The organism is Micromonospora sp. NPDC047467 (genome assembly GCF_040643095.1).
Classification (GTDB): Bacteria; Actinomycetota; Actinomycetes; order Mycobacteriales; family Micromonosporaceae; genus Micromonospora.
The window spans coordinates 113,847-157,896 of the sequence record NZ_JBEYTO010000013.1 but is presented as its reverse complement, the minus strand read 5'-3'; the positions used below and the strand labels follow the sequence as shown (position 1 = coordinate 157,896).

Annotated in this window: 50 protein-coding genes and 1 riboswitch (1 of these 51 running past the window's edge); of the genes, 47 read left to right on the top strand and 3 right to left on the bottom strand. The window is 69.4% G+C overall.

Going from position 1 to position 44,050, the window contains the following annotated elements; translation table 11 throughout:
- Positions 1–157 precede the first annotated feature (157 nt).
- From ABZ780_RS28905 to truA, 40 genes are all read left to right on the top strand, one after another.
- A complete protein-coding gene (locus tag ABZ780_RS28905; RefSeq protein WP_357006865.1) occupies positions 158–4,051 on the top strand; it encodes a DNA-directed RNA polymerase subunit beta' in 3,894 nt (1,297 codons plus the stop codon).
- Positions 4,052–4,144: 93 nt separating this feature from the next.
- Positions 4,145–4,513: a hypothetical protein gene (locus tag ABZ780_RS28900; RefSeq protein WP_357006868.1), complete on the top strand. Its 369-nt coding sequence runs from the start codon at positions 4,145–4,147 to the stop codon at positions 4,511–4,513.
- A 683-nt stretch (positions 4,514–5,196) separates the two neighbouring features.
- Positions 5,197–5,568 (top strand): hypothetical protein, encoded by a 372-nt coding sequence (locus tag ABZ780_RS28895; protein ID WP_357008164.1) that lies wholly within the window; start codon positions 5,197–5,199, stop codon positions 5,566–5,568.
- Between the two features lie 510 nt (positions 5,569–6,078).
- Entirely contained in the window at positions 6,079–6,453 is a 375-nt protein-coding gene (rpsL, locus tag ABZ780_RS28890; RefSeq protein ID WP_014440718.1) for a 30S ribosomal protein S12, read from the top strand.
- Position 6,454: 1 nt separating this feature from the next.
- Positions 6,455–6,925, top strand: coding sequence for a 30S ribosomal protein S7 (gene rpsG / locus ABZ780_RS28885; protein ID WP_007465317.1), 471 nt, complete (start codon positions 6,455–6,457; stop codon positions 6,923–6,925).
- Positions 6,926–7,001: 76 nt separating this feature from the next.
- The gene (fusA, locus tag ABZ780_RS28880) at positions 7,002–9,098 is read left to right on the top strand and encodes an elongation factor G (RefSeq protein ID WP_357006871.1); all 2,097 of its coding nucleotides are present in this window, start codon (positions 7,002–7,004) and stop codon (positions 9,096–9,098) included.
- A gap of 214 nt (positions 9,099–9,312) precedes the next feature.
- Positions 9,313–10,506 (top strand): elongation factor Tu, encoded by a 1,194-nt coding sequence (gene tuf, locus ABZ780_RS28875; protein WP_357006873.1) that lies wholly within the window; start codon positions 9,313–9,315, stop codon positions 10,504–10,506.
- A 350-nt stretch (positions 10,507–10,856) separates the two neighbouring features.
- A complete protein-coding gene (gene rpsJ, locus ABZ780_RS28870; RefSeq protein ID WP_007073037.1) occupies positions 10,857–11,165 on the top strand; it encodes a 30S ribosomal protein S10 in 309 nt (102 codons plus the stop codon).
- Between the two features lie 11 nt (positions 11,166–11,176).
- Positions 11,177–11,842 carry a 50S ribosomal protein L3 gene (gene rplC, locus ABZ780_RS28865; protein WP_357006876.1) on the top strand — a complete coding sequence of 222 codons (666 nt, stop codon included), beginning with the start codon at positions 11,177–11,179 and terminating at the stop codon, positions 11,840–11,842.
- Positions 11,839–12,489: a 50S ribosomal protein L4 gene (gene rplD, locus ABZ780_RS28860; RefSeq protein WP_053653946.1), complete on the top strand. Its 651-nt coding sequence runs from the start codon at positions 11,839–11,841 to the stop codon at positions 12,487–12,489. Before rplC ends, rplD begins: the two co-directional genes overlap by 4 nt.
- Entirely contained in the window at positions 12,486–12,788 is a 303-nt protein-coding gene (gene rplW, locus ABZ780_RS28855) for a 50S ribosomal protein L23 (RefSeq protein ID WP_007465304.1), read from the top strand. Before rplD ends, rplW begins: the two co-directional genes overlap by 4 nt.
- 12 nt (positions 12,789–12,800) lie before the next feature.
- Positions 12,801–13,640 carry a 50S ribosomal protein L2 gene (rplB, locus tag ABZ780_RS28850; RefSeq protein WP_088950237.1) on the top strand — a complete coding sequence of 280 codons (840 nt, stop codon included), beginning with the start codon at positions 12,801–12,803 and terminating at the stop codon, positions 13,638–13,640.
- Between the two features lie 12 nt (positions 13,641–13,652).
- A complete protein-coding gene (gene rpsS / locus ABZ780_RS28845) occupies positions 13,653–13,934 on the top strand; it encodes a 30S ribosomal protein S19 (RefSeq protein WP_357006879.1) in 282 nt (93 codons plus the stop codon).
- 41 nt (positions 13,935–13,975) lie between these two features.
- Entirely contained in the window at positions 13,976–14,434 is a 459-nt protein-coding gene (rplV, locus tag ABZ780_RS28840) for a 50S ribosomal protein L22 (protein WP_053653942.1), read from the top strand.
- Positions 14,434–15,303, top strand: a complete 870-nt coding sequence (rpsC, locus tag ABZ780_RS28835) for a 30S ribosomal protein S3 (RefSeq protein WP_007465294.1) — start codon at positions 14,434–14,436, stop codon at positions 15,301–15,303. The genes rplV and rpsC overlap by 1 nt, the downstream gene beginning before the upstream one ends.
- A 3-nt stretch (positions 15,304–15,306) precedes the next feature.
- Positions 15,307–15,732, top strand: coding sequence for a 50S ribosomal protein L16 (rplP, locus tag ABZ780_RS28830; protein WP_053653940.1), 426 nt, complete (start codon positions 15,307–15,309; stop codon positions 15,730–15,732).
- Positions 15,732–15,968 (top strand): 50S ribosomal protein L29, encoded by a 237-nt coding sequence (gene rpmC / locus ABZ780_RS28825; protein ID WP_357006882.1) that lies wholly within the window; start codon positions 15,732–15,734, stop codon positions 15,966–15,968. The genes rplP and rpmC overlap by 1 nt, the downstream gene beginning before the upstream one ends.
- Positions 15,965–16,243, top strand: coding sequence for a 30S ribosomal protein S17 (gene rpsQ, locus ABZ780_RS28820; protein ID WP_357006884.1), 279 nt, complete (start codon positions 15,965–15,967; stop codon positions 16,241–16,243). Before rpmC ends, rpsQ begins: the two co-directional genes overlap by 4 nt.
- A 97-nt stretch (positions 16,244–16,340) precedes the next feature.
- Positions 16,341–16,709 (top strand): 50S ribosomal protein L14, encoded by a 369-nt coding sequence (gene rplN / locus ABZ780_RS28815; protein WP_023358185.1) that lies wholly within the window; start codon positions 16,341–16,343, stop codon positions 16,707–16,709.
- On the top strand, positions 16,706–17,026 hold the full coding sequence (gene rplX, locus ABZ780_RS28810; RefSeq protein ID WP_007465276.1) for a 50S ribosomal protein L24: 321 nt from the start codon (positions 16,706–16,708) through the stop codon (positions 17,024–17,026). The genes rplN and rplX overlap by 4 nt, the downstream gene beginning before the upstream one ends.
- Complete coding sequence (gene rplE / locus ABZ780_RS28805; RefSeq protein ID WP_355050758.1) at positions 17,026–17,592, top strand: 50S ribosomal protein L5; 567 nt, start codon at positions 17,026–17,028, stop codon at positions 17,590–17,592. The genes rplX and rplE overlap by 1 nt, the downstream gene beginning before the upstream one ends.
- A gap of 1 nt (position 17,593) precedes the next feature.
- Complete coding sequence (locus ABZ780_RS28800) at positions 17,594–17,779, top strand: type Z 30S ribosomal protein S14 (RefSeq protein ID WP_007465272.1); 186 nt, start codon at positions 17,594–17,596, stop codon at positions 17,777–17,779.
- Positions 17,780–17,895: 116 nt separating this feature from the next.
- On the top strand, positions 17,896–18,303 hold the full coding sequence (gene rpsH, locus ABZ780_RS28795) for a 30S ribosomal protein S8 (protein ID WP_007465270.1): 408 nt from the start codon (positions 17,896–17,898) through the stop codon (positions 18,301–18,303).
- Positions 18,304–18,319: 16 nt separating this feature from the next.
- Positions 18,320–18,862 (top strand): 50S ribosomal protein L6, encoded by a 543-nt coding sequence (rplF, locus tag ABZ780_RS28790; RefSeq protein ID WP_124860508.1) that lies wholly within the window; start codon positions 18,320–18,322, stop codon positions 18,860–18,862.
- Entirely contained in the window at positions 18,859–19,248 is a 390-nt protein-coding gene (rplR, locus tag ABZ780_RS28785) for a 50S ribosomal protein L18 (RefSeq protein ID WP_030329901.1), read from the top strand. Before rplF ends, rplR begins: the two co-directional genes overlap by 4 nt.
- 33 nt (positions 19,249–19,281) lie before the next feature.
- On the top strand, positions 19,282–19,896 hold the full coding sequence (gene rpsE / locus ABZ780_RS28780; protein WP_007465263.1) for a 30S ribosomal protein S5: 615 nt from the start codon (positions 19,282–19,284) through the stop codon (positions 19,894–19,896).
- Positions 19,896–20,078 carry a 50S ribosomal protein L30 gene (gene rpmD, locus ABZ780_RS28775; RefSeq protein WP_357488053.1) on the top strand — a complete coding sequence of 61 codons (183 nt, stop codon included), beginning with the start codon at positions 19,896–19,898 and terminating at the stop codon, positions 20,076–20,078. Before rpsE ends, rpmD begins: the two co-directional genes overlap by 1 nt.
- Positions 20,078–20,521, top strand: coding sequence for a 50S ribosomal protein L15 (rplO, locus tag ABZ780_RS28770; RefSeq protein ID WP_357488052.1), 444 nt, complete (start codon positions 20,078–20,080; stop codon positions 20,519–20,521). The genes rpmD and rplO overlap by 1 nt, the downstream gene beginning before the upstream one ends.
- 235 nt (positions 20,522–20,756) lie before the next feature.
- On the top strand, positions 20,757–22,085 hold the full coding sequence (gene secY / locus ABZ780_RS28765; RefSeq protein WP_357006886.1) for a preprotein translocase subunit SecY: 1,329 nt from the start codon (positions 20,757–20,759) through the stop codon (positions 22,083–22,085).
- The gene (locus ABZ780_RS28760; RefSeq protein WP_357006888.1) at positions 22,086–22,739 is read left to right on the top strand and encodes an adenylate kinase; all 654 of its coding nucleotides are present in this window, start codon (positions 22,086–22,088) and stop codon (positions 22,737–22,739) included. It begins immediately after the preceding gene.
- 87 nt (positions 22,740–22,826) lie between these two features.
- On the top strand, positions 22,827–23,678 hold the full coding sequence (map, locus tag ABZ780_RS28755) for a type I methionyl aminopeptidase (RefSeq protein WP_357006891.1): 852 nt from the start codon (positions 22,827–22,829) through the stop codon (positions 23,676–23,678).
- 475 nt (positions 23,679–24,153) lie between these two features.
- On the top strand, positions 24,154–24,762 hold the full coding sequence (locus ABZ780_RS28750; RefSeq protein ID WP_357008167.1) for a DUF1707 domain-containing protein: 609 nt from the start codon (positions 24,154–24,156) through the stop codon (positions 24,760–24,762).
- Between the two features lie 476 nt (positions 24,763–25,238).
- Positions 25,239–25,460, top strand: a complete 222-nt coding sequence (infA, locus tag ABZ780_RS28745; protein WP_007073013.1) for a translation initiation factor IF-1 — start codon at positions 25,239–25,241, stop codon at positions 25,458–25,460.
- Between the two features lie 91 nt (positions 25,461–25,551).
- Positions 25,552–25,665, top strand: coding sequence for a 50S ribosomal protein L36 (gene rpmJ, locus ABZ780_RS28740; protein ID WP_088952025.1), 114 nt, complete (start codon positions 25,552–25,554; stop codon positions 25,663–25,665).
- A 267-nt stretch (positions 25,666–25,932) separates the two neighbouring features.
- The gene (rpsM, locus tag ABZ780_RS28735) at positions 25,933–26,313 is read left to right on the top strand and encodes a 30S ribosomal protein S13 (protein WP_007465236.1); all 381 of its coding nucleotides are present in this window, start codon (positions 25,933–25,935) and stop codon (positions 26,311–26,313) included.
- A gap of 87 nt (positions 26,314–26,400) precedes the next feature.
- Positions 26,401–26,808, top strand: a complete 408-nt coding sequence (gene rpsK, locus ABZ780_RS28730) for a 30S ribosomal protein S11 (RefSeq protein ID WP_030329919.1) — start codon at positions 26,401–26,403, stop codon at positions 26,806–26,808.
- A gap of 13 nt (positions 26,809–26,821) precedes the next feature.
- Positions 26,822–27,448, top strand: coding sequence for a 30S ribosomal protein S4 (rpsD, locus tag ABZ780_RS28725; RefSeq protein WP_357006894.1), 627 nt, complete (start codon positions 26,822–26,824; stop codon positions 27,446–27,448).
- Positions 27,449–27,544: 96 nt separating this feature from the next.
- A complete protein-coding gene (locus ABZ780_RS28720) occupies positions 27,545–28,567 on the top strand; it encodes a DNA-directed RNA polymerase subunit alpha (RefSeq protein WP_007465227.1) in 1,023 nt (340 codons plus the stop codon).
- 34 nt (positions 28,568–28,601) lie between these two features.
- Positions 28,602–29,159, top strand: coding sequence for a 50S ribosomal protein L17 (rplQ, locus tag ABZ780_RS28715; RefSeq protein WP_357006897.1), 558 nt, complete (start codon positions 28,602–28,604; stop codon positions 29,157–29,159).
- Between the two features lie 68 nt (positions 29,160–29,227).
- Entirely contained in the window at positions 29,228–30,076 is an 849-nt protein-coding gene (truA, locus tag ABZ780_RS28710) for a tRNA pseudouridine(38-40) synthase TruA (RefSeq protein ID WP_357006899.1), read from the top strand.
- A gap of 107 nt (positions 30,077–30,183) precedes the next feature.
- Here truA and ABZ780_RS28705 read toward each other — a convergent pair whose 3' ends face one another.
- On the bottom strand, positions 30,184–31,245 hold the full coding sequence (locus ABZ780_RS28705) for a hypothetical protein (RefSeq protein ID WP_357006902.1): 1,062 nt from the start codon (positions 31,243–31,245) through the stop codon (positions 30,184–30,186).
- A 104-nt stretch (positions 31,246–31,349) separates the two neighbouring features.
- Here ABZ780_RS28705 and ABZ780_RS28700 point away from each other — a divergent pair, with 104 nt between their 5' ends.
- From ABZ780_RS28700 to ABZ780_RS28690, 3 genes are read left to right on the top strand one after another with little or no spacing between them, the layout of a single operon-like run.
- A complete protein-coding gene (locus tag ABZ780_RS28700; RefSeq protein ID WP_357006905.1) occupies positions 31,350–31,955 on the top strand; it encodes a methyltransferase in 606 nt (201 codons plus the stop codon).
- 40 nt (positions 31,956–31,995) lie between these two features.
- Complete coding sequence (locus ABZ780_RS28695) at positions 31,996–33,675, top strand: ATP-binding cassette domain-containing protein (protein ID WP_357006908.1); 1,680 nt, start codon at positions 31,996–31,998, stop codon at positions 33,673–33,675.
- A 37-nt stretch (positions 33,676–33,712) separates the two neighbouring features.
- Positions 33,713–34,675, top strand: a complete 963-nt coding sequence (locus ABZ780_RS28690; protein ID WP_357006910.1) for an aldo/keto reductase — start codon at positions 33,713–33,715, stop codon at positions 34,673–34,675.
- Between the two features lie 78 nt (positions 34,676–34,753).
- Here ABZ780_RS28690 and ABZ780_RS28685 read toward each other — a convergent pair whose 3' ends face one another.
- A complete protein-coding gene (locus ABZ780_RS28685) occupies positions 34,754–35,281 on the bottom strand; it encodes a hypothetical protein (protein WP_357006913.1) in 528 nt (175 codons plus the stop codon).
- A gap of 71 nt (positions 35,282–35,352) precedes the next feature.
- Positions 35,353–41,178 (bottom strand): ThuA domain-containing protein, encoded by a 5,826-nt coding sequence (locus ABZ780_RS28680; protein WP_357488051.1) that lies wholly within the window; start codon positions 41,176–41,178, stop codon positions 35,353–35,355.
- A gap of 291 nt (positions 41,179–41,469) precedes the next feature.
- A riboswitch (TPP riboswitch) is annotated at positions 41,470–41,579 on the top strand.
- Between ABZ780_RS28680 and thiE the strand changes: the two genes are divergently transcribed.
- The 4 genes from thiE to ABZ780_RS28660 form a co-directional block, all read left to right on the top strand.
- A complete protein-coding gene (gene thiE, locus ABZ780_RS28675; RefSeq protein WP_357006919.1) occupies positions 41,574–42,200 on the top strand; it encodes a thiamine phosphate synthase in 627 nt (208 codons plus the stop codon). (Overlaps the previous riboswitch by 6 nt.)
- Positions 42,194–43,309 (top strand): glycine oxidase ThiO, encoded by a 1,116-nt coding sequence (thiO, locus tag ABZ780_RS28670; protein WP_357006922.1) that lies wholly within the window; start codon positions 42,194–42,196, stop codon positions 43,307–43,309. The genes thiE and thiO overlap by 7 nt, the downstream gene beginning before the upstream one ends.
- Positions 43,306–43,506, top strand: coding sequence for a sulfur carrier protein ThiS (thiS, locus tag ABZ780_RS28665; protein WP_357006925.1), 201 nt, complete (start codon positions 43,306–43,308; stop codon positions 43,504–43,506). The genes thiO and thiS overlap by 4 nt, the downstream gene beginning before the upstream one ends.
- Positions 43,503–44,050, top strand: the 5' portion of a protein-coding gene (locus ABZ780_RS28660; protein WP_357488050.1) for a thiazole synthase. 232 nt of this gene lie beyond the right edge of the window; the window shows 548 of its 780 coding nt (coding positions 1–548); its start codon is at positions 43,503–43,505; its stop codon lies off the right edge, out of view. The genes thiS and ABZ780_RS28660 overlap by 4 nt, the downstream gene beginning before the upstream one ends.

Here is a 44,050-nt window from a genome sequence, read left to right as displayed (position 1 = left end):
TGGTGTTTCGGGGTGGGTGTGTGTTTGTGGCCCGCCCCGGGCGGGGGCCTGCGGCTTGTTTTTTTTTTTTTTTGTGGGGGGGGGGGGGGGGGGCGCCCCCCCCCCCCCCCGACCCCGCCCGAGAATTAGCAGTACAGACGACGACATAGGGGACATAGTGCTCGACGTCAACTTCTTCGACGAGCTGCGCATTGGTCTCGCCACCGCCGACGACATCCGTCAGTGGTCGCACGGCGAGGTCAAGAAGCCTGAGACGATCAACTACCGCACCCTGAAGCCGGAGAAGGACGGGCTCTTCTGCGAGAAGATCTTCGGTCCGCAGCGGGACTGGGAGTGCTACTGCGGTAAGTACAAGCGCGTCCGGTTCAAGGGCATCATCTGTGAGCGCTGCGGCGTCGAGGTGACTCGCTCCAAGGTCCGTCGTGAGCGGATGGGGCACATCGAGCTCGCCGCTCCCGTGACCCACATCTGGTACTTCAAGGGCGTGCCGAGCCGGCTGGGTTACCTGCTGGACCTCGCCCCCAAGGACCTCGAAAAGATCATCTACTTCGCCTCGTACGTCGTGACGAGCGTGGACGCGGAGTCGCGTCACCGTGACCTCTCGACGATCGAGAACGAGATCCTGGCCGAGAAGCGGCAGTCCGAGAACAGCCGCGACTCGGAGATCGAGAAGCGGGCCGCCAAGCTCGAGGCCGACCTGGCCGAGCTGGAGGCCGAGGGTGCCAAGGCGGACGTCCGGCGCAAGGTCAAGGAGGGCGGAGAGCGCGAGATGCGCCAGATCCGCGACCGGGCCCAGCGCGAGATCGACCGCCTGGACGAGGTGCTGGACACCTTCCGCAAGCTGGAGCCGAAGCAGCTGGTCACCGACGAGCTGCTCTACCGCGAGCTGCGCGACCGGTTCGGTGAGTACTTCACCGGCTCGATGGGCGCCGAGGCGATCAAGGCGCTGGTCCAGAACATGGACCTCGACGCCGAGGCCGAGAGCCTGCGGGAGACCATCCGGTCCGGCAAGGGTCAGCGGAAGATCCGGGCGCTCAAGCGGCTCAAGGTCGTGGCGGCGTTCCTGAACACCCGCAACTCGCCGCTCGGCATGGTGCTGGACTGCGTCCCCGTCATCCCGCCGGACCTGCGCCCGATGGTGCAGCTCGACGGTGGCCGGTTCGCGACCTCGGACCTGAACGACCTGTACCGCCGCGTGATCAACCGGAACAACCGCCTCAAGCGGCTGATCGATCTCGGTGCCCCCGAGATCATCGTCAACAACGAGAAGCGGATGCTCCAGGAGGCCGTCGACGCGCTGTTCGACAACGGCCGCCGCGGCCGGCCGGTCACCGGTCCGGGTAACCGCCCGCTCAAGTCGCTGTCCGACATGCTCAAGGGCAAGCAGGGCCGGTTCCGCCAGAACCTGCTGGGCAAGCGCGTCGACTACTCCGGCCGTTCGGTCATCGTGGTCGGCCCGAAGCTCAAGCTGCACCAGTGCGGTCTGCCCAAGCAGATGGCACTGGAGCTGTTCAAGCCGTTCGTGATGAAGCGGCTGGTCGACCTCAACCACGCGCAGAACATCAAGTCCGCCAAGCGGATGGTCGAGCGTCAGCGCCCGGTCGTGTGGGACGTGCTGGAAGAGGTCATCGGCGAGCACCCGGTGCTGCTCAACCGGGCGCCGACCCTGCACCGTCTGGGCATCCAGGCCTTCGAGCCGCAGCTGGTCGAGGGCAAGGCCATCCAGATCCACCCGCTGGTCTGCACCGCGTTCAACGCGGACTTCGACGGTGACCAGATGGCGGTGCACGTGCCGCTGTCCGCCGAGGCCCAGGCCGAGGCACGGATCCTGATGCTGTCGTCGAACAACATCCTCAAGCCGGCCGACGGTAAGCCGGTCACCATGCCCACCCAGGACATGGTCATCGGTCTCTACCACCTCACCCACCTCACCGCCGGTGAGAAGAAGGGCGAGGGTCGGGCATTCAGCTCGGACGCCGAGGCGCGGATGGCGTTCGACAACAGCGAGCTGCACCTGCAGGCGCTGGTGAAGATCCGCCTGCGTGGCGTGACCGAGGTCGACAACGGCGCCGGTGCCGAGCAGTGGACCGCTCCGGAGGGCTGGGTCGAGGGTGACCCGCTGACCGTGGAGACCACCCTGGGCCGGGTGCTGTTCAACGAGACGCTGCCGCAGGGCTACCGCTTCGTGAACTACGAGATCCGCAAGGGTCAGCTCTCTGCGATCGTCAACGACCTCGCCGAGCGCTTCCCCAAGGTGGCCCTCGCGGCCACCCTGGACGGGCTCAAGGAGGCCGGCTTCCACTGGGCCACCTGGTCCGGCGTGACGATCGGCATGGAGGACGTCATCGCTCCGCCGCGCAAGGCGGAGATCCTGGCGAAGTACGAGAAGGAAGCCGACCGGATCGACAAGCAGTACCAGCGTGGTCTGATGACCGCCGAGGAGCGTCGCGGCGAGCTCATCGAGATCTGGACCAAGGCGACCAACGAGGTCGCCAAGGAGATGGACACCGCGCTGCCGCAGGAGAACCCACTGTGGAAGATGATCAACTCGGGTGCCCGCGGTAACCTGCTCCAGCTCCGGCAGATCGCGGCGATCCGTGGTCTGGTGGCCAACCCCAAGGGTGAGATCATCCCGCGGCCGATCAAGGCCAGCTACCGGGAGGGTCTGTCCGTGCTGGAGTACTTCATCTCCACGCACGGTGCCCGTAAGGGTCTCGCCGACACCGCGCTGCGGACCGCCGACTCGGGTTACCTGACCCGTCGTCTGGTGGACGTCTCGCAGGACGTGATCATCCGCGAGGAGGACTGCGGCACCGACCGGGCGATCCCGATGCAGATCGGCGAGCGTCTGGAGGGCGGCAAGCTGGTCGTGCACGAGCACGCCGAGACCAGCGTGCACGCCCGTACCCTGGCCGACGACATCAAGGGGCCGGACGGCACCGTCGTCGCCGAGCGGGGTCAGGACATCAACTCCATCGGCGTCGACAAGATCGTCGCCGCTGGCGTGGAGACGGTCCGGGTGCGCAGCGTGCTCACCTGCGAGTCGAAGCTGGGTGTCTGCGGTGCCTGCTACGGGCGTTCGCTGCCGACCGGCAAGACCGTGGACGTCGGCGAGGCGGTCGGCATCATCGCCGCCCAGTCGATCGGTGAGCCCGGTACGCAGCTGACGATGCGTACCTTCCACACCGGTGGTGTCGCGGGTGAGGACATCACCCAGGGTCTGCCGCGTGTGCAGGAAATCTTCGAGGCCCGGGTCCCGAAGGGTAAGGCGCCCATCGCCGACACCCCCGGCCGGATCCGCATCGAGGACGGCGAGCGCTCGCGGAAGATCATCGTGGTGCCGGACGACGGCAGCGAGGAGATCGTCTACGACAAGATCTCCAAGCGGGTGCGGCTGCGTACCCACGACGGCGGTCACGTCGCGGTCGGCGAGAAGCTGACCGAGGGCACCATCGACCCGCACGAGCTTCTGCGGATCATGGGTCCGCGGGCGGTCCAGGTCCACCTGACCAGTGAGGTCCAGGAGGTCTACCGCTCGCAGGGCGTGCTCATCCACGACAAGCACATCGAGATCATCATTCGCCAGATGCTCAAGCGGGTGACGGTCATCGACTCCGGCTCGACTGAGTTCCTGCCGGGTGTGCTGGTCGACCGGGCGCTGTTCGAGTCGGAGAACCGCCGGCTCGTGTCGGAGGGTGGCGAGCCCGCCGCCGGCCGTCCGGTGCTGATGGGTATCACGAAGGCCTCGCTGGCCACCGACTCCTGGCTCTCCGCGGCCTCCTTCCAGGAGACCACCCGGGTGCTGACCGACGCTGCGATCAACTCGCGCAGCGACTCGCTGGTCGGCCTCAAGGAGAACGTGATCATCGGTAAGCTCATCCCGGCCGGTACGGGCATCAGCAAGTACCGCAACGTCCGGGTGGAGCCGACCGAGGAGGCCAAGGCCAAGGTCTACTCGATGACCGGTTACCCGGAGACCGACTACGGGTTCGGGCCGGCCAGCGGGCAGGCTGTGCCGCTGGACGACTTCGACTTCGGGTCGTACCGCTAAAGCACCGACAACGACGAGGCCCCCGGCACCTGCCGGGGGCCTCGTCGCGTCCGGACCGCCCCGGCCGCGGACCGGGTTCGGCATGATGGAGGCATGACGACCGCACCCGGGCAGGTGTCCGTCGCGCAGCAGGGCCTGCGCCACCCGCTGGATCCGGATCCGGCCCGCGCCACGAAGGCGCGGGCGGTCTTCGCGTTGGGGCTGCTCGGCATGCTCACCGGCCTGTTCATCGGCGGGGTGGTGCCGGCGACGGTGGCGCTCCAGTTGGCGCGGCAGGCCCGCCGGGAGGCGTACGCCTCGGGCGGCTTCCTGACCGGCGGCGCCTGGCTACGGCGCGGTGAGCAGTTGGCGTGGACCGGGCTGGTGCTGGTCGCGGTCAGCGTGGTCGTCGCCGTGGTGATCGGCGTGGTCCGGTTGTCCGGCATGCCGTTCGGCCATGACTACCCGGCGAACATGGACTGATCCAGCCACGGTCGCGCCGGGCGTGGGCGGCGTCGCGCCCGGCGGTAGCCTGGCCGGTGTCCGCCGCGCGGCGACGGCGGCCCTGTCGACAGGAGGACCTCGTGACGGAACCGGCGCGGCCCCCGGCGGATGAGCCGGCCGGGCATCCTGGCGCGCCGGCCTCAGGCCCGGCACCCTCCGAGCCGAGCGGCTGGGCGCGACCCGACCCGGCCGGGCAGCCTGGCTCGTCCTCGGCCGTCCCCGATCCGGGTACGTCGCCAGCGTCCCCGCCCGACCAGACCACGCCACCGGCCTCATCGCCCACTTGGGGTGAAGCGGCTCCGTCGCCCACCTGGGGTGAACATCCCCGATCGGTGCCGCCGTCCGATTGGGGTGCGCCTCCAACCGGTTGGGGTACTGCGGCAGCGCCCGGCTCCGGCCACCCCTATCCGGTTTCCGGCGCATCGGCGCCGCAGGGTTGGGGGCAGCCTCAGTCCGGGTCGGGTGGGCCGCAGGGTTGGGGCCAGCCTCAGTCCGGGCCGGGTGGGCCGCAGGGTTGGGGCCAGCCTCAGCCCGGGCCCGGCGGGCCGCAGGGTTGGGGGCAGCCGCCGTCGTCGGGTCAGGCTCCGGGGTGGGGGATGGCGGCGCGGCCCGTGCCGCCGCCCAGCGACGACCAGCGTCGGCCGCCGAAGCGGGTGGAGTCGGTGCCCGGCACGCCGTTCGGCGTGGTGCACCTGGACGTGCCGCCGGTCACCTCCGGGCTGGCCATCGGGTCGCTGGTGGCGGGGATCGCCTCGATCCTGGTCGCACTGCTGGTGATCTGTTTCGGGGTGGCCTTCGCTGGCAACGGCGGGGCCTGGGCGTCCGGCGCGTTCACGGTGCTGGGCGTGCTGGCGGGGGTGGCGGCGACCGTCGCGGGCCTGCTCGGTCAGCGGCAGATCCGCCGGCCGGCCGCACCGCCGGCGGTGCGGTTCACCGGTCGGGGCCTGGCGGTGGCCGGGATCAGCTGCGGGGCGGCGGGGGCGCTGCTCAGCCTCGTGGGGCTCGGCCTGGCGCTACTGCTCACCATCGCGTGAGGCATATCACTGCGCGAGCCGGTCGGTGTACCTCTCGCACCAGGTCTCCGGTGCCCGCTCCGGGGGCGACGGGTGGTCCGGCGGGGATGCCGGTACACTTGTATTCGTAGGTGCCCATCGCGGGCGACGAGGCAGGGCGAGATCCGGCCGGCGAGTGTGAGACGTTCGCCGGGCCATTCCGTTTTGACCTGGGCGGCTGTGGTAGGTACTCTTTCCCCTTGTGCCCGGGCGTGCCCGGGCAACTCGTGCGTGCGCTGGATCCGGAGTCCGGACGGCGGCACGACAAGGCCAGAGATCCGGGGCGGGGCGACCCGCGTGCCGGTGACAGAACCCGGTACGCATGCGAAAGCGTCCGCACCGGGACCGTGAGCTGGGCGACACGCCCGACCGCGGGTGCCGGGGCCTCCGCAAGGTGGCCCTGGTCGGAATGTAGGAGAGCCGGTCATCAGGCCGGCTAACGAGCAGACGGCGCGGCCGCTACAGAGCGGCCGAAGGGAGCGGAGAAACCCGGTGCCCACGATCCAGCAGCTGGTCCGAAAGGGCCGCCAGGCAAAGACGAGTAAGACCAAGACCCCGGCGCTGAAGGGTTCCCCTCAGCGGCGCGGCGTGTGCACCCGCGTGTACACCACCACCCCCAAGAAGCCGAACTCGGCGCTGCGCAAGGTCGCTCGTGTGAAGCTCAGCAGCCAGATCGAGGTGACCGCCTACATCCCGGGCGTCGGTCACAACCTGCAGGAGCACTCGATCGTGCTCGTTCGCGGCGGCCGGGTGAAGGACCTCCCCGGCGTGCGCTACAAGATCGTCCGCGGCTCGCTGGACACCCAGGGTGTCCGCAACCGCAAGCAGGCGCGCAGCCGTTACGGCGCCAAGAAGGAGAAGAGCTGACATGCCGCGTAAGGGACCCGCTCCGCGGCGGCCGCTGGTCGCTGACCCGGTGTACAACTCGCCGCTGGTCACCCAGCTGGTGAACAAGATTCTGCTCCGCGGCAAGCGCCAGCTCGCCGAATCCATCGTGTACGCGGCCCTCGAGGGCTGCCGCGAGAAGTCCGGCACCGACCCGGTCGTCACCCTCAAGCGGGCGATGGACAACGTCAAGCCGACCCTCGAGGTGCGCAGCCGTCGTGTCGGTGGCGCCACCTACCAGGTTCCGGTCGAGGTCCGTCCGACCCGGGCGACCACGCTGGGCCTGCGCTGGCTGGTCACGTACTCCCGCGCCCGGCGCGAGAAGACCATGGTCGAGCGGCTGATGAACGAGCTGCTGGACGCGAGCAACGGCCTCGGTGCCGCCGTCAAGCGGCGCGAGGACACGCACAAGATGGCCGAGTCCAACAAGGCCTTCGCGCACTACCGCTGGTAACACCCTGGTTCCGGCGCCCCACGGGGCGTCGGAACCGCCACCAGTTGAGTCGAGACGACGATAAGTAGGGATTGAAGTGGCCGCCGCAGACGCGCTCGCCAAGGTTCGCAACATCGGCATCATGGCGCACATCGATGCCGGTAAGACCACCACCACCGAGCGGATCCTGTTCTACACCGGCATCACGTACAAGATCGGTGAGGTCCACGAGGGCGCTGCCGTCATGGACTGGATGGAGCAGGAGCAGGAGCGTGGTATCACCATCACCTCCGCTGCTACCAAGTGTGAGTGGAAGGACCACACGATCCAGATCATCGACACGCCCGGTCACGTCGACTTCACGGTCGAGGTCGAGCGGTCGCTGCGGGTCCTGGATGGTGCGGTCGCGGTTTACGACGGCGTCGCCGGCGTGGAGCCGCAGACGGAGAACGTCTGGCGGCAGGCCGACAAGTACAACGTCCCGCGCATGTGCTTCGTCAACAAGCTCGACCGGACCGGCGCCGACTTCTTCCGCTGCGTGCAGATGATGATCGACCGGCTGAACGCCACCCCGCTGGTGCTCCAGATCCCGATCGGGCTCGAGGGTGACCACATCGGTGTCGTCGACCTGATCGGCATGCGTGCGCTCACCTGGCGCGGCGAGACCCAGAAGGGTGACGACTACGCGGTCGAGGAGATCCCGGCCGAGCTGGCCGACTCCGCAGCCGAGTGGCGCGAGAAGCTGATGGAGACCCTCGCCGACGTCGACGACGCGGTGATGGAGAAGTACCTGGAAGGCGAGGAGGTCTCCGTCGAGGAGATCAAGGCCGCCATCCGGCGTGCCACCATCGCTGGCAAGGCCAACCCGGTGCTCTGCGGCTCGGCGTTCAAGAACAAGGGCGTCCAGCCCATGCTCGACGCCGTGGTCGACTTCCTGCCGTCGCCGCTGGACGTTCCGGCGATCGAGGGTACGGCCACCGACGGTGAGACCCCGCTGGTGCGGAAGCCCTCGAAGTCGGAGCCCTTCTCCGGCCTGGCCTTCAAGATCCAGACGGACAAGCACCTCGGCAAGCTCACCTACGTCCGGGTCTACTCCGGCACGCTCGATTCCGGCTCCCAGGTGGTCAACTCCACCAAGGACCGCAAGGAGCGGATCGGCAAGATCTACCAGATGCACGCCAACAAGCGGGAAGAGCGTCCGTCGGCGCAGGCCGGCGACATCATCGCGGTGCAGGGTCTCAAGCAGACCACCACCGGCGACACGCTCTCCGACCCGGCGAACCCGGTGATCCTGGAGTCGATGACGTTCCCGGAGCCGGTCATCTCGGTGGCGATCGAGCCGAAGACCAAGTCCGACCAGGAGAAGCTGGGCACCGCAATCCAGCGGCTGGCCGAGGAGGACCCGACCTTCCGCGTCCGCCTGGACGAGGAGACCGGTCAGACGGTCATCTCCGGCATGGGTGAGCTGCACCTGGACATCCTGGTCGACCGGATGCGCCGCGAGTTCAACGTCGAGGCCAACGTCGGCAAGCCGCAGGTGGCGTACCGCGAGACGATCCGCCGCAAGGTGGAGAAGATCGAGTACACCCACAAGAAGCAGACCGGTGGTTCCGGCCAGTACGCCCGCGTGATCGTGAGCGTCGAGCCGCTGCCGCTGGACAACGAGTCGCCGACCTACGAGTTCGCCAACGCCGTCACCGGTGGTCGCGTCCCGCGGGAGTTCATCCCGTCCGTCGACGCCGGTGCCCAGGACGCCCTGCAGTACGGCATCCTGGCGGGCTTCCCGCTCGTCGGTGTGAAGCTGACGCTGCTGGACGGCCAGTACCACGAGGTCGACTCCTCGGAAATGGCATTCAAGATCGCCGGCTCGATGGTGATGAAGGAGGCGGCCCGCAAGGCCGACCCCGCACTGCTCGAGCCGATGATGGCCGTTGAGGTCACCACTCCTGAGGAGAACATGGGTGACGTCATCGGCGACCTCAACTCCCGTCGCGGCATCATCCAGGCGATGGAGGAGCGCAGCGGCGCCCGCATCGTGAGGGCTCTGGTGCCGTTGTCGGAGATGTTCGGCTACGTCGGCGACCTGCGGTCGAAGACCCAGGGCCGGGCTAGCTACAGCATGCAGTTCGACTCCTACGCCGAGGTTCCGCAGAGCGTCGCGAAGGAGATCATCGCGAAGGCTACGGGCGAGTAACTTCCCCGAGCAGGTGATTCGTGGTCGGTCGCGGGTGTTTTTCACCCGCCCGCGGCCACCACGATCGGATCGCGTGAGACCGGGCCTGTAGGCTTCATCGCCGCAGAACCCACAAAAGCTCTCCGGCCGTCAGGCCGGAAAGGCTGTCGACAGAGTCCTAAGCGCCGACCGGCGCGCCGGGCGTACGAACCAAGAAGTCCACAGGAGGACACCAGTGGCGAAGGCGAAGTTCGAGCGGACTAAGCCGCACGTCAACATCGGCACCATTGGTCACATCGACCACGGTAAGACGACGCTGACGGCGGCCATCACGAAGGTCCTGCACGACCAGTACCCCGACCTGAACCCTTACACGCCGTTCGACGAGATCGACAAGGCGCCGGAGGAGAAGGCCCGCGGTATCACGATCTCGATCGCGCACGTCGAGTACCAGACCGAGGCGCGGCACTACGCGCACGTCGACTGCCCCGGCCACGCGGACTACATCAAGAACATGATCACCGGTGCCGCGCAGATGGACGGCGCGATCCTGGTGGTCGCGGCGACCGACGGTCCGATGCCGCAGACCCGCGAGCACGTGCTGCTGGCCCGTCAGGTTGGCGTGCCGTACATCGTCGTGGCGCTCAACAAGAGCGACATGGTCGATGACGAGGAGCTCCTGGAGCTCGTCGAGCTCGAGGTCCGTGAGCTGCTCTCCTCGCAGGAGTACCCGGGTGACGACCTTCCGGTCGTCCAGGTCTCCGCGCTGAAGGCGCTCGAGGGCGACCCGGTCTGGACCGAGAAGCTGCTCGAGCTGATGAACGCGGTCGACACCGCGATTCCGCAGCCGGAGCGCGAGACCGAGAAGCCGTTCCTCATGCCCGTCGAGGACGTGTTCACGATCACCGGTCGTGGCACCGTCGTCACCGGTCGTGTCGAGCGTGGCGTGCTGCTCCCGAACGAGGACGTCGAGGTTGTCGGCATCCGCGAGAAGGGCTTCAAGACCAAGGTCACCGCGATCGAGATGTTCCGGAAGACCCTGGACGACGCCCGCGCAGGCGAGAACGTCGGCCTGCTGCTGCGTGGCACCAAGCGCGAGGACGTCGAGCGCGGCATGGTCGTCGTGAAGCCGGGCACCACCACCCCGCACACGGAGTTCGAGGCGACGGTCTACATCCTCTCCAAGGAGGAGGGCGGCCGGCACACCCCGTTCTTCCAGAACTACCGCCCGCAGTTCTACTTCCGGACCACGGACGTCACCGGTGTCGTCACCCTCCCCGAGGGCACCGAGATGGTCATGCCGGGCGACAACACCACCATGTCGGTGAAGCTGATCCAGCCCATCGCCATGGAAGACAACCTCAAGTTCGCGATCCGCGAGGGTGGCCGTACCGTCGGCGCCGGGTTCGTCAACAAGATCATCAAGTGAACTAGGTAACCCCGATTAGACCCGCCGCCGGTCGTGCGGCATACTAGTCAGGTTGCGTAACGACAGTTCGTCGCCTGTGTTCGGCTTCCGCTGAACCTCCGGGTGGCGAGACAGTCGAGCGTGGGGTGGTTGGCGGCCCAGTCGCCAACCACCCTCGCACGGCGTTCAGGTCGCGGTAATGCGATCGGCGCCTTGACCCACCGCGCGGTCAGCACCACTCCGGAACCACGGGGCGGAGCCCGGCCCGAGGGCGCGACACGCCCGACCGCGGGGGTCGGCGAAGTGGGCCTGTGCCAGCCGGTACAGGCGCCCGCAACACAGCGGCATCGAGAGAAGGAACAGAAGCCACCATGGCGGGACAGAAGATCCGCATCCGGCTCAAGGCCTATGACCACGAGGTCGTCGACTCCTCGGCTCGGAAGATCGTCGAGACGGTGACGCGCACCGGGGCGCAGGTCGCGGGCCCGGTGCCGCTGCCCACGGAGATCAACCGTTTCTGCGTTATCCGCTCGCCGCACAAGTACAAGGACTCGCGCGAGCACTTCGAGATGCGCACGCACAAGCGGCTGATCGACATCATCGACCCGACCCCGAAGACGGTCGACTCGCTCATGCGCCTCGACCTGCCGGCTGGCGTCGACATCGAGATCAAGCTGTAGGGACCGGACAAATGGACAGGCAAGTCAAGGGGATCCTGGGCGCCAAGCTCGGCATGACCCAGGTCTGGGACAACAACAAGGTTGTTCCCGTGACCGTGGTCGAGGCCGGCCCGTGCGTCATCAGCCAGGTTCGTAGCGCCGAGAAGGACGGTTACTCCGCGGTCCAGCTGGCCTACGGCACCATCGACCCGCGCAAGGTCAAGAAGCCGATCAGCGGGCACTACGCGAAGGCGGACGTGGCGCCGCGCCGGCACATCGTCGAGCTGCGCACCAAGGACGCCAGCGAGTACTCGCTCGGCCAGGAGGTCACGGTCGAGGAGTTCCCGGCCGGCGTCACCATCGACGTCACCGGCAAGACCAAGGGCAAGGGCTACGCCGGCCCGATGAAGCGGCACGGCTTCCACGGTCTGGGCGCTGGCCACGGTGTCGAGCGCAAGCACCGCTCGCCCGGCTCCATCGGCGCCTGCGCCACCCCGGGTCGTGTCTTCAAGGGCACCCGGATGGCCGGCCGCATGGGTGGCGTGCGCTACACCGTGCAGAACCTCACCGTCCAGGCGGTCGACACCGAGAACAACCTCCTGCTCGTCCGTGGTGCCATTCCTGGCCCCAAGGGCGCGCTGGTTCTGGTCCGTACCGCGGCCAAGAGCAAGGTGAAGAAGGGCGGTGCGGCCAAGTGACCACCGTTGACGTACGCACCGTCGAAGGCAGCACCAGCGGCTCCGTCGAGCTGCCGGCTGACATCTTCGACGTGCAGGCCAACGTCGCGCTGATGCACCAGGTCGTGGTGGCCCAGCTCGCGGCGGCCCGACAGGGCACGCACAAGACCAAGACCCGCGGTGAGGTCGCCGGCGGCGGCAAGAAGCCGTACAAGCAGAAGGGCACCGGTCGCGCCCGGCAGGGCTCGATCCGCGCGCCGCAGTTCGCCGGCGGTGGCGTGGTGCACGGTCCCGTGCCGCGCGACTACAGCCAGCGGACCCCGAAGAAGATGAAGGCCGCCGCGCTGCGGGGTGCCCTCTCCGACCGGGCCCGCGCCGGGCAGGTGCACGTTGTCGAGGCGTTCGTCTCGGGCGAGAAGCCGTCGACCAAGGCGGCCCTGGCCACGCTGACCAAGCTCACCGAGGCCCGTCGGGTTCTCGTCGTGCTGAGCAGCACCGACGAGCTGAACTGGGTGTCGCTGCGCAACGAGCCGCGGGTGCACCTGATCGAGTCCGGCCAGCTGAACACGTACGACGTGCTGGTGGCCGACGACGTGGTCTTCACCAAGGACGCCCTGGACGAGTTCCTGGGCGTGCCCGCCGAGACCACCGAGGAGGGTGGCAAGTGAGCACGATCGCCGACCCGCGCGACATCATCGTGGCGCCGGTCGTCTCGGAGAAGAGCTACAGCGAGCTGAACCGGAACTGGTACACCTTCCTGGTGCACCCGGACGCGAACAAGACCGAGATCAAGATCGCTATCCAGCAGATCTTCAACGTCCGCGTCCTGACGGTCAACACGCTCAACCGCCAAGGGAAGCGCAAGCGCACCAAGACCGGCTTCGGTCAGCGCAAGGCGACCAAGCGGGCGATCGTGAAGCTGGCTGACGGTGACCGTATCGAGGCCTTCGGCGGCCCGGTCAGCTGAGGGGTGTAGACAATGGCTATCCGTAAGTACAAGCCGACGACGCCGGGCCGACGCGGCTCCAGCGTTGCCGACTTCGCCGAGATCACCCGGTCCACGCCGGAGAAGTCGCTGCTGGCTCCGCTGCCGAAGAAGGGCGGGCGTAACGCCCACGGCCGGATCACCACGCGGCACCACGGTGGCGGCCACAAGCGCCAGTACCGTCTGATCGACTTCAAGCGGGTCGACAAGGACGGCGTGCCGGCGAAGGTCGCTCACATCGAGTACGACCCGAACCGCACGGCGCGTATCGCGCTGCTGCACTACGCCGACGGCGAGAAGCGGTACATCATCGCGCCGAAGGACATGAAGCAGGGCGACCGCGTCGAGTCCGGTCCGGGCGCCGACATCAAGCCGGGTAACAACCTGCCGCTGCGCAACATCCCGGTCGGTACCACGATCCACAACGTGGAGCTGCGTCCGGGTGGCGGGGCCAAGCTGGCCCGTTCCGCCGGCGTCGGCATCCAGCTGCTCGGCCGTGAGGGCGCGTACGCGACCCTGCGTATGCCGTCCGGCGAGATCCGGCGTGTGGACGTGCGCTGCCGCGCCAGCGTCGGCGAGATCGGCAACGCCGACCAGTCGAACATCAACTGGGGCAAGGCCGGCCGTATGCGGTGGAAGGGCAAGCGCCCGACCGTCCGTGGTGTCGCCATGAACCCGGTCGACCACCCGCACGGTGGTGGTGAGGGTAAGACCTCTGGTGGTCGTCACCCGGTCAACCCGCAGGGTAAGCCCGAGGGCCGCACCCGCCGTAAGGGCCAGCCGAGTGACCGGCTGATCGTCCGCCGCCGCTACGCCACGCGTAAGCGCGGCTGAGGGAGATAAGACATGCCTCGCAGCCTGAAGAAGGGCCCGTTCGTAGACGACCACCTGCTCAAGAAGGTGGAAGTGCAGAACGACAAGGGCACGAAGAACGTGATCAAGACCTGGTCGCGGCGCTCGACGATCATCCCCGAGATGCTGGGGCACACGATCGCCGTGCACGACGGACGCAAGCACGTCCCGGTGTTCGTGACCGAGGCGATGGTCGGGCACAAGCTCGGCGAGTTCGCGCTGACCCGCACGTTCAAGGGTCACGAGAAGGACGACCGGAAGAGCCGTCGGCGCTGACGCCGCGGGCATACGGATAGAGGGAACAAGGGGTTACAGCGATGCCAGGAAAGGGCGACGCTCCGGTGCTTCCGGGCGCGCGGGCGGTTGCGCGGCACGTGCGCATCTCGCCGATGAAGGCGCGCCGGGTGGTCAACCTCGTCCGCGGCCTGCCCGCGAAGGAGGCTCTCACGGTGCTGCAGTTCGCGCCGCAGGCTGCGAGCGAGCAGGTGTACAAGGTGCTCGCTAGCGCGATCGCCAACGCGGAGAACAACGAGCGGCTGGACCCCGGCGCGCTGCTCGTCAGCGAGGCGTTCGTGGACGAGGGCCCGACGATGAAGCGGTTCCAGCCGCGGGCGCAGGGTCGGGCGTACCGGATCCGCAAGCGCACCTGCCACATCACCGTGGTGGTCGAAGCGGTCGCGCCGGCAGCGCCGAGGAAGGCCGCGGCGAAGAAGGCCGCCCCGGCCACGGAGGCCGCACCGGCCGAAGCGCAGAGCAAGACGGAGGACGCCGAGTAATGGGTCAGAAGGTTCACCCCACTGGGTTCCGGCTCGGCATCTCGACCGACTGGAAGTCCCGCTGGTTCGCGGACAAGCTCTACAAGGACTACATCGGCGAGGATGTCAAGATCCGCCGCATGATGTCCAAGGGCCTCGAGCGTGCCGGCATCTCCAAGGTCGACATCGAGCGCACCCGCGACCGGGTCCGGGTCGACATCCACACCGCTCGGCCGGGCATCGTCATCGGCCGTAAGGGTGCGGAGGCCGACCGGATCCGCGGCGAGCTCGAGAAGCTCACCGGCAAGCAGGTGCAGCTGAACATCATCGAGGTGAAGAACCCCGAGTCGGACGCACAGCTCGTCGCGCAGGGCGTGGCCGAGCAGCTGTCCAGCCGGGTCAGCTTCCGTCGGGCGATGCGCAAGGCCATGCAGTCGGCCATGAAGAACCCGGTCTGCAAGGGCATCCGCGTGCAGGTCTCGGGTCGCCTCGGCGGCGCCGAGATGAGCCGGACCGAGTTCTACCGCGAGGGTCGGGTCCCGCTGCACACGCTGCGGGCCAACATCGAGTACGGCTTCTTCGAGGCCCGTACCACCTTCGGTCGGATCGGCGTGAAGGTCTGGATCTACAAGGGTGACGCCGTCCCGGGCCGGGAGGCTCCGGCCGAGGCCGGTCCGTCCCGCCCGCGTCGTGGTGAGCGCGGCGACCGTCCCGAGCGTCCGCGCCGTGGCCGGTCGGGTTCGTCCGGCACCACGGCTGGTGGCACCGAGGCCGGTCGGGCTGCTGCGACGACCATCGCGCAGCAGGCCGAGACGCCGAGCGGCGAGCCGGTCGACAGCGCTGCTGTCGCCGCCGCGGCTGCTCCGGCAGAAACGCAGCAGGAGGGCTGACAGATGCTGATGCCGCGCAAGCCCCCGAAGGGCTTCCGCAAGCCGCACCACCCGGACCGCAGTGGCGCGTCCAAGGGTGGTAACCGGGTGGTGTTCGGCGAGTTCGGGATCCAGGCTCTCGAGCCGGCGTACGTGACGAACCGACAGATCGAGTCGGCGCGTATCGCGATGACCCGTCACATCAAGCGTGGTGGCAAGGTCTGGATCACGATCTTCCCGGACCAGGCCCTCACCAAGAAGCCTGCCGAGACCCGGATGGGTTCCGGTAAGGGTTCGCCCGAGTGGTGGGTCGCCAACGTCAAGCCGGGGCGGGTTCTCTTCGAGATGTCCTTCCCGAACGAGCAGACCGCGCGAGAGGCCATGCGTCGCGCGATCCACAAGCTCCCGATGAAGTGCCGCATTGTTACGCGCGAAGTGGGTGAATCCTGATGGCAGCGGGCGTTAAGGCGACCGAGCTGCGTGAGCTCTCCGAGGAGGAGCTGGTCACGAAGCTGCGGGAGGCCAAGGCGGAGCTGTTCAATCTCCGCGTGCAGGCCGCAACCGGGCAGCTGGACAACAACCGGCGGCTGCAGGTCATCCGTCGGGAGATCGCCCGGATCTACACGATCATGCGCGAGCGTGAGCTGGGGCTCTCGGTTGCGCCGACTGAGGTGACTGCATCATGACCGAGAACACCGCCACTGACGCCACCCGCGCGCGCCGTAAGGTTCGCGAGGGCCTGGTGGTCAGCGACAAGATGGACAAGACCGTCGTGGTCGAGGTCGAGGACCGGGTTCGGCACGCGCTGTACGGCAAGATCATGCGCCGTACTCGCAAGCTGAAGGTGCACGACGAGCAGAACGCCGCCGGCATCGGCGACCGGGTCCTGATCATGGAGACCCGGCCGCTGAGCGCCACCAAGCGTTGGCGGATCGTGGAAATCCAGGAAAAGGCCAAGTAGCGAAGGCTCGAGCTCGCCCGGCGTTGCGTCGGGCGTTGGTTCCGCCAGGCTCCGGCCGCCATGGCGGCCGGAGAACCGGCAGACATAGGAGATAGACGTGATTCAGCAGGAGTCGCGACTGCGCGTCGCCGACAACACGGGTGCTCGGGAGATCCTGTGCATCCGGGTTCTCGGTGGCTCCGGTCGGCGCTACGCGAGCATCGGCGACGTCATCGTGGCCACCGTCAAGGACGCGATCCCGGGTGCCGGTGTCAAGAAGGGCGATGTCGTCAAGGCGGTCATCGTCCGCACCGCCAAGGAGAGGCGGCGGCCGGACGGCTCGTACATCCGCTTCGACGAGAACGCCGCCGTCATCATCAAGGACGGCGGGGACCCGCGCGGTACCCGCATCTTCGGCCCGGTGGGCCGGGAGCTGCGGGACAAGCGGTTCATGAAGATTATTTCCCTCGCGCCGGAGGTGTTGTGACCGTGAAGGTCAAGAAGGGCGACACGGTCGTCGTCATCGCCGGCAAGGACAAGGGTGCCAAGGGCAAGGTCATCGCGGCCTACCCGCGGCAGGACAAGGTCCTGGTCGAGGGCGTGAACCGGGTCAAGAAGCACACCCGCATCAGCACCACCCAGCGTGGCGCCAAGACCGGCGGCATCGTCACCCAGGAGGCCCCGATCCACGTTTCGAACGTGCAGGTCCTGGACTCCGACGGCAAGCCGACGCGCGTCGGTTACCGGATCGACGACAACGGCCAGAAGGTCCGCATCGCGCGTAGCACCGGTAAGGACCTGTGATGACCACGGCTACCGAAAAGACCATGCCGCGCCTCAAGGAGCGGTACCGCAACGAGATCGTGGCCCAGCTGCGTGAGCAGAACAGCTACGGCAACCCCATGCAGGTGCCGCGGCTGGTCAAGATCGTCGTCAACATGGGTGTCGGCGAGGCTGCTCGCGACGCCAAGCTGATCGACGGCGCGGTCCGCGACCTCGCCACGATCACCGGCCAGAAGCCGCAGGTGCGGCGGGCGACCAAGTCCATCGCGCAGTTCAAGCTCCGCGAGGGCATGCCGATCGGCGCGAAGGTCACCCTTCGCGGCGACCGGATGTGGGAGTTCCTGGACCGGTTGCTGTCCATCGCGCTGCCGCGTATCCGCGACTTCCGCGGCCTGGACGGGCGCAAGCTGGACGGGCACGGCAACTACACGTTCGGTCTGACCGAGCAGTCGGTGTTCCACGAGATCGACCAGGACCGGATCGATCGCCAGCGGGGCATGGACATCACGGTGGTCACGACCGCCACGACCGACGACGAGGGCCGGGCGCTGCTCAAGCTCCTGGGCTTCCCGTTCAAGGAGAACTGAGATGGCCAAGAAGGCGCTGATCATCAAGGCGGCCGCGAAGCCGAAGTTCTCGGTTCGCGCGTACACCCGCTGCCAGCGGTGCGGGCGTCCGAAGGCGGTCTACCGCAAGTTCGGGCTGTGCCGGGTCTGCATCCGGGAGATGGCCCACCGCGGTGAGCTGCCGGGTGTGTCCAAGGCTTCCTGGTAAGGGCGACCGCGTCCCGGCTGTCGGCCGGGAACTCCTGCACCGATTAGGTATTGCTCTTCGCCGTAGGCCCGGGGCTGGTGCCCCGGGAACCCCGGCGAGAAAGGCTGACGAAATCCATGACGATGACCGACCCGATCGCAGACATGCTCACGCGTCTGCGTAACGCCAACCAGGCGTACCACGATCAGGTGAAGATGCCCTACTCCAAGATCAAGGCGAACATCGCCGAGGTCTTGAAGGCTGAGGGTTACATCGCCACCTGGTCGGTCGAGGAGCCCGAGGAGGGCGCCGTCGGCAAGCGACTGGTCGTCGAGCTGAAGTACGGCCAGAACCGCGAGCGGAGCCTGGCCGGCATCAAGCGCGTGTCCAAGCCCGGTCTCCGGGTGTACGCCAAGTCGGACGGGCTCCCCCGGGTGCTCGGTGGGCTGGGCGTGGCGATCATTTCGACGTCCCAGGGGCTGCTGACCGACCGGCAGGCCCGCAAGCGGAGTGTTGGCGGGGAAGTCCTCGCCTTCGTCTGGTAACGGGAGACAGGTAGAAATGTCGCGAATTGGACGTAAGTCGATCCCGGTACCAGCCGGCGTCGACATCACGATCGACGGGCAGACCGTCAAGGTCAAGGGCCCCAAGGGCCAGCTCCAGCACACCCTCGCCGAGCCGATCACGATCGAGCGGGCCGAGGATGGGCAGCTGAGCGTCAACCGGCCGAACGACGAGCGCAAGGCCAAGGAGCTTCACGGCCTGAGCCGTACGCTGGTTGCCAACATGATCGTCGGGGTCACCGAGGGCTACCGCAAGAGCCTGGAGATCGCCGGCACCGGTTACCGGGTCACCGCCAAGGGTTCGGACCTTGAGTTCGCGCTCGGGTTCTCGCACCCGGTGGTCGTCCCCGCCCCGGCGGGCATCACCTTCACGGTGGAGCGGCCGACCCTGTTCCACGTGGCTGGCATCGACAAGCAGCAGGTCGGTGAGGTCGCCGCCAACATCCGGAAGATCCGCCCGCCGGAGCCCTACAAGGGCAAGGGCGTGAAGTACCAGGGCGAGGTCATCCGCCGCAAGGCCGGAAAGGCAGGTAAGAAGTGAGCGCCACGCTGCTCAAGCGCCGCCGCGGCGTCGCCGCCAAGCGCGCCGTTGGGCGTGCGCGTCGGCACTTCCGCGTCCGCAAGAACGTCAGCGGTACGGCCGAGCGTCCGCGCCTGGTCGTCACCCGCTCGCTGCGGCACATGGTCGCCCAGATCGTCGACGACACCAAGGGTCACACCCTGGCGTCGGCGTCGACCCTGGACGCCTCGCTGCGCGGTGCCGAGGGCGACAAGAGCGCCCTCGCCGGCAAGGTGGGCGCGCTGCTCGCCGAGCGGGCCAAGGCCGCCGGCGTCTCCAAGGTCGTCTTCGACCGCGGTGGCAACCGGTACGCGGGGCGAGTCGCCGCGCTTGCCGACGCCGCCCGCGAAGCCGGGCTCGAGTTCTAACAACCCCGTCACGAGAGATAAGGAAGGCTGCTGATGCCAGGTCAACAGCGCCGTGGCGGCGGGTCCGGTGGCAACGAGGGTGGTCGCCGCGACAACCGCCGTGAGGGCGGCCGCGGAAACGCGCCCGTCGAGAAGACCCCGCACCTTGAGCGGGTCGTCGCGATCAACCGCGTCGCCAAGGTCGTGAAGGGTGGTCGTCGCTTCAGCTTCACCGCCCTGGTGATCGTGGGCGACGGCGACGGCACGGTCGGCGTGGGCTACGGAAAGGCCAAGGAGGTGCCCGCGGCCATCGCCAAGGGTGTCGAGGAGGCCAAGAAGCACTTCTTCAAGGTTCCGCGTATCGGCCAGTCGATCCCGCACCCGGTGACGGGTGAGGACGCCGCTGGCGTGGTGCTGCTCAAGCCGGCCTCGGCCGGTACGGGTGTCATCGCCGGTGGTCCGGTGCGTGCCGTGCTGGAGTGCGCCGGGATCCACGACGTGCTCTCCAAGAGCCTCGGCTCGTCGAACCCGATCAACATCGTGCACGCCACCGTGGCGGCCCTGAAGGGGCTTGAGTCCCCGGAGCAGGTCGCTGCGCGTCGTGGCCTGCCGGTGGAGGACGTCGCGCCGGCTGCCATGCTGGCGTCGCGTGCGGGGGTGGCCCGCTGATGGCACGTCTGAAGGTCACCCAGCTCCGGTCCGTCATCGGGACCAAGCAGAACCAGCGTGATTCGCTGCGTTCGCTCGGTCTCAAGCGGATCAACGACGTGGTGGTCAAGGAGGACCGGCCCGAGATCCGCGGCATGATCTTCGCTGTGAACCACCTCGTGAAGGTCGAGGAGGTCGAGTAATGACGATCAAGGTGCATCACCTGCGCCCGGCGCCCGGTTCCAAGACCGCGAAGACCCGTGTGGGTCGTGGTGAGGGTTCCAAGGGCAAGACCGCTGGTCGCGGTACCAAGGGCTCCAAGGCCCGCAAGAACATCTCGGCAGCGTTCGAGGGTGGGCAGATGCCCATCCACATGCGCCTGCCGAAGATGAAGGGCTTCAAGAACAAGTTCAAGGTGGTCTTCCAGGTGGTCAACCTGGACCGGCTCGCCGAGCTCTTCCCGAACGGCGGCCAGGTTGGCCCGCTGGAGCTGATCGAGGCCGGGGCGGTCCGCAAGGGCCACCCGGTCAAGGTCCTCGGCACCGGGGATCTCGGCGGGGTGGCGCTCCAGGTGTCGGCGCACGCGTTCAGCGCGTCGGCCAAGGAGAAGATCGCCGCTGCCGGTGGCTCCGCCACCGAGCTGTAAGGACGTACGACCCATGGCGCCCGTCCGGTTGTGAGCAACTGGGCGGGCGCCATGGTCTGCCTGGGGCGTATGCGCCCGGTAATATCGGAATCTGTTTATGTAGCCGGGCGCATCTGCCCGGAGGGGGATAGGGCTGTTAGAGTCCCATCCCAGCCATGGATTCCGGGCACTCGCCCGGGATCCACCCCGACCCGCCAGGGATCACCGGCGGCCCGCCTCGCGCAGGAGGAAGAAGTTGCTGTCCGCCTTTCTCAGTGCGTTCCGTACGCCTGACCTGCGCAAGAAGCTGCTGTTCACAGTAGGCATCATCGCGGTCTACCGGATGGGTGCCACGCTGCCCAGTCCGGGCGTCTCGTACGGCAACGTGCAGAAGTGCCTCGACACCCTCCAGGGTGAGACCACGGGTGTGCTGAATCTGCTCAACCTCTTCTCCGGTGGAGCGCTACTCCAGCTCTCGGTCTTCGCGCTGGGCATCATGCCCTACATCACAGCGTCGATCATCCTGCAGCTGCTCACCGTCGTGATCCCGCGCCTGGAGCAGCTCCGCAAGGAGGGCCAGGCCGGCCAGGCGAAGATCACCCAGTACACCCGCTACCTGACTCTTGGTCTCGGTGTGCTGCAGGCCTCGGCGTTCGTGGCCCTGGCCCGTTCCGGCCAGCTCTTCCAGAACCGCTGTGACCAGTTCCCGATCATCCCCACCGGCACCGGCATCCCGGACTGGTTGACCCTGACCATCCTGGTGATGACGATGACCGCCGGCACCGGCATGGTCATGTGGCTCGGTGAGCTCATCACCGACCGCGGCGTCGGCAACGGCATGTCGGTCCTGATCTTCACCTCGATCGCGGCCCGGCTGCCCAGCGAGGGCTGGCAGATCAAGACCAGCAAGGGCTGGGACATGTTCGCCCTGGTCATCGCGCTGGTCCTGGTGGTCATCACCGCGGTTACCTTCATCGAGCAGGCACAGCGCCGGATCCCGGTGCAGTACGCCAAGCGGATGATCGGCCGGCGGATGTACGGCGGCACCTCGACCTACATCCCGCTCAAGGTCAACCAGGCTGGTGTGATCCCGGTCATCTTCGGCTCGTCGCTGCTCTACCTGCCGCAGTTGGCCCTGCAGTTCTTCGACCAGACCGACCCGGGCAAGACCCAGGCGTGGATCCAGAACAACCTGGTCGCACCGGACAGCCCGATCTACATCTCGGTCTACTTCCTGCTGATCATCTTCTTCACGTACTTCTACGTCTCGATCACGTTCAACCCGACCGAGGTCGCGGACAACATGAAGAAGTACGGCGGGTTCGTGCCGGGCATCCGCCCGGGCAAGCCGACTGCCGATTACCTGGACTTCATCCTCAGTCGGATCACCCTGCCGGGCGCGCTCTACCTGGGTGTCATCTCGATCCTGCCGAACTTCTTCTTCATCTGGCTGGACAACCAGCAGTACCAGAACTTCCCGTTCGGCGGCACCGCTGTGCTCATCATGGTCGGCGTCGGTCTGGAGACCGTGAAGCAGATCGAGAGCCAACTCATGCAGCGGAACTACGAAGGGTTCCTGCGGTAGATGAGACTCGTTCTGGTTGGCCCGCCGGGCGCGGGCAAGGGCACGCAGGCCGAGTTCATCGCCGCCCACCTCTCGGTGCCGAAGATCTCGACCGGTGACATCTTCCGGTCGAACGTCACCCAGGGCACGCCACTCGGTGTCGAGGCGAAGCGCTACATGGACGCGGGTGAGCTGGTTCCGGACGAGGTCACCATCAACATGGTCCGGGACCGGCTCGCCGAGCCCGACGCCAGCGAGGGTTTCCTGCTCGACGGCTTCCCGCGGACGACTCCGCAGGCCGCCGCCCTGGACAAGCTCCTCGCCGATCTGGGCACCGCGCTGGATCTGGTCCTGGAGCTGGTGGTCGACGACGACGAGGTGATCCGGCGGCTGTCCGGCCGGCGCACCTGCCGGGGCTGCGGCAAGATCTGGCACGTCGAGTTCGACGCCACCACCCGGCAGGGCATCTGCGACAGGTGCGGCGCCGAGCTGTTCCAGCGGGACGACGACAAGCCCGAGACCATCGCCACCCGCTTGCGGGAGTACAGCGAGAAGACCGCGCCCCTGGTCGACTATTACGGCGCCCAGGGCAAGCTGGTCGGGATCGACGCCACCGGCCCGGTGGAGGACGTCACCACCCGGGCCATCGATGCCCTGCGGTCGTACGGCGGCTGAGGTCCGGCCGGGCCACGGCGGATAGAGTGCGAACAGCGGGGTACGCGTGACGTGCCCCGCTGTTCGGCAACGAAAGGTAATCGCTCCATGCGTCGTCCCCAGCTGGATATCCAGCTGAAGACCCCTGACCAGATCGAGAAGATGCGGGCCGCCGGGTTGGTGGTCGCCGAGGCCCTGCGTCGCATGCGCGAGGCGGTGGCGCCCGGGGTGAGCACCGCCGATCTGGACGCCATCGCTGAGTCGACGATCCGCGAGGCCGGCGGTGTCCCGTCGTTCAAGGGCTACCACGGTTTCCCGGCGTCGATCTGCTCGTCGGTCAACGAGCAGATCGTGCACGCCATCCCCTCGCCCAAGCAGGTGCTCGCCGACGGCGACCTGATCTCGATCGACTGCGGTGCGGTGCTGGACGGGTGGCATGGCGACTCCGCCATCACCGTCGGCGTCGGTGACGTCGACCCGGCGCTGCTGAAGATGGCCGAGGTGGCCGAGGACGCGATGTGGGCCGGCATCGCCGCCGCCGCGCGGGGTGCGGCCAGCGGCAAGGGCCGCCTCACGGACATCTCGCACGCCGTGGAGACCGCGGTCCGCAAGGGCGGCCGGTACGGCATCGTCGACGGCTACGGCGGGCACGGCATCGGCACCGAGATGCACCAGGACCCGCACGTGCTCAACCACGGCCGGCCCGGCAAGGGCCCCCGACTGGTCCCCGGCATGGCGTTGGCGATCGAGCCAATGATCACCATGGCGTCGCCGCGTACGGTCGAACTGGCCGACGGTTGGACGGTCGTCACCCGGGACGGCTCGGCCGCCGCGCACGTCGAGCATTCGATGGCGCTGCTGCCGGACGGCGTCTGGGTGCTCACGGCCTTCGACGGCGGTCGGGCTCGCCTCGGCGACCTGGTGACCGCGCGCGAGCCCGCAGCCTCAACCGCCCTCTGACCGGTTCCGTCGGGTCGACAGGGCCGTGACCGGTTCCGTCGGGTCGACCGGGCCGTGACCGGGTTCCGTCGGGTCGACCGGGCCGTGACCGGGTTCCGTCGGGTCGACCGGGCCGTGACCGGTCCCGTCGCGTCGGCCGGGCCGTGACCGGGTTCCGTCGGGTCGACCGGGCCGTGATGGGTCCCGCCGCGTCGACCGGGCCGTGACGGGTCCCGCCGCGTCGACCGGGCCGTGACCGGTTCCGTCGCGTCGACCGTGCCTCGACCGGTCCCGTCGCGCCGACCGCGCCCTGACCGGTCCCGTCGCGTCGGCGAGCGTGAGTTGATCGACTCCATATCGCCGATCTGGGGGTATCCCGCTCGGCTGATACACCGATATCGGCGACATGGAGTGGATCAAGGGCGTTCGCCGCGAGTGGATCAAGGTGGCGGGGTGGGCCGGACGCGACGGGCGCACGGGTGGCATGCTTGCCGGCATGGACGGGCGCGACGGGATGCGAGCGGCGGACGCGGATCGCGAGGCGGTGGCCGACCGGTTGCGTGTTGCTCTCGGCGAGGGTCGGCTGGACCTGCACGAGTACGACGAGCGTGTGCAGAACGCGTACGCGGCGCGCACGTACGCCGAGCTCGACGCCCTGCTGGCCGACCTGCCCCCGGTGGCGCCTGCGGAGCGTTCGGCGCTGGCGCCGGCCAACCCGTCGGTTAGCCCTCCGGCCGAGCCGCTGAGTGGGGTGGTGGACGGCCAGCCCGTGCCGTCGGCGAGTGGTGTCACCGCTCGGTGGTTGGCTGAGGTGTGGCTGCCGTATCTGCAGGCGATCGGCATCGTGGTGGCTGTTTGGGCGGTGACGTCGCTGCTCAGCGGAGAGTTGCTCTACTTCTGGCCGGCCTGGGTGGCCGGGCCGTGGGGTGCGGTGCTGGTGGTTCGCACGATCACCGGGTTGGCCGGGGGAGAGCCTCGACGCCGGGCGATTGAGCGGGAGCGCCGGCGTCAGCGCAAGCGGGCGAAGCGGGAGCGCCGGCGCGAGCTGCGCGCCAGCGAACGGGGCGAACCGGATGAACGGGATGAACCACGACCGGCAGGCTGACCCGTCGCTAGGCCGCCTGTCTCCCGCCATCGCCGCCTAGCCTCCGTCACCGCCGCCCGCCCCCCGGCCCTCGGCCCTCGGCCCTCGGCCCCCGGCCCTCGGCCTCCGGCCCCCGACCCCCGACCCCCGGACTCCCGCCGCCCCGTCACCCGCCGCCTGACTCCCGTCATCGCCGGTCCGCACCCGGTGCGCTGGTCGAGCAATGCGGACCCGCCAGCGGTGGTCTCGCGAAGATCATCGGGTGCCTGCCCGGCGGGCCTGCGGCCGACACGGTGGTCGGGTGCCCGGCCGGTTTGGCGACGGCGTGCAGGCCGGCGTACACTTTCTGTTCGGCGCACAGCGTCCACTCCGGCATGCCCACCCTGCGCTTCGGTGGGAGCTGGAGCCGCGGCTGGCGCGGGCTTCTGATCTTGGTCAGTTCCCGTGTAAGGCGTTGTGGGCCGCCCGGAGCAATCGACGTCAGGACAGCGGAGGACATGCCGAAAAAAGACGGAGCCATCGAGATCGAGGGTCGAGTCATCGAGCCCCTGCCGAACGCCATGTTCCGCGTGGAGCTCGCGAACGGCCACAAGGTGCTGGCTCACATCAGCGGCAAGATGCGGCAGCACTACATCCGCATCCTGCCGGAGGACCGGGTCGTCGTCGAACTCTCGCCGTACGACCTGACCCGCGGGCGCATCGTCTACCGCTACAAGTAGTCCTGACGGCGGCCGGGAAGTCCCGTGTCCGTCTTCGACGTCTGGTGTCGTGCAACGCGCGTCCCCGGGCCAGATGGGAAGTAAGGCAACCGTGAAGGTCAAGCCGAGCGTCAAGAGGATCTGCCAGAAGTGCCGGGTTATCCGCCGGCACGGCCGGGTCATGGTCATCTGCAGCGACCCGCGCCACAAGCAGCGCCAGGGCTGATCTCAGCCCGTCCGGCCGGACACGGTCGGGTGGCGTTGGTTCGGGCAGATCCTTAGCGACACACACAACACACATGCTCGTCCCAGCCGCGAGCGGTACGTGAAGACGTACTCCTGCGTGGCTGACCCCCGGTCGGAGGCCGGGGCCCGCTCGGGCAGCGACCGATCCCGGTCGCCGGCGCTGACAGCGTCGGAAAGACGGGACGGCCGGTAGCGGGATGGGACGGGTCCACACCTCCGCCACACATCACGAGGAGTACGCCCGCACATGGCACGTCTAGTCGGCGTGGATCTCCCCCGCGAGAAGCGGATGGAGATCGCGCTCACCTACATCTTCGGGGTCGGTCGCACCCGCGCCCTGGAGACACTCGCCGCTACCGGCATCTCGCCGGACAAGCGCGCTCGGGACCTCACGGACGAGGAGCTCGTGCAGCTCCGCGACCACATCGAGGGCAACTACAAGGTTGAAGGCGACCTGCGCCGCGAGGTCGCCGCTGACATCCGCCGCAAGGTCGAGATCGGCTGCTACGCCGGCATCCGGCACCGCCGGGGCCTGCCCGTGCGTGGCCAGCGGACCAAGACCAACGCACGGACCCGCAAGGGCCCGAAGCGGACCGTCGCCGGCAAGAAGAAGCCCGGCAAGAAGTAGTTCTTAACCGGATGACGGGGTCGGCCGCCGCCGAGGTGGGCCAGGCCGCAACCCAGTCCGGAAAGTCAACTAGGAGCGCACAGACTTATGCCACCGAAGGCTCGTGCCGGAGCCGCTGTAAAGAAGGTCCGGCGCAAGGAACGCAAGAACGTCGCCCACGGGCAGGCGCACATCAAGAGCACGTTCAACAACACCATCGTGTCCATCACGGACCCGACCGGTGCGGTCATCTCCTGGGCCTCCGCTGGCCAGGTGGGCTTCAAGGGCTCCCGCAAGTCGACTCCGTTCGCCGCGCAGCTGGCCGCCGAGGCTGCCGCGCGTCGCGCCATGGAGCACGGCATGCGCAAGGTCGACGTGTTTGTCAAGGGCCCCGGCTCCGGCCGGGAGACCGCGATCCGTTCGCTGCAGGCCGTCGGGCTGGAGGTCGGCCAGATCGCCGACGTCACCCCGCAGCCGCACAACGGATGCCGTCCGCCTAAGCGTCGTCGGGTCTGAGAGGTAGAGAGAGATGGCTCGTTACACCGGTGCTGACTGCCGCCGTTGCCGGCGGGAGAAGATGAAGCTGTTCCTCAAGGGCAGCAAGTGCGATGGTCCGAAGTGCCCGTTCGAGTCCCGGCCGTTCCCGCCCGGGCAGCACGGCCGCGGCCGCACGAAGGAGACGGAGTACCTGCTCCAGCTCCGCGAGAAGCAGAAGGCCCGCCGTGTCTACGGCGTGCTGGAGAAGCAGTTCCGCGGTTACTACGAGGAAGCCGTTGGCAAGCAGGCCAAGACCGGTGAGGTCCTCCTGCAGATCCTCGAGTCGCGGCTGGACAACGTCGTTTACCGGGCCGGCTACGCCCACTCGCGGGACATGGCCCGCCAGCTGGTCAAGCACGGTCACTTCACGGTGAACGGCAAGAAGGTCGACATCCCGTCGTACCGCGTCAAGGAGCACGACATCATCGAGGTTCGGGCCAAGAGCAAGGAGCTCACCCCGTTCATCGTCGCGCAGGCTCAGGCCGGCTCGAAGACGGTTCCGGCGTGGCTTGAGGCCATCCCGAGCCAGATGAAGGTGCTCGTGCACTCCCTCCCGGCCCGGCAGGTCATTGACACGCAGGTCCAGGAGCAGCTGATCGTCGAGCTCTACTCCAAGTAGTTGCTCGTTGCGGTGGCCCGTCCTTCGGGGCGGGCCACCGGAACAGTTTGTGTCGTGGGCGTCAAATAGCGGGCGTCCCGGAAGAGAAGAGACAACATGCTCATCAGCCAGCGACCCTCCCTCTCCGAGGAGTCGATCAACGAGACCCGGTCGCGGTTCGCCATCGAGCCGCTCGAGCCGGGCTTCGGCTACACCCTGGGCAACTCGCTGCGGCGCACCCTGCTGTCGTCGATCCCGGGTGCGGCGGTCACCTCGATCAAGATCGACGGTGTGCTGCACGAGTTCACCACGATCCCCGGTGTCAAGGAGGACGTGGTCGAGCTCGTCATGAACATCAAGGAGCTGTGCGTCAGCTCCGAGCACGACGAGCCGGTCAGCATGTACCTGCGTAAGCAGGGCCCGGGCGACGTGACGGCGGGCGACATCCAGCCGCCGGCCGGCGTTTCGGTGCACAACCCGGACCTGAAGCTCGCCACCCTGAACGGCAAGGGCCGGCTCGACATGGAGCTGACCGTCGAGCGGGGCCGGGGCTACGTGACGGCGGCGCAGAACAAGCAGTCCGGCGCCGAGATCGGCCGGATCCCGGTCGACTCGATCTACTCGCCGGTGCTGAAGGTGACCTACCGCGTCGAGGCGACCCGTGTCGAGCAGCGGACCGACTTCGACCGTCTGATCATCGACGTCGAGACCAAGCCGTCGATGGGTCCGCGTACCGCGCTGGCGTCCGCCGGTTCGACGCTGGTGGAGCTGTTCGGGCTGGCCCGGGAGCTGGACGAGACCGCCGAGGGCATCGACATCGGGCCGTCCCCGCAGGACGCTCAGCTGGCGGCGGACCTCGCTCTGCCGATCGAGGAGCTGGACCTCACCGTCCGTTCCTACAACTGCCTCAAGCGCGAGGGCATCAACTCCGTTGGTGAGCTCATCGGGCGTACCGAGGCCGACCTCCTCGACATCCGCAACTTCGGTCAGAAGTCGATCGACGAGGTCAAGATGAAGCTCGCCGGGATGGGTCTGGGGCTGAAGGACTCGGCTCCGAACTTCGACCCGGCGCACGTCGTGGACACCTTCGGCGAGGCCGACTACGACACCGACGACTACCGCGAGACCGAGCAGCTCTAGTCCGCGCTGCCGCCACAACTGAGGAGCACCAAAAATGCCCACGCCCACCAAGGGCCCCCGCCTCGGCGGCAGCCCCTCGCACGAGCGGCTGATGCTGGCGAACCTGGCCACCGCGCTGTTCCAGCACGGCAAGATCCAGACCACCGAGACGAAGGCCCGGCGGCTGCGTCCGCTGGCCGAGCAGCTCATCACCAAGGCCAAGCGCGGTGACCTCGCCTCGCGGCGGCGGGTGCTGGGTGTCGTCAAGGACAAGGACGTGGTCTACGCCCTGTTCGACCAGATCGCGCCCCGGTACTCCAACCGCCCCGGCGGTTACACCCGGATCGTGAAGACCGGTCCCCGCAAGGGTGACAACGCGCCGATGGCGATCATCGAGCTGGTCGAGGAGCTTCAGGTCGCCGAGCCCAAGGTGAACAAGAAGACCGCCTCCCGCAAGGCCGCGCAGCAGGACAAGGTCGAGGCGCTCGCCCCGGCTGACGAGGCCCCGCAGTCGGCCCCGGCCGACCAGGACTCCGAGGCGCCGGTGTCGGCGTCCGGTGACACCGCCGCCGCCCGCGAGGACAGCGACGAGGCCACCGAGAACAAGGCCTGATCAAGGGCAACGTCGGGCCCGGCACCCCCATCGGGGTGCCGGGCCCGACCCATGACAGGAGGTACGAGGTGGACGAGCGGATCCGGCTGCGGCTGGACGTCTCGTACGACGGCGCCGATTTCTCCGGCTGGGCCGCCCAGCCGACCCGGCGCACCGTCGCCGGGGTGCTCGTCGAGACCCTGGACCTGGTCCTCGGTGCCGGCACGGTCACCGGGCTGACCGTGGCGGGACGGACCGACGCCGGCGTACACGCCACCGGTCAGGTCTGTCACCTGGACCTCCCCGTCGACGTGTGGCGCCAGCACGAGGGACGGCTGCTGCGCCGGCTGGCCCGGCTGCTCCCCACCGACGTGCGGGTACGGGCGATGACCGAGGTGCCGGCCGACTTCGACGCCCGGTTCTCGGCCACCTTCCGGCGCTACGAGTACCGGGTCACCGACGCCGTGTTCGGGGCCGAGCCGCTGCGCCGGCACGAGGTGCTGGCCTGGCCGAAGCCGCTGGATCTGGCCGCGCTGAACGCCGCGGCGGCCGGCCTGGTGGGGGAGCACGACTTCGCCGCGTACTGCCGGCGTAAGGAGCACGCGACGACGCTGCGCGAGGTGACCCGGCTGGACTGGCGTCGCGACCCGGACGGCATCCTGGTCGCCACCGTGCAGGCGGACGCGTTCTGTCAGGCCATGGTGCGCAGCCTGGTGGGGGCGATGCTGGTGGCCGGCGACGGCCGCCGCCCGGTCGAGTGGCCGGGCAGCCTGCTCACCCGCCAGGAACGGTCCAGTGAGGTGACGGTGGCCCCGGCGCACGGGCTGACCCTGGTCGAGGTCGGTTATCCGGCCGACCCGGCCGAGTACGCCCGCCGGGCCGATCTCACCCGCCGCCTGCGCGTCCCGGTCGAGGACGCAGCGCCAGTCGAGGGCTGATCGCCCGGTCGAGGGCGCAGCGCCGGTCGGAGGGCTGATCGCCCGGGCGCGTACGACGACGGGTGTGCCCCCGGTCGGCGGCACACCCGTCAACGGGGTTGCGGGGGTCAGTCGCCCGGCAACTCGTCGTTGCTGCCGCTCTGGGTCCCGCTGCGTTCGGTCGGCCCAGCCGTCGGCTGTGTGGCCATGGCGGTGTCGGCCCGGCGTTGCAGGACGCCCCGGCTGAGGTGCACCTCGATCATGTCGAACAGGATCTCCCGGATCTTGGCGTCGCCGGACTTCACCGCGGCCCCGTCCGCGCGGACCACCAGCGCGTACGCCAGGTAGTGGCCGCGGACCTGCCAGCCGACCCGCGCCGGTGCGCGGGTCAGCACGTCGGTGCCGTCGTCCTCGCCGGCGGTCAGACCCCGGAAGCGGCCCTGCCGTTCGTCGAGCAGTTGCCGGAGCCGGTCCCGGGTCCGTTCCGCGCTCGCCTTGTCGGTGAGGTTGAACAGGCCGGTGGTGACCAGGTGGTCGCCGCCCGGGGCCCGCAGCGTGGCCCGTACGACCTGGTTGCAGCCGAGCAGGACCAGCAGGTCGGCCACCTCGCCGGTGGCGGCGACGGCGCAACTGCCGCTGGAGTGCGTCTTGAGCACCTGGTAGGCGGGCTGGCCGTCGGCGGTCCGCAGTTCCTTGCCGGGGAAGAGTTCCTTGGCGGTGAGCGGGGACGGGTCGGTGTCCCGGGAGTCGAGGTCCTGCCGTTCCGCGGTGGCGGACGGGGCGGCGGCGTTCGGCTGGAGTGTCGGGGTGGTCTGCGGCACCTGGTTGCGGTCCGCCAGCAGAGCGGCGGCGCCCAGGCCGCAGAGGGCGAGCAGGACCAGGACTGCCGCGCCGCCGATCACTGCCTGCCAGAGCCGTCCACCGCCGCGCTGGGTCGGCGGCTCGACCGGGTGCGCAGAGGTGTAGACCTGATCGAGTGGGGTCGGTGCCGGGGTGGCGGCAGGTGCGACCGGTGGCGGTTGGGCCGAGGGCAGCATCAACTGGTTCGCCCGAGGGAGCGACGGGGCGGGGAAGCGCGACGGAGAAGGCCCGGCGGGCGGAGGCGGCCCGGCACCGCGCACGGGCAGGTCGGACCCGGGCTCCGGGTACTCCTCGAATGCGTCCTCATCGGACTCGTACCGATACACCATGTCGCCCAGAGTAGGAGTCATTGTCCCTTTAGGGGGTAATAATACAGAAATGCGCGCGTGGCCCGTGTCGTGAGCCTGCTCGCGCCGGTGCGAGAATTGCCGACGTGACCGGCGACCACTACTTCACCGCTCAGCCCGCCAGCGACGCCCCGGCGCGCGAGGTCGAGTTCACCGTCGCCGACCGCGACTACCGGCTCGTCTCGGCCGGCGGGGTGTTCTCCGCCAGCCGCCTCGACCCCGGCACCGCCGTACTCCTGCGCAAGGCCGACCTGCCCGCCGCCGACACCACCGGCGACCTGCTCGACCTCGGCTGCGGATTCGGGCCGATCGCCTGCGTGCTGGCCGACCTGGCACAGGCGAGCACCGTCTGGGCGGTCGACGTCAACGCCCGCGCCCGCGAATTGACCGAAGCCAACGCGGCCCGGGTGAACGCCGCCGACCGGATTCTGGTCCGCGCGCCGGACGATGTGCCGGAGGACCTACGGTTCGCCCAGCTCTGGTCCAACCCACCCATCCGGATCGGCAAGGACGAACTCCACGAGCTGTTGCGGCGCTGGCTTCCCCGGCTCGCCCCGGACGGCGTCGGCTGGCTGGTGGTCGCCCGCCACCTCGGCGGCGACTCGCTGCACCGGTGGCTCACCGACCAGGGTTGGCAGGTCGAGCGGTACGCCAGCCAGAAGGGCTTCCGGGTGCTGCGGGTCACCCGGTAATTGGATGTCCCCCCGGCCCGTGCTGGGGCAGGATCCCGGCGTGGGATACGTGGACGTGGCAGCGGTCGGGCACATCCTGCCCGACGGTCGGGAACTCTTCGCCGACGTGTCGTTCCGGGTCGGGGAGGGCAGCAAGGTCGCCCTGGTCGGGCCGAACGGCGCGGGGAAGACGACGCTGCTGAGGATGGTCGCCGGTGACCTGCCGGTGCGTACCGGCGCCGTCGCGCGGGCCGGTGGCCTGGGCGTGATGCGCCAGTTCATCGGCATGATCGGTGACGAGACGACGCTCGCCGACCTGGCCCTGTCGCTAGCGCCACCGCCGCTGCGCGAGGCCGGCCGCCGGCTCGGCGAGACCGAGGCGGCCATGCGGGCGGCCGAGGTTCGCGGCAAGTTCAGCAACGCGGCCGGCAAGGCGCAGTTGGCGTACGCCGACGCGCTGGGCGCCTGGGGCGAGGCCGGCGGGTACGACGCCGAGGTGCTCTTCGACACCGTCGCCACCACCGTGCTCGACAAGCCCTGGGACGCCGTCCGGGAGCGACCGGTGCGCACCCTCTCCGGCGGGCAGCAGAAGCGCTTCGCGCTGGAGTTGCTGCTTCGCGGCCCGGACGAGGTGCTGCTGCTCGACGAGCCGGACAACTTCCTCGACGTGCCCGGGAAACGCTGGCTGGAGGCGCGGCTGCGCGAGTCCACCAAGTCGGTGCTCTACGTCTCGCACGACCGCGAGCTGCTGGCCCAGACCGCCAACCGGGTGGTCGCCGTGGAGGGCGGCAGCGCCTGGGTGCACCCGGGTGGCTTCGCCAGTTGGCACGAGGCACGGATGGCTCGACACGCCCGCCTCGACGAGCTGCGTCGGCGCTGGGACGAGGAGCACCAGAAGCTGCGTGAGCTGATGCTGATGTACAAGCAGAAGGCGGCGTACAACGACGGGTTGGCCTCGCGCTACCAGGCCGCGCAGACCCGGTTGCGCAAGTTCGAGGAGGCCGGGCCGCCGCCCGTACCCCCGAAGGACCAGGACATCCGGATGCGGCTGACCGGCGGGCGGACCGGCAAGCGCGCGGTCGTCTGCGAGCAACTGGAGCTGGACGGCCTGACATTCCCCTTCGACCTGGAGATCTGGTACGGCGACCGGGTGGCGGTGCTCGGTGCCAACGGCACCGGCAAGTCGCACTTCCTGCGGCTGCTGGCCCGGGGCGGCACCGACCCCGACCCGGCGAACGGGCCGGTCGACGGCGCGGGCGCGCTCGCCCCGGTGGCGCACGCCGGCACGGCCCGGCTCGGTGCCCGGGTCCGTCCCGGGCACTTCTCCCAGACGCACGACCGGCCGGAGTTGATGGCGAAGACGCTTGTCGAGATCCTCTGGCGCGGCGACGAGCACCGCACCGGGATGGACCGGCACGCGGCGATGGGCGTGCTCAGCCGGTACGAGCTGGCCGGGCAGGGTGACCAGCGGTTCGGCACCCTCTCCGGCGGGCAGCAGGCGCGGTTCCTGGTGCTGTTGCTGGAGCTGTCGGGGGCGACCCTGCTGCTGCTCGACGAACCCACCGACAACCTCGACCTGGCCAGCGCGGAGGCCCTCGAAGCGGGCCTGAACGCGTTCGAGGGGACGGTGGTGGCGGTCACCCACGACCGCTGGTTTACCCGATCCTTCGACCGGTTCGTGCTGTTCCGGGGCGACAGCGAGGTGGTGGAGACCCCGGAACCGGTCTGGGACGTGGGCTGACCGGGTCCCGGGCGACGGCGCGCCCGGCCGGCATAGGGTGGATCTCGTGACTGAGATGACCTATCGCCGGCTGGGCGACTCCGGGCTCGTGGTGTCCGTGGTCGGCATCGGCTGCAACAACTTCGGCCGCAAGCTCGACGTCGACGGCACCCGCGCGGTGGTCGACGCCGCCCTGGACGCCGGGATCAACCTGTTCGACACCGCCGACATCTACGGCGAGCCGCAGGGTGGTTCCGAGGAGCTGCTCGGGCAGGCGCTCAAGGGCCGCCGCGACGACGTGGTGGTGGCCACCAAGTTCGGCATGGACATGCACGGCCTCAACGGGCCGGACTACGGCGCCCGTGGCGCGCGGCGCTACATCGCCCGCGCGGTGGAGGCGTCGCTGCGCCGGCTCGGCACCGACCACATCGACCTGTACCAGATGCACGAGCCCGACCCGGGCACCCCGATCGACGAGACCCTCGCGGCCCTCGACGACCTGGTCCGCGACGGCAAGGTGCGCTACCTGGGCAACTCCAACTTCGCCGGGTGGCAGATCGCCGACGCGGACTGGGTGGCCTCGTCCAACGGCCGGGCCCGCTTCATCAGCGCACAGAACCACTACAGCCTGCTGGAGCGCTCCGTCGAGGCCGAGGTGATCCCCGCCTGCGAGCGGTTCGGCCTCGGCATGCTGCCGTTCTTCCCGCTCGCCAACGGCCTGCTCACCGGCAAGTACAAGCGCAGTGAGCAGCCCCCGGCGGGCAGCCGGCTCTCCGGCGGCGGCCGGTACGCCGAGCGGCTCGCGGCGGCCGACTGGGACACCATCGAGGCGATCGAGGCGTACGCCGCCGAGCGGGGTCTGACCGTGCTCCAGGTGGCGATCGGTGGGCTGGCCGCCCAGCCGGCGGTGACCTCGGTGATCGCCGGTGCCACCACGCCAGAGCAGGTGCACGCCAACGCCGCTGCCGGCACCTGGGAGCCGAGCGACGAGGACCTGGCGGCGCTGCGCGCCATCCTCTGACCCGAAGGTCCGAAAACGGGCCGGGCCGCTCGTCGCGGCCCGGCCCGGTCGTCGGTTGGGCGCCGCAGCGCCCGTCGGTCAGCCGGCGCGACGGCGACCGAACAGCATCGCCACCCCCATCGCGACGGCGGCGAGCACCAGAGCACCGGCCGCGATCGGCCACCAGCCGCCGCCGGTGGCGCGGTCCGCGTCCATCGGAGCCGTCACCGCCACCGGCGCGGGAGCCGGCGGCGTCTGGGCGACCTTCGCCTGGATCTCGGCGGTGGCCTTGCCGGGATTCGGCTCCGGCGCGGTCACCGTCACCCGCCACCGACCGGGGGAGAGCACGGGACCGCTGCTGTAGAAGCCCTGCCCCTCGGGTGCCGGTTCCAGTTGCAGCGGGCCGAGCTGCTGCCCGTCCGGGCCGGTGCCGGTGAGGACCAACCGCACCGGCTTGTCCAGTCGGTGCCCGTCGCCGTAGGTGGCCTGGATGGTGACCCCCTCGGCACCGTCACCGGCGACTTCCAGCTTGAGCTTGCCGGTGTGCGCCGCCGCCGGGGCCGTGGAGAGCAGAGCCAGGGCCAACCCGACGAGTACGGCGGTGACCACCGTGCGGATACGTGTCACGGACGTCTCCTCACTGAAACTGAGGAGGCCCCTCCCCGACACCGAGGTGTCGGGGAGGGGCCTCGGATGGATCAGAGCTGGCGGCCCGGTGCGAGTCGGGTGACGTCCTCACCCAGTCGCCCGGCGCCCTTGACGGGCTTGCCCTTGTTCGCCTTGACCCCGGCGTTGCTGGCAGGCGTCCCGCCGAGCCGCACCGTCATGGCGTCGGCGTCGCGGATCAGCACGTCCCGGATTTCCGCCTCGGTCACCAGCTTGGTGTCCGCGGCGAGCTTCCGGAAGGCCTCCAGCTCCTTGAGCGCCTTGTCGTCCTTGCCGGACGCCTCCGCCTTGCGGACAGCGTCGAGCTTCTTCGTCAGATCCTTGTGCGCCTTGGCCGAGAGCCGCCCCGTCGCCTTGAACCGGTCCAGCAGGTTCTGCATGTCCCGGAACGAGGTGGTGACGAAGAACCGGACCGTCGAGGTGGTCTTGTTGCCCGCCTTGTCGGTCGCGGTGACGGTCAGCTCGTGCAGGCCGAGCGGCAGCTCGTACATGGCCTGCAGGGTGCCGCTGGCGTACGCCTTGCCGTTGAGCGTGCCGACCACGGACGAGATGCCCGAGGTCGGGTCGACGGCCTGCCAGGACACCCGAACGTCCTGGCTGTCCCCGTAGAGCTGGCCGTCGGCGATTCCGGACACCAGCAGCGTCGGCTTGGTGCCGTCGATGCGCAGCACCGCCGACTTGAGCGTCTCGGCGTTGCCCGCCTTGTCGGTCGAGCGGAACAGCAGCTCGTGCTGCCCGTCACCGGTCACCTCGACCGGCTCCGAGTACGGCGTCCACGCGCCACCGTCGAGAGACCACTCCACCGTCTTCACGCCGGAACCGGCGTCGGTCGAGGTCAGCACCACCGGGATGGTCCCGTTGTGCCAGCCGTCGTCGCTCGCCGGAGCGAACGTCGCCGAGGTCACCGGCGCCGTGGCGTCGATCTTGACCGAGACGGTCTTCGTCGACTCCACATTGCCGGCCTGGTCCGTCGAGCGGAACCGCAGCTCGTGCTCGCCGTCCCCGCTGACCGTCACCGGCTCGGTGTAGGCGGTCCAGGTGGTGGCACCGTCCAGCTGGTACGACGTACCGGCCAAACCGCTGCCACCGGCCTCGTCGGCGGCGGTCAGCGCGACCGTCACCGGCCCGGTGTACCACCCGTCGGTGGGGGTGCCGGACACCGCCGCCGTCGTCACCGGCGCGGTCTCGTCGACCGCCCTGGTGCTGAGCCGGAAGTAGTCGAACGAGGCCGTCTTCGACGCCGTCTGGTTGGCACCGAGGGTGAACAGGCCGACCTTCGGGGTGGCCCCGACCGCACTGTTGGTGAGTGCCGTCAACGCCGTCCAGGTCGTCCCGTCGGCCGAGTACGACGCGGTGAACGTGTCGCCGCTGCGGGCCAGCCGCAGGTGCCACACCGCCGAGGTCAGGTTGCCCGCCTCGGGCTGCGGGTTCTGGACCGTCCCGCCGACCTCGCTGCGGAACTCGATCCGCCGCGACACCGTCTGGCCGGCCTGGTTGTCCGCGATGAAGTCGAACTTCAGGTAGTTGTCGTCGTCCGCCATCACGATCAGACCGGCCTGCTGGTACTGCTCGTCCAACAGGCTGCCGTCGACCTTCGTCTCCAGGGTCCAGTCGCCCGACGGCGCGGTCTGGAGGATGAAGTTCTTCGGCCCGGTGTTGTCGGTGCCGTAGATGTCACCGTTGGGCACGTCGATCCGCAGCGCGCCACCGGTCACCCGGTAACCCGCCGGGTCCTCCCGCAGGATCGCGTCCCACCGGCACTTGTCCAACGCGCTGCCGGTGAACTCGTCCGACGGGTCGACCGGGCCGGCCGGAGCGTCCGGCGTGACCTGGAACGAGTCGAAGGCCGCGTCGACCACCGGCGCCTCGGTGCCGCCGTTGAGCGCGAAGACCCCGATCCGCGGGTTGGTGATGCCGGCGAGCGCGGCCGAGCGGCCGACCGGGGTGAACGTCTGCCCGTCAGCGGAGACGCCCGCCGTCAGGTTCGTTCCGTCGCTGGTGATCCGCAGGTACACGGTGTCACCGGCAGGTGCGGCGGTGGCGTCGGCGGCCTCGTTGCGAGGAGTGGCCGCCGTCTCCCGGATGAACTCCACCCGACGGCTGCCGTTGTACAGCAGGTCCACCTTGGCGTAGTTGTCGTCGTCGCCGTACACCAGCAGGCCGGCCTGCTGGTAGTTGGCCGTCACCGGGAGGGTGACCTTGGTGGTCATCTCCCAGGCGCCGGTCGGAGCCGCCTGGAGCACCAGGTTGGTGGCGTCGTTGCGAGCGCCGTAGAGGTCACCCACGCCGGTCGGCAGCCGCAGCGCGCCGCCGCTGACCGAGTAGAGCTGGTTCTCCCGGACCACACTGGTCCACCGGGCCTTGTCGAGGCTGGTGCCGTTGAAGTCGTCCGAACGCGCCCCGAAGCAGGACGTGTCCGGCGCGTCCACCCGCACCGGCACCGTGGCGTACGCCTTCGCGCCCTTGCTGTCGGTCACCGTGAGGGTGGCCGTGAAGGTGCCCGGGCTGGTGTAGGTGTGGCTGGCGTCCAGGGTGGTCGCCGAGCCTCCGTCACCGAAGTCCCAGGCGTACGTCAGCGGGGTGTCACCCTCGGCGTCGGTGGCCGTGCCGTCGAAGGCGACGGTGACCGGCGCGGTGCCGGTCGCCGGGGTGGCGGTGGCGCTGACCACCGGCGGCGCGTTCTCGGTGACGCCCCGGCCGATGAAGTCCATCCAGTTGACGTTGAACAGCGAGCCCGTCCCGCCGTTCGGATCGCGGGCCAGGAAGAACAGCGAGCCGCTCGCGGCACCGGTGACCGGCGCGCTCACGTCCGTGTACGTCTGCCATGCGCCAGTCGCCGGCACGGTGGCCGTGGCGACCACCGGTCCGTCGACCGCGCCCGCGCGGACCTCGATCCGACCGCCAGCGGCGGCCGAGGCGGCCCGGAACCGGATCTCGGTGATGTTGGTCAGGTCCGCCGGGGCGACCGACCACCAGTCGCCGTCCTCGATGAACCCGATGTTCTGACCGCCGCCGGCAGAGTCGGCGCCGGTCTCCCGCTGCACGCCGGCGTCTCCGCCGCCGGTGCTCACCGGCGCACGTCCGGTGGCGGTGAAGTACTCGGCCTGCTTCTGCTTCGGCTGGAGGATCTCGATCGCCCGGCCGGTGAGCGGGCCGGAACCGCCGGCACCGCCCTCGTCGGTGTAGGTGGCCTCGAAGACCGCGAAGACGTTCGCCTCGGCGCCGTGCCCGGAGGCGAGCGACGTCTGGACGGTGCCGGTGCAGCCGGTGTGCTGCTCCAGCGGGTGGGCGTGCTCGTCGTGACCGAGCAGCACCTGCAGCTGCACCTTGTCACAGTCGATCTGCCCGTCCTCGGGGTCGGTCACCTTGACCGAGTAGCGGACCTGGTCACCCCAGTTGAAGAAGCCACCGTCCGGCGGGAACTCGATGCTCACGGTCGGTGCGGTGTTGCCCACGGTGACCGGCACGTTGGCCACCGCGGTACGGCCCTTCGGGTTGGTGACGGTGAGCTGGGCGGTGAAGCTGCCCGCTGCCGCGTACGTGTGCGTCGGGTTGGCCTCGGTGGAGGTCTGCCCGTCGCCGAAGGCCCAGGCGTAGGTGAGCGTGCCGCCGTCCGGGTCCCGGGAGCCGGCGCTGGAGAAGGTGACAGTCAACGGCGCCGGACCCGAGGTCGGGGTGGCGGACGCCGCCGCGATGGGTGCGCGGTCACCGGCGGTGTAGTCGATCCGGTAGACGCCGGAGTTGTCGTTGTTGCCGCCGAAGCCGCTGCCCCACTCGATCAGGTACAGCGCGCCGTCCGGGCCGAACTCGAAGTCCATCGGCCGGACCATGGTCATCCCGGTGAGCAACTGGTTGATGTCCACCAGCGACTTGCCGTCGGCGGTCATCTGCAGGGTGTACATCTTCGACTGGTTCCACTCGCCGAGCAGAGCCTTGCCGTCGTAGTACGCCGGCCACTTCCGCGCCGAGTTGAGGTCCGCGTCGTACCGGTAGACCGGGCCGCCCATCGGAGCGCCGCCGCCGCCGATCTCCGGGTACCGCGCGTCACCGGCGTAGCCGTAGTCGACGGTGGCCGGGACGACCGGCGGGAGGTTGGTCAGGCCGGTGTTGTTGGGCGAGTTGTTCACCGGTGCCGCGCAGTCGAACTTCGCGCCGCTCGGGCCGGACGGGAACGTGTAGTCGTTGTACGCCTCGTTCGTGCCCGTGCAGTACGGCCAGCCGTAGTTGCCGGGCGTCACGACGTTCCACTCGACCAGACCCCGGGGGCCACGGTTCGGGTTGTCCGAGTTGGCGTCCGGCCCGTAGTCCGCCACGTACAGCGTCTTGGTCTTCGGGTCGGTGCCGATCCGGAACGGGTTGCGGAAGCCCATCGCGTAGATCTCGGGACGGGTCTTCTCGGTGCCCGGAGCGAAGAGGTTGCCCGCCGGGACCGTGTACGTCCCGTCGTCCTCCGGGTGGATCCGGATCACCTTGCCGCGCAGGTCGTTGGTGTTGCCGGAGGTGCGCTGCGCGTCGTAGTCCTGGCGGCCCGACCGCTCGTCGATCGGCGTGTACGCGCTCGACTCGAACGGGTTGGTGTTGTCACCGGTCGCCAGGTAGAGGTTGCCGTCACTGTCGAAGGTCATGCTGCCGCCCGCGTGGCAGCAGGTGTTGCGCTGGGTGTCGACCCGCAGCACCTGCTTCTCGCTTGCCGCGTCGATGGTGTCGCCGGTCACGGTGAACCGGGACAGCAGGTTGCGCGCGATGCCGTCGTTCGGGGCGTAGTAGAGGTACACCCACTTGTTGGTGGCGAAGTCCGGGTCGAGCCGGATGCCGATCAGGCCGTCCTCGTTGCCAGTGAAGACGTCCAGGTCGATGGCGGTGACGGTGTTGCCGGTGTCCGGCTTGATGATCTGCACCCGACCGTCACGCTCGATGTAGAAGACCCGCCCGTCCGCGGCGATGTCCAGCTCCATCGGGTTGCTGGTGTTGCTGTCCAGCGTGACCTTCTCGAAGTTGGAGGTCTTCGAGGCGCCGCAGTCGGCGTCGACAACGCCGGCCGCCGTCTGGATGCCGCCCAGCAGGTGGCTGAGGAACTCAGGCTCGGCGAACGACTCCCGGGTGTGCCCGCCCCCGGTGTACCAGGAACGGCCGCCGTCGAAGTCCTGGCACCAGGCCGTCGGGTGGTCGGCGCCCATCGCGCCGGCGCCCGGGTTGTAGCTCTTCTCGTCCAGGCTGGCCAGCACGTGCACGTCCGGCCGTGGGTTGGTCTGGAAGTTGTACCACTCGTCGAACCGGGACCAGCGGTCCGGCAGTTCGGCCGTGGACGGGTGGGCGTGGTCCTCCACCTTGACCGTGGCCTGCTGGTTGGCCGGGTGGTTGGCGAAGTACGCGCCGACCAGGTCGCCGTACCACGCCCAGCTGTACTCGGTGTCCGAGGCGGCGTGGATGCCGACGTAACCGCCGCCGGCCTGCACGTACCGCTCGAACGCCGCCTGCTGCTCGGCGTTGAGGACGTCACCGGTGGTGGAGAGCCAGATCACCGCCTTGTACTTGGCGAGGTTGGCGTCGTTGAACGCCGCGCCGTCCTCGGAGGCGTCCACGGTGAACCCGTTGGTCACGCCGAGCTGCTGGATGGCGGCGACGCCGGTGGGGATGGAGTCGTGCCGGAAACCGGCGGTCTTGGAGAAGACCAGGACGGAGAAGGGGTCGGCGGCGGCCTGAGGGGCCACCTGGCTGACCGGGTTGGCGGCCTGCGGGGGGACCTGAGCGGCGGCCGGAGCCGCCTGCGCCGGCAGGCCGAACAGCGTTGTCGAGGCCAGGGCCAGGGATATCAGGGTAGCGGTGAGTGGTACGCGGGCACGACGAGTTCGGGACACGCCGCCTCCTTTGTCGCGGTGGACAGGGATCGCGGGGGCCGGCTCGCCGAAGACCGTCCCAGATGGAGCCGGTGAGGACACCGTGCCAGGGTGTCCGCGCCGGCATTTTGTCGAATCGCTGAACAAATTAATTCGGTTGGTTCTATGTCGGGCAAGATGCCGGCGGGTAACGGTTCTGCAACGGCGGGCGACATTCCGAACAGGACCGGGATGAAGCACCCATCGGATTTCGCCGTATGACCCATGCGACCCTCCCTTGGCAGGCCGACCGAACTGTCGTACGGTGACACGCAAGTAACCCACGGGAGCCCGGTGAACCGGGCTGAGAGGGGGGCTGACAGCCCCCGACCGTCGAACCTGATCCGGATAATGCCGGCGCAGGGAGGAGAGTTGCCGTGCCGTCCCTTGGGCGACTGCATCTGATCACCGACACCCGACCCGGGCGTGATCCCCTCACCGTGGTCCGGGCCGCCCTCACGGCGGCCCGCGCCGACCTGGTCGTACAGGTCCGGGTCGAGGACTCCGCCACCGACCGTGAGGCGTACGACCTGGCCCGCCGGGTGCTCGCGCTCTGTGCGCCGTACGGGGCGACCTGCCTGGTCAACGACCGTCTGCACGTGGCGCTCGCGGTGGGCGCCAACGGCGGTCACGTCGGAGCCGAGGATCTGCCCGTCGCCGCCGCCCGCCGGGTGCTCGGCCCCACCGGCATGCTGGGCGCCACCGCCCGCGTACCGGCAACGGCGGTCGAGGCGGTCACCGCCGGAGCCACCTATCTGGGCGTCGGCCCGTGCCACGCCACCAGCACCAAGACCGGCCTGCCGGACCCGATCGGCCCTGCCGGCGTACGCGCTGTCGCCGAGGCGGTCGACGTGCCCGTCATCGCGATCGGCGGCGTGACCGCCGCCCGGGTGCCGGCACTGCGGGCCGCCGGGGCGTACGGGGTCGCGGTGGTGGGCGCCGTCTCCACCGCCGCCGACCCGGCCGAGGCCACCGCCGGGCTGCTCCGGGCGTTGACGTGCTGACCCCCCGCCCCGTGGACGTGGCGGTGGTGGGGGCGGGGCCGATCGGGCTGGCGATCGCCTGGCGATGCGCTGCCCGAGGGCTGCGGGTGGAGGTGCACGATCCGGCTCCCGGGTCGGGTGCCTCGGCCGTGGCCGCCGGGATGCTCGCCCCGGTCGCCGAGGCGTACTTCGGCGAGCGGCAGCTCACCGAACTGCTGGTGGCGTCCGCCGCCCGCTGGCCGGCTTTCGCCGCCGAGCTGACCGACACGACCGGCGCCGAACTCGGCTACCGGACCGAGGGCACCCTGATGGTCGGGCTGACCGGCGACGACCTGGCCGAGGCTCGCCGGCTGTGGGCGTACCAGCAGGGGTTGGGCCTGCCGGTGACCCCGCTGCGCCCCACCGAGCTGCGCCACCACGAGCCGGCGCTCGCGCCGAGGGTGCGCGGCGGCGCGCTCGCGCCCACCGACCACCAGATCGACCCCCGGATGCTGGTGCCGGCGCTGCGCACGGCCGCGCAGCGAGCCGGTGCCGTGGTCGTGCCGCAGGCGGTTCACCGCCTGGCCGACGTGGACGCCCGGGTCATTGTGGTCGCCGCCGGCTGTGGCGCGGCCGCCCTCACCGGCCTGCCCGTGCGGCCGGTCAAGGGGCAGATCCTCCGGCTGCGTGCGCCCGGTGGCGCCGCGCCGGGCTTCCGGCACGTGATCCGGGGGTACGCCGACGGCGAGCCCGTCTATCTGGTGCCCCGCGCCGACGGCGAGGTTGTGCTCGGCGCGACGGTCGAGGAGCGGTCGGACACCAGTGTCACCGCCGGTGCCGTGCAGCGGTTGCTCCGCGCCGGAGTCGACCTGCTGCCCGAGTTGGCCGAGTACGACCTCGTCGAGGCGGTCGCCGGCCTGCGCCCCGGCACCCCGGACAACGCGCCCATCCTCGGGCCGCTGCCCGGCCGGCCGAACGTGCTGGCCGCCGTCGGGCACCACCGGCACGGCATCGTGCTCACCCCGATCACCGCCGACCTGATCGCCGACCTGGTGACCACCGGCGTGCCCGACCCGCTGCTCGCGCCGTTTCGGGCCGACCGGTTCGGCGGGACGGACGGGGCTGAACCGACCCTGGAGGGGGACCTGTGAAGTTGACGGTGAACGGGACCGGACGCAGCGTGCCCGGTGGCGCGTCGGTGGCGGACCTGGTCCGCGACATCGTGCCCGAGCAGCGTGGGGTGGCGGTCGCGGTCAACGGCGAGGTGGTGCCCCGGGCCGGCTGGCCGGCCACGGTGCTCCGCGACGGTGACCGGGTCGAGGTGCTCACCGCGGCGCAGGGCGGGTGAGCGGCGTGCCGTTCGAGTTGGGCGGGGTGCCGTTCACCTCGCGGCTGATCCTCGGCACCGGGGGAGCCGCGAACCTGCACGTGCTGGAGCAGGCGATCCGGGCGTCCGGCACGGAGCTGGTCACCCTGGCGCTGCGTCGGGTGGACACCGCGCCCGGCACCGCCGGTGGGCTGCTGGACCTGCTGGACCGGTGCGGGGTACGGCTGCTGCCGAACACCGCCGGCTGCCACACCGCGACCGAGGCGGTGAAGGTGGCCCGGCTGGCCCGGGACGCGTTCGACACCGACTGGATCAAGCTTGAGGTGATCGGCGACGAGCGGACGCTGCTGCCCGACGGGGTGGAGTTGCTGCACGCCGCCGAGGAGTTGGTCGCCGACGGCTTCACCGTGCTGCCGTACACCAGTGACGACCCGGTGCTCGCCCGCCGGCTCGCCGACGTGGGCTGCGCGGCCGTGATGCCCGCCGGCTCCCCGATCGGTTCGGGGCTCGGCATCGGCAACCCGCACCACATCCGGCTGATCCGGCAGAGCGTGGACGTGCCAGT

What these genes read in the sequence shown, in the direction of transcription:
- ABZ780_RS28900 (WP_357006868.1), top strand. Translation starts at nt 4,145, where the DNA reads ATGACGACCGCACCCGGGCAGGTGTCCGTCGCGCAGCAGGGCCTGCGC.
- rpsG (WP_007465317.1), top strand. Translation starts at nt 6,455, where the DNA reads ATGCCGCGTAAGGGACCCGCTCCGCGGCGGCCGCTGGTCGCTGACCCG.
- rpsJ (WP_007073037.1), top strand. Translation starts at nt 10,857, where the DNA reads ATGGCGGGACAGAAGATCCGCATCCGGCTCAAGGCCTATGACCACGAG.
- rplC (WP_357006876.1), top strand. Translation starts at nt 11,177, where the DNA reads ATGGACAGGCAAGTCAAGGGGATCCTGGGCGCCAAGCTCGGCATGACC.
- rplB (WP_088950237.1), top strand. Translation starts at nt 12,801, where the DNA reads ATGGCTATCCGTAAGTACAAGCCGACGACGCCGGGCCGACGCGGCTCC.
- rpsS (WP_357006879.1), top strand. Translation starts at nt 13,653, where the DNA reads ATGCCTCGCAGCCTGAAGAAGGGCCCGTTCGTAGACGACCACCTGCTC.
- rplV (WP_053653942.1), top strand. Translation starts at nt 13,976, where the DNA reads ATGCCAGGAAAGGGCGACGCTCCGGTGCTTCCGGGCGCGCGGGCGGTT.
- rpsC (WP_007465294.1), top strand. Translation starts at nt 14,434, where the DNA reads ATGGGTCAGAAGGTTCACCCCACTGGGTTCCGGCTCGGCATCTCGACC.
- rplP (WP_053653940.1), top strand. Translation starts at nt 15,307, where the DNA reads ATGCTGATGCCGCGCAAGCCCCCGAAGGGCTTCCGCAAGCCGCACCAC.
- rpmC (WP_357006882.1), top strand. Translation starts at nt 15,732, where the DNA reads ATGGCAGCGGGCGTTAAGGCGACCGAGCTGCGTGAGCTCTCCGAGGAG.
- rpsQ (WP_357006884.1), top strand. Translation starts at nt 15,965, where the DNA reads ATGACCGAGAACACCGCCACTGACGCCACCCGCGCGCGCCGTAAGGTT.
- rplE (WP_355050758.1), top strand. Translation starts at nt 17,026, where the DNA reads ATGACCACGGCTACCGAAAAGACCATGCCGCGCCTCAAGGAGCGGTAC.
- ABZ780_RS28800 (WP_007465272.1), top strand. Translation starts at nt 17,594, where the DNA reads ATGGCCAAGAAGGCGCTGATCATCAAGGCGGCCGCGAAGCCGAAGTTC.
- rpsH (WP_007465270.1), top strand. Translation starts at nt 17,896, where the DNA reads ATGACGATGACCGACCCGATCGCAGACATGCTCACGCGTCTGCGTAAC.
- rplF (WP_124860508.1), top strand. Translation starts at nt 18,320, where the DNA reads ATGTCGCGAATTGGACGTAAGTCGATCCCGGTACCAGCCGGCGTCGAC.
- rpsE (WP_007465263.1), top strand. Translation starts at nt 19,282, where the DNA reads ATGCCAGGTCAACAGCGCCGTGGCGGCGGGTCCGGTGGCAACGAGGGT.
- rpmD (WP_357488053.1), top strand. Translation starts at nt 19,896, where the DNA reads ATGGCACGTCTGAAGGTCACCCAGCTCCGGTCCGTCATCGGGACCAAG.
- rplO (WP_357488052.1), top strand. Translation starts at nt 20,078, where the DNA reads ATGACGATCAAGGTGCATCACCTGCGCCCGGCGCCCGGTTCCAAGACC.
- ABZ780_RS28760 (WP_357006888.1), top strand. Translation starts at nt 22,086, where the DNA reads ATGAGACTCGTTCTGGTTGGCCCGCCGGGCGCGGGCAAGGGCACGCAG.
- map (WP_357006891.1), top strand. Translation starts at nt 22,827, where the DNA reads ATGCGTCGTCCCCAGCTGGATATCCAGCTGAAGACCCCTGACCAGATC.
- ABZ780_RS28750 (WP_357008167.1), top strand. Translation starts at nt 24,154, where the DNA reads ATGGACGGGCGCGACGGGATGCGAGCGGCGGACGCGGATCGCGAGGCG.
- infA (WP_007073013.1), top strand. Translation starts at nt 25,239, where the DNA reads ATGCCGAAAAAAGACGGAGCCATCGAGATCGAGGGTCGAGTCATCGAG.
- rpsM (WP_007465236.1), top strand. Translation starts at nt 25,933, where the DNA reads ATGGCACGTCTAGTCGGCGTGGATCTCCCCCGCGAGAAGCGGATGGAG.
- rpsK (WP_030329919.1), top strand. Translation starts at nt 26,401, where the DNA reads ATGCCACCGAAGGCTCGTGCCGGAGCCGCTGTAAAGAAGGTCCGGCGC.
- rpsD (WP_357006894.1), top strand. Translation starts at nt 26,822, where the DNA reads ATGGCTCGTTACACCGGTGCTGACTGCCGCCGTTGCCGGCGGGAGAAG.
- ABZ780_RS28720 (WP_007465227.1), top strand. Translation starts at nt 27,545, where the DNA reads ATGCTCATCAGCCAGCGACCCTCCCTCTCCGAGGAGTCGATCAACGAG.
- rplQ (WP_357006897.1), top strand. Translation starts at nt 28,602, where the DNA reads ATGCCCACGCCCACCAAGGGCCCCCGCCTCGGCGGCAGCCCCTCGCAC.
- ABZ780_RS28705 (WP_357006902.1), bottom strand. Translation starts at nt 31,245, where the DNA reads ATGGTGTATCGGTACGAGTCCGATGAGGACGCATTCGAGGAGTACCCG.